This is a genomic window from Clostridium lentum (genome assembly GCF_014287815.1).
Taxonomy (GTDB): Bacteria; Bacillota; Clostridia; order Clostridiales; family Clostridiaceae; genus Clostridium; species Clostridium lentum.
The window spans coordinates 57,672-115,342 of record NZ_JACOOQ010000006.1 but is presented as its reverse complement, the minus strand read 5'-3'; the positions used below and the strand labels follow the sequence as shown (position 1 = coordinate 115,342).

Annotated in this window: 53 protein-coding genes and 1 tRNA gene (2 of these 54 cut by a window edge); 42 read left to right on the top strand and 12 right to left on the bottom strand. The window is 28.2% G+C overall.

Translation table 11 applies throughout. From position 1 onward, the window contains the following. Positions 1 to 227: the beginning of an NAD-dependent protein deacylase gene (locus H8R92_RS05295; protein WP_186834905.1), read on the bottom strand. Its footprint begins 511 nt before the window's first position; only the first 227 of its 738 coding nucleotides appear in the window; the start codon lies at positions 225 to 227; its stop codon lies beyond the left edge, outside the window. A 295-nt stretch (positions 228 to 522) separates the two neighbouring features. On the opposite strand from H8R92_RS05295, the gene H8R92_RS05290 reads away from it, so the two are divergent. Then, positions 523 to 870, top strand: a complete 348-nt coding sequence (locus tag H8R92_RS05290; protein ID WP_022212157.1) for a hypothetical protein — start codon at positions 523 to 525, stop codon at positions 868 to 870. Between the two features lie 461 nt (positions 871 to 1,331). Here H8R92_RS05290 and H8R92_RS05285 read toward each other — a convergent pair whose 3' ends face one another. Both H8R92_RS05285 and H8R92_RS05280 read right to left on the bottom strand, forming a co-directional pair. Continuing rightward, positions 1,332 to 1,556, bottom strand: coding sequence for a hypothetical protein (locus H8R92_RS05285; RefSeq protein WP_022212158.1), 225 nt, complete (start codon positions 1,554 to 1,556; stop codon positions 1,332 to 1,334). Between the two features lie 54 nt (positions 1,557 to 1,610). After that, on the bottom strand, positions 1,611 to 1,757 hold the full coding sequence (locus H8R92_RS05280; RefSeq protein WP_186834904.1) for a hypothetical protein: 147 nt from the start codon (positions 1,755 to 1,757) through the stop codon (positions 1,611 to 1,613). A 181-nt stretch (positions 1,758 to 1,938) separates the two neighbouring features. Here H8R92_RS05280 and H8R92_RS05275 point away from each other — a divergent pair, with 181 nt between their 5' ends. Both H8R92_RS05275 and H8R92_RS05270 read left to right on the top strand, forming a co-directional pair. Beyond that, a complete protein-coding gene (locus H8R92_RS05275; protein ID WP_186834903.1) occupies positions 1,939 to 3,936 on the top strand; it encodes a molybdopterin-dependent oxidoreductase in 1,998 nt (665 codons plus the stop codon). Between the two features lie 4 nt (positions 3,937 to 3,940). Next, complete coding sequence (locus tag H8R92_RS05270) at positions 3,941 to 4,351, top strand: hypothetical protein (RefSeq protein ID WP_022212160.1); 411 nt, start codon at positions 3,941 to 3,943, stop codon at positions 4,349 to 4,351. Positions 4,352 to 4,450: 99 nt separating this feature from the next. Here H8R92_RS05270 and H8R92_RS05265 read toward each other — a convergent pair whose 3' ends face one another. Then, a complete protein-coding gene (locus H8R92_RS05265; protein ID WP_186834902.1) occupies positions 4,451 to 5,299 on the bottom strand; it encodes an MBL fold metallo-hydrolase in 849 nt (282 codons plus the stop codon). Between the two features lie 357 nt (positions 5,300 to 5,656). Here H8R92_RS05265 and H8R92_RS05260 point away from each other — a divergent pair, with 357 nt between their 5' ends. Continuing rightward, complete coding sequence (locus tag H8R92_RS05260; protein ID WP_186834901.1) at positions 5,657 to 6,835, top strand: exonuclease SbcCD subunit D; 1,179 nt, start codon at positions 5,657 to 5,659, stop codon at positions 6,833 to 6,835. Between the two features lies 1 nt (position 6,836). Then, positions 6,837 to 9,998 (top strand): AAA family ATPase, encoded by a 3,162-nt coding sequence (locus H8R92_RS13465; RefSeq protein ID WP_186834900.1) that lies wholly within the window; start codon positions 6,837 to 6,839, stop codon positions 9,996 to 9,998. A gap of 335 nt (positions 9,999 to 10,333) precedes the next feature. Here H8R92_RS13465 and H8R92_RS05250 read toward each other — a convergent pair. After that, positions 10,334 to 10,416, bottom strand: a tRNA-Leu gene (locus tag H8R92_RS05250). A 160-nt stretch (positions 10,417 to 10,576) separates the two neighbouring features. Between H8R92_RS05250 and H8R92_RS05245 the strand changes: the two genes are divergently transcribed. Continuing rightward, positions 10,577 to 11,389: a ZIP family metal transporter gene (locus H8R92_RS05245; protein ID WP_186834899.1), complete on the top strand. Its 813-nt coding sequence runs from the start codon at positions 10,577 to 10,579 to the stop codon at positions 11,387 to 11,389. Positions 11,390 to 11,604: 215 nt separating this feature from the next. Here the strand turns inward: H8R92_RS05245 and eno are convergent, their stop codons facing one another. After that, positions 11,605 to 12,900 (bottom strand): phosphopyruvate hydratase, encoded by a 1,296-nt coding sequence (gene eno, locus H8R92_RS05240; protein WP_186834898.1) that lies wholly within the window; start codon positions 12,898 to 12,900, stop codon positions 11,605 to 11,607. 290 nt (positions 12,901 to 13,190) lie between these two features. Here eno and H8R92_RS05235 point away from each other — a divergent pair, with 290 nt between their 5' ends. Continuing rightward, positions 13,191 to 13,883 carry an iron-sulfur cluster assembly scaffold protein gene (locus H8R92_RS05235; protein ID WP_186834897.1) on the top strand — a complete coding sequence of 231 codons (693 nt, stop codon included), beginning with the start codon at positions 13,191 to 13,193 and terminating at the stop codon, positions 13,881 to 13,883. A 20-nt stretch (positions 13,884 to 13,903) separates the two neighbouring features. Continuing rightward, entirely contained in the window at positions 13,904 to 14,902 is a 999-nt protein-coding gene (locus tag H8R92_RS05230) for a GGGtGRT protein (RefSeq protein WP_186834896.1), read from the top strand. Positions 14,903 to 15,456: 554 nt separating this feature from the next. On the opposite strand, the gene H8R92_RS05225 is transcribed toward H8R92_RS05230, so the two are convergent. Then, complete coding sequence (locus tag H8R92_RS05225; protein ID WP_186834895.1) at positions 15,457 to 15,777, bottom strand: DUF3784 domain-containing protein; 321 nt, start codon at positions 15,775 to 15,777, stop codon at positions 15,457 to 15,459. A gap of 94 nt (positions 15,778 to 15,871) precedes the next feature. Then, positions 15,872 to 16,903 carry an IS1595 family transposase gene (locus H8R92_RS05220; protein WP_186834894.1) on the bottom strand — a complete coding sequence of 344 codons (1,032 nt, stop codon included), beginning with the start codon at positions 16,901 to 16,903 and terminating at the stop codon, positions 15,872 to 15,874. Between the two features lie 252 nt (positions 16,904 to 17,155). Between H8R92_RS05220 and H8R92_RS05215 the strand changes: the two genes are divergently transcribed. From H8R92_RS05215 to H8R92_RS05195, 5 genes are all read left to right on the top strand, one after another. Further along, the gene (locus H8R92_RS05215; RefSeq protein WP_186834893.1) at positions 17,156 to 17,680 is read left to right on the top strand and encodes a cysteine hydrolase family protein; all 525 of its coding nucleotides are present in this window, start codon (positions 17,156 to 17,158) and stop codon (positions 17,678 to 17,680) included. 265 nt (positions 17,681 to 17,945) lie between these two features. Then, entirely contained in the window at positions 17,946 to 18,137 is a 192-nt protein-coding gene (locus H8R92_RS05210) for a hypothetical protein (protein ID WP_186834892.1), read from the top strand. Positions 18,138 to 18,238: 101 nt separating this feature from the next. Next, a complete protein-coding gene (locus H8R92_RS05205; RefSeq protein WP_186834891.1) occupies positions 18,239 to 18,511 on the top strand; it encodes a hypothetical protein in 273 nt (90 codons plus the stop codon). Beyond that, positions 18,508 to 19,014: a hypothetical protein gene (locus H8R92_RS05200; RefSeq protein WP_186834890.1), complete on the top strand. Its 507-nt coding sequence runs from the start codon at positions 18,508 to 18,510 to the stop codon at positions 19,012 to 19,014. Before H8R92_RS05205 ends, H8R92_RS05200 begins: the two co-directional genes overlap by 4 nt. Before the next feature lie 243 nt (positions 19,015 to 19,257). Next, positions 19,258 to 19,428, top strand: a complete 171-nt coding sequence (locus tag H8R92_RS05195) for a hypothetical protein (RefSeq protein ID WP_186834889.1) — start codon at positions 19,258 to 19,260, stop codon at positions 19,426 to 19,428. Positions 19,429 to 19,481: 53 nt separating this feature from the next. Here H8R92_RS05195 and H8R92_RS05190 read toward each other — a convergent pair whose 3' ends face one another. After that, positions 19,482 to 20,795 carry an ISL3 family transposase gene (locus H8R92_RS05190; protein ID WP_186835695.1) on the bottom strand — a complete coding sequence of 438 codons (1,314 nt, stop codon included), beginning with the start codon at positions 20,793 to 20,795 and terminating at the stop codon, positions 19,482 to 19,484. A gap of 16 nt (positions 20,796 to 20,811) precedes the next feature. Next, positions 20,812 to 21,252, bottom strand: coding sequence for a transposase family protein (locus tag H8R92_RS05185; RefSeq protein ID WP_186834887.1), 441 nt, complete (start codon positions 21,250 to 21,252; stop codon positions 20,812 to 20,814). A 102-nt stretch (positions 21,253 to 21,354) separates the two neighbouring features. On the opposite strand from H8R92_RS05185, the gene H8R92_RS13330 reads away from it, so the two are divergent. From H8R92_RS13330 to H8R92_RS05130, 11 genes are all read left to right on the top strand, one after another. Next, a complete protein-coding gene (locus H8R92_RS13330; RefSeq protein ID WP_330606883.1) occupies positions 21,355 to 22,632 on the top strand; it encodes a TnsD family Tn7-like transposition protein in 1,278 nt (425 codons plus the stop codon). A gap of 409 nt (positions 22,633 to 23,041) precedes the next feature. After that, positions 23,042 to 24,118, top strand: coding sequence for an ABC-three component system protein (locus H8R92_RS05175; RefSeq protein WP_186834885.1), 1,077 nt, complete (start codon positions 23,042 to 23,044; stop codon positions 24,116 to 24,118). After that, entirely contained in the window at positions 24,105 to 24,584 is a 480-nt protein-coding gene (locus tag H8R92_RS05170) for an ABC-three component system middle component 2 (protein ID WP_186834884.1), read from the top strand. Before H8R92_RS05175 ends, H8R92_RS05170 begins: the two co-directional genes overlap by 14 nt. A 5-nt stretch (positions 24,585 to 24,589) precedes the next feature. After that, positions 24,590 to 26,422, top strand: a complete 1,833-nt coding sequence (locus H8R92_RS05165) for an AAA family ATPase (protein ID WP_186834883.1) — start codon at positions 24,590 to 24,592, stop codon at positions 26,420 to 26,422. A gap of 440 nt (positions 26,423 to 26,862) precedes the next feature. Further along, complete coding sequence (locus H8R92_RS05160) at positions 26,863 to 28,188, top strand: condensation domain-containing protein (protein ID WP_186834882.1); 1,326 nt, start codon at positions 26,863 to 26,865, stop codon at positions 28,186 to 28,188. Between the two features lie 27 nt (positions 28,189 to 28,215). Then, positions 28,216 to 29,547 carry a condensation domain-containing protein gene (locus H8R92_RS05155; protein ID WP_186834881.1) on the top strand — a complete coding sequence of 444 codons (1,332 nt, stop codon included), beginning with the start codon at positions 28,216 to 28,218 and terminating at the stop codon, positions 29,545 to 29,547. A gap of 61 nt (positions 29,548 to 29,608) precedes the next feature. Continuing rightward, on the top strand, positions 29,609 to 31,288 hold the full coding sequence (locus H8R92_RS05150) for an AMP-binding protein (RefSeq protein WP_186834880.1): 1,680 nt from the start codon (positions 29,609 to 29,611) through the stop codon (positions 31,286 to 31,288). Then, positions 31,281 to 31,505, top strand: a complete 225-nt coding sequence (locus H8R92_RS05145; RefSeq protein ID WP_022167151.1) for an acyl carrier protein — start codon at positions 31,281 to 31,283, stop codon at positions 31,503 to 31,505. The genes H8R92_RS05150 and H8R92_RS05145 overlap by 8 nt, the downstream gene beginning before the upstream one ends. Further along, entirely contained in the window at positions 31,502 to 32,065 is a 564-nt protein-coding gene (locus tag H8R92_RS05140; RefSeq protein WP_022212532.1) for a 4'-phosphopantetheinyl transferase family protein, read from the top strand. Before H8R92_RS05145 ends, H8R92_RS05140 begins: the two co-directional genes overlap by 4 nt. Continuing rightward, positions 32,055 to 32,762 carry an ABC transporter ATP-binding protein gene (locus H8R92_RS05135; protein WP_022167153.1) on the top strand — a complete coding sequence of 236 codons (708 nt, stop codon included), beginning with the start codon at positions 32,055 to 32,057 and terminating at the stop codon, positions 32,760 to 32,762. The genes H8R92_RS05140 and H8R92_RS05135 overlap by 11 nt, the downstream gene beginning before the upstream one ends. A 15-nt stretch (positions 32,763 to 32,777) precedes the next feature. Then, the gene (locus H8R92_RS05130) at positions 32,778 to 36,080 is read left to right on the top strand and encodes an FtsX-like permease family protein (RefSeq protein ID WP_186834879.1); all 3,303 of its coding nucleotides are present in this window, start codon (positions 32,778 to 32,780) and stop codon (positions 36,078 to 36,080) included. Positions 36,081 to 36,139: 59 nt separating this feature from the next. Here the strand turns inward: H8R92_RS05130 and H8R92_RS05125 are convergent, their stop codons facing one another. Continuing rightward, positions 36,140 to 37,495, bottom strand: coding sequence for an aspartate kinase (locus tag H8R92_RS05125; RefSeq protein WP_186834878.1), 1,356 nt, complete (start codon positions 37,493 to 37,495; stop codon positions 36,140 to 36,142). 361 nt (positions 37,496 to 37,856) lie between these two features. On the opposite strand from H8R92_RS05125, the gene glnA reads away from it, so the two are divergent. The 14 genes from glnA (at position 37,857) to holA (ending at position 53,533) form a co-directional block, all read left to right on the top strand. After that, positions 37,857 to 39,185: a type I glutamate--ammonia ligase gene (gene glnA / locus H8R92_RS05120; protein ID WP_186834877.1), complete on the top strand. Its 1,329-nt coding sequence runs from the start codon at positions 37,857 to 37,859 to the stop codon at positions 39,183 to 39,185. Positions 39,186 to 39,206: 21 nt separating this feature from the next. Further along, positions 39,207 to 39,770, top strand: coding sequence for an ANTAR domain-containing response regulator (locus H8R92_RS05115; protein ID WP_186834876.1), 564 nt, complete (start codon positions 39,207 to 39,209; stop codon positions 39,768 to 39,770). A 171-nt stretch (positions 39,771 to 39,941) separates the two neighbouring features. Continuing rightward, on the top strand, positions 39,942 to 40,895 hold the full coding sequence (locus H8R92_RS05110; RefSeq protein ID WP_186834875.1) for a DUF4003 family protein: 954 nt from the start codon (positions 39,942 to 39,944) through the stop codon (positions 40,893 to 40,895). Positions 40,896 to 40,905: 10 nt separating this feature from the next. Beyond that, complete coding sequence (locus H8R92_RS05105) at positions 40,906 to 41,952, top strand: DNA polymerase IV (RefSeq protein ID WP_022212526.1); 1,047 nt, start codon at positions 40,906 to 40,908, stop codon at positions 41,950 to 41,952. A 155-nt stretch (positions 41,953 to 42,107) separates the two neighbouring features. Next, positions 42,108 to 44,396 carry an AAA family ATPase gene (locus tag H8R92_RS05100; protein ID WP_022212525.1) on the top strand — a complete coding sequence of 763 codons (2,289 nt, stop codon included), beginning with the start codon at positions 42,108 to 42,110 and terminating at the stop codon, positions 44,394 to 44,396. 170 nt (positions 44,397 to 44,566) lie between these two features. Beyond that, positions 44,567 to 44,902 carry an anti-sigma F factor antagonist gene (spoIIAA, locus tag H8R92_RS05095; RefSeq protein ID WP_022212524.1) on the top strand — a complete coding sequence of 112 codons (336 nt, stop codon included), beginning with the start codon at positions 44,567 to 44,569 and terminating at the stop codon, positions 44,900 to 44,902. Between the two features lie 14 nt (positions 44,903 to 44,916). Beyond that, positions 44,917 to 45,339, top strand: coding sequence for an anti-sigma F factor (spoIIAB, locus tag H8R92_RS05090; protein WP_022212523.1), 423 nt, complete (start codon positions 44,917 to 44,919; stop codon positions 45,337 to 45,339). Between the two features lie 19 nt (positions 45,340 to 45,358). After that, positions 45,359 to 46,114: an RNA polymerase sporulation sigma factor SigF gene (gene sigF, locus H8R92_RS05085; protein WP_022212522.1), complete on the top strand. Its 756-nt coding sequence runs from the start codon at positions 45,359 to 45,361 to the stop codon at positions 46,112 to 46,114. A gap of 184 nt (positions 46,115 to 46,298) precedes the next feature. Beyond that, positions 46,299 to 46,772, top strand: a complete 474-nt coding sequence (gene spoVAC / locus H8R92_RS05080) for a stage V sporulation protein AC (RefSeq protein ID WP_022212521.1) — start codon at positions 46,299 to 46,301, stop codon at positions 46,770 to 46,772. Positions 46,773 to 46,790: 18 nt separating this feature from the next. Beyond that, positions 46,791 to 47,810, top strand: coding sequence for a stage V sporulation protein AD (spoVAD, locus tag H8R92_RS05075; protein ID WP_022212520.1), 1,020 nt, complete (start codon positions 46,791 to 46,793; stop codon positions 47,808 to 47,810). A gap of 24 nt (positions 47,811 to 47,834) precedes the next feature. Continuing rightward, complete coding sequence (gene spoVAE, locus H8R92_RS05070; protein WP_022212519.1) at positions 47,835 to 48,191, top strand: stage V sporulation protein AE; 357 nt, start codon at positions 47,835 to 47,837, stop codon at positions 48,189 to 48,191. Between the two features lie 92 nt (positions 48,192 to 48,283). Beyond that, entirely contained in the window at positions 48,284 to 50,767 is a 2,484-nt protein-coding gene (locus H8R92_RS05065; protein WP_022212518.1) for a P-type ATPase actuator domain-containing protein, read from the top strand. A gap of 18 nt (positions 50,768 to 50,785) precedes the next feature. Continuing rightward, a complete protein-coding gene (locus tag H8R92_RS05060) occupies positions 50,786 to 52,486 on the top strand; it encodes a ComEC/Rec2 family competence protein (RefSeq protein WP_186834874.1) in 1,701 nt (566 codons plus the stop codon). Between the two features lie 15 nt (positions 52,487 to 52,501). Then, positions 52,502 to 53,533 carry a DNA polymerase III subunit delta gene (holA, locus tag H8R92_RS05055; protein WP_186834873.1) on the top strand — a complete coding sequence of 344 codons (1,032 nt, stop codon included), beginning with the start codon at positions 52,502 to 52,504 and terminating at the stop codon, positions 53,531 to 53,533. A 118-nt stretch (positions 53,534 to 53,651) separates the two neighbouring features. Here holA and rpsT read toward each other — a convergent pair whose 3' ends face one another. Next, positions 53,652 to 53,915 (bottom strand): 30S ribosomal protein S20, encoded by a 264-nt coding sequence (gene rpsT, locus H8R92_RS05050; RefSeq protein WP_022167175.1) that lies wholly within the window; start codon positions 53,913 to 53,915, stop codon positions 53,652 to 53,654. A 183-nt stretch (positions 53,916 to 54,098) separates the two neighbouring features. Between rpsT and gpr the strand changes: the two genes are divergently transcribed. From gpr to lepA, 4 genes are all read left to right on the top strand, one after another. Next, on the top strand, positions 54,099 to 55,073 hold the full coding sequence (gpr, locus tag H8R92_RS05045) for a GPR endopeptidase (RefSeq protein ID WP_186834872.1): 975 nt from the start codon (positions 54,099 to 54,101) through the stop codon (positions 55,071 to 55,073). Positions 55,074 to 55,154: 81 nt separating this feature from the next. Then, complete coding sequence (spoIIP, locus tag H8R92_RS05040) at positions 55,155 to 56,258, top strand: stage II sporulation protein P (RefSeq protein ID WP_022212514.1); 1,104 nt, start codon at positions 55,155 to 55,157, stop codon at positions 56,256 to 56,258. A gap of 81 nt (positions 56,259 to 56,339) precedes the next feature. Further along, a complete protein-coding gene (locus H8R92_RS05035; RefSeq protein WP_186834871.1) occupies positions 56,340 to 56,771 on the top strand; it encodes a hypothetical protein in 432 nt (143 codons plus the stop codon). 123 nt (positions 56,772 to 56,894) lie between these two features. Then, positions 56,895 to 57,671, top strand: partial view of a translation elongation factor 4 gene (lepA, locus tag H8R92_RS05030; RefSeq protein WP_022212512.1) — the 5' portion only. Its footprint extends 1,029 nt past the window's final position; 777 of the gene's 1,806 nt are visible here — the first part of the coding sequence; it begins with the start codon at positions 56,895 to 56,897; its stop codon lies beyond the right edge, outside the window.

The following is a 57,671-nucleotide window of genomic DNA, read 5'->3' as shown; positions in this document are numbered from 1 at the left end:
AGTTTAGCCTTATAAAAGTTAAAGAATTCTTCAGGATATCTTATATAAAAACTATGAGATACTAACTGTTCAGGAGTAAAGTTTACATGTAACTTTTCACTATATAATCCATTTGAACTTCTAAAATCAGGTATTCCACTTTCGGTACTTACCCCTGCACCTCCAAAAAATGCAATATTATTACTATCTCTAAGTATTTGAGTTAATTTTTCTATTTCAGTACTCACAAAATCATCTCCGAATTATATATTTATAGTTATATTATGGCATACATGTTTGAAAAATAGAATGAATTAATCTCTATTTTAATTTTATTTATATATTATACATAACCATAATAAAAGTATTATTAGTAATTAATAGCTTTGAAAAGTATCTATAAGAAAGTTATTATATTTATCTTATTGTTGCTGATTTTAATATATGTTACAATGTAGTTGTATAACGAAAATTATTTAAAGATGAAAGGGTAAAGTAATTTTACTATGTATTTATAAGACAGAAATTATGGAGGGACAAGAGATGAAAAGTGTATACGATTTAGTAGTAGAAATGGAAGAAATAGAAGAAGAAAGAAGCAGAATAATGAAGTTTCTTGAAAAGAATAAAGCTACAGTAGAAAATTTAACAAAATTAGAAGATTTAGAAATCAGATACCATGGAATAGATAAGATAATATTGGAAAAAGGTATTAAATTTAATGTATATAAATATAAAGAAGCAAAAGAAGATTTAAAAAGGTGGGAAACTATGAGTGGTTTATCAGCACTTTTATCAACACCAAGAGATTATAGCACTTTAAGAAATGAAAAGAAAACTAGACTAATGGTAATAACTAATGATTTAAAATCAATTTTAATAAAAGAATAAAAGGTTACTTAATGAAGATAGCTCATATCAATTTTGATATAGGCTATTTTTTTATCATTATCTATTATTAAAAAAATATAAAAAAATAGTTGACATGTTTTAATAAAAGGTATATCATAATAAGTGAAGATGATAATTATTATCAGTTGAATAAGTTATATATATTATGATTATGTGCTAACAACATTATTCTGTATTGATATCACACATTTAATACAGAAATCTTGAATACATTAAATCCTAAAATCTTTTTATATTATTTATTAGCTCTACAAACATAGTCATAATTTAAATATATAAGCCAAAAGGCATCTATTGTACCACAGCAATAGATGCTTTTTTGGTATATTGACAATTGCTTTAAAAAGAGGATAAATAAAAAATGTAGCAAGTTATATGACTTACTACATTTTTTAAATATATTATATATATTAAATTAGGTGTGTAATTTGGCAAAAGAACTAGCTTGCACGTTTATGAGCAGCTCTAGCCTTTTCTTCAGCTATTTTTCTAGTGTACCAATCTTCACAAATCTTATTAAATGTTTCTTCACTCATATTTCTTTCGCTAAGCATAGAAGTATAAGGAGCATATTTCTTAGTTTGAGTATAATACTTCAAAACTAGTATATGATCATTCTTATATTCAAATCTGTAATCGTCATGATTATTATTTTTATATTTCATAAAATTCACTCTTCTTTCAAATAATTAGATAAATTTAATATATTGATAAAAATACTATCCATGACCTGCATTAAATACAAATCTCATATAATCATCTTCTTTCTTTCTTTCTTCTAGTATTATTATAACTCTATTTGAAATTAAATTCCATATAATGTAATAAAAATATTGATTTTTTTTAAATATTATTATGTAATGCATTTAAGCAATATGATATTATAGAATATATAGTTAGGAGAATATTATAGAGGAGACCGATAATGAGAAAAATAAAGATGGATAATATAATGAAAGAAAAAGATTATGTGCAGGAGAAAAAGCATCTGCTAAAGGATTATGTATAGCAGCAGTGGAATACTAGAAAAAATATTGAGGTGGGGAAATGGATAAGCTAAGTCATGGATGTACATTAGATTGCTTTGACTGTTGTAAGTTTAATGTATATGTTGAAGAAGGAAAAATCATTAAAATTGAAGGTGATAAGGAACATCCCTACACTAATGGATTTATCTGTAAAAAAGGCCTAGCTCATTTAGAGAGGCTAAATCACCACAAGAGGATTTATAAGCCTTTATTAAAAGTTAATGATAAGTGGAAGGAAATTACATTTGATGAAGCCATAGAAATAATGGTTGATAAGTTAAGGTTTTATAAAGATAAATATTCTCCCAAGTCAGTATTATATTATGAACAGTATGGTAATGGCTCCATATTAAAGAGTATAGGAGAAATATTTTTTAATTTTTATGGTGGTGCATCTAAGGCAAAAGGTGGACCTTGTTGGAGTGCAGGTATACATGCACAAAAACAGGTTTTTGGGGATGTTGTAAGCCATTCGTTGGATGATCTTATACATAGCAAAAATATATTTGTTTGGGGTAAGAATCCAGCTAATACTACTATACATACTATGCAAAGTATAAAGAAAGCTAAGGTTAATGGTAGTAGAATCATTGTTATAGATCCTATCTTTACTCAAACAGCAAAAATAGCACATAAATATGTAAGAGTAAAGCCTGGTGGAGATGAAGCTTTAGCACTAGCTATGGGAAAGATTATTATTGAAAGAAATTATTTAGATAAAGATTATATTGAGCAATATGTAAATGGTTTTGAAGAATATAGAGATTACTTGCTATCATTAGATATGAATAATTTATCTTTTATATGTGGTGTAGAAATAAATGAAATTGAAGAATTAGCAAAGCTTTATAGTGAAAAGCATTCTAGTATTTTATTGGGATATGGTATGCAAAAGTATTATAATGGTGGTAATACCATTAAGTTAATAAGCTTTTTAGGTGCTATAACAGGGCAAATTGGTATAAGCGGAGGCGGTGTTAATTATGCTAACAGAGTTTATCCAGATATTTTAAATACTGACCCTTATAATAGTGCTGTTTATGGAGAAGGTAGAGAGTTTTATGTTAGTCATATTAGTGAGTTTATAAATGATGCTGTAAAGGGAAAAGCACATGCTAAAAACAATATATATTGCTTAGAGCAGGAAGGGGTAAAGGAAGATAATGTTCCTTTAAAGATGTCTGTAATAACTAAAAGTAATTTATTAAATCAGCTACCCAATTTAAACAAGCTAAAGAATGCTTTTAGAAAAATTGAATTTAAGGTATGCATTGATATGTTTATGACTGATACAGCAGAAGAATGTGATTTATTTATTCCTGCCAGTAGCACATTGGAAAGTGAAGATTTACTTTTTAGCTCTATGACTAATCCATATTTAATTTTTAATGAAAAACTCATAGAACCAGCAGAAGAGCTAATGGATGAATATTACTTTTTTAGAGAGATAGCTAGAAGGCTTGAACTTAAAGGATATCCAATGGTAGAAAAAAAGGAATATCTTAATAAAGTTATCAAGCCATTAAAAAGAATCCATAAGGAAATTGATTTACAATATATAAAGAATAATTATTTTACTCCTCACAAGAATGTAGCTTGGGAAGATAAAAAGTTTTTAACTAAAAGTGGAAAAATAGAATTTAGTTTTAATAAAATGAGCCATAATAAAGAAGAGTCTAAGTTTAGATTACTAACTACCCATAGTAAGGATACATTATTTAGTCAACATTTTATGGATGAAGAAGATATTGCTATGGCGTATATAAATAGTAATGAAGCAAGAAAATTAAATATTAATGATAAAGAAAATGTTAGCTTAATATCTGATAATGGAAAAATTACTGTAAAAATTGTAGTAGATGATTGCATTAGTGATAATATAGTTATGATGTATGCTGGATGGTGGAAGAGGCATGGCAATCCTAATTATTTAACTATATCAGGTATATCAGATATAGGGGGACAAGTAACTTATCATGAAACATTAGTAGAGATAGTTAAGGAAAAAGGAGAATAGAAAGATGGAAAAAGAATTAACATTATATCAATTAGGTAATTTATTAAAGATTATAACAGAAAATTATGAGGTAAACTTAATGTCAAAAATAAAATTAAGTGGAGGATGGATGACCATAACTGGTAATATAGATGTTGATTATATACCAGCTAATGAAGTATTAGGAAAAGGAAGTAATATAATAGGATTAAAGATTAATAATGGCGGAAGCTGTTCTAATGATATAAAAATAACTGGTATGAAGGATTTAAACTTCAAGGTAAATTTAGCTGCTACTAAATTTAAAGAAATACATAAGGGTGGATTAAATCTAGATAAGATAAAAGAAAAAGAAGATAAATGTACATTAAAAATAGATGAGAATATGATATTTACCATTAATGCTTCTTTTGAAGACGTTAAAAAATTATTATAAAGTTTAAGGCTGATCAATGACATCAGCCTTAATTTTTTAGAAAGAATTTATAAACATTACATCTATTAAACAAATTATTTCTATTATATAGATATGTTTTTATAATTCAATAGTCATTCCATCATAAGCAAATTTAATGGCTATACATTCTTTTTCATAATTAAGATAATCATCATATGACTTACCCCAATCTTCTTCTAAATGAGTTATTATGACATTTTGAATATTATATTTTACTTTTAGTTCTAAGACCTCTTCAAATGAAAATAACTCTAAATTAAGTGGATTATTTTTAGTCAAATAGAAATTATTTTTAAGTATGTTTCCAATTATAGTATTACCTATGATAAGATAATCAGCATCATAGAATAGTCTTGAATTAGGAAATGGCTTCACATCACATGGTGCATAGATTAATTTTTTACCATTTTGTTCAAAAATGAATATTGTTACTGTAGCTTCTTCATTAGCAGGAACAAATGTTATCTTGATGTCATTAATTACTATTCTTTTGTTGACTGATTTTCTTTTTATTAAATTTAAGGATTCATAATAGTCAAAAATAGAACCATATTTTGTACTTAAGGCATTAACATCATTTAATACATTAGGTAGAGCTAATACTTTTATTGGATTATCACATTTTTTATTGATAGATAAGTCAAGCCAGTTAAGTCTTAATTGTTCGATAACTCGCATTCCAAAAGTATGATCTGGATCAAGATGGCTATAAGATAAATAATTTATTTCTTTTATATTACAGTGATTTAATGCATGTCCAATATCTTCTGGTGTATCTATCAATAATTTTATATCATCTAAAAATAAACTGCATCCGCATCTAGCATATGGATAACTTTTTTCTCTAGCTTCATTACAAATATTGCAAGTACATAAAGGCCTTGGAATGCTTACACATCCTCCTGAACCTGTAATAATAAATTTCATAAAATACCTCCATATAAATTTTTACCTTAATATATGTATAAAATACTTAAGATTTGCAAAGTAAATTATAATATAACACTTACCTTATTATACCATATATAACATAATATTTAAAAATATTATGTTATATATTTATAGATCAAATTAGTTAATTTGATGAAAAAATAGACTTAATAGGGATTTTTTATTGGTATAATACAGCTTTAAAAATAGTTATGAAGTTTATAATAAATATAATTAAATTGAAAAAGAAGTTAAAGAGAAGTAATATAAGATAAGTAGTATAAAGTGTAAAGGGGTTTTAATTATTACACTTTATTTTTAATCTTTAAGAAAGTGATGGGATGTGATTTTTAAATGAAAATAGTCCATACAGGTGATTGGCATATTGGAAAAATTGTCAATGAGTATTCGATGATAGAGGAGCAAAAATATTATTTAGATAAATTAGTGGAATTATTGAGAGAAAAGGAAGCAGAGGCACTTATTATTTCTGGCGATATATATGATAGATCAGTTCCACCAGCTGAGGCGGTAGAACTTTTAGATACTATACTTAGCAAAATAATTTTAGAACTTAAGATTCCTGTTTTAGCTATTGGGGGAAATCATGATAGTGCTGAAAGGTTATCATTTGGAAATAAGCTCCTTAGAGATAAAGGGTTATATATAGAAGGAAATTTTAATGGAGAAGTTAAGAAAGTAACACTAAAAGATAATTATGGAAGTGTGAATTTTTATTTACTACCATACATTGATCCGGCTCAAGCTAGGATTTTGTATGAGAATCCAGAAATTAAAACTCATGATGATATGATGAGAGAAATAGTATCAAGGATATATGAAAATTTAGATATTGATGAAAGAAATATCTTGATAGCTCATGGGTATGTTAGTTATTCATATGAAGATAAGGAACATAGAGGTGGATTAGAAGTTTGTGATTCTGAAAGACCTTTATCCATAGGGGGAACGGATATAGTGGATGGCAGTATATTTGAAAAGTTTGATTATGTGGCATTAGGGCATATTCATGGACCACAAAAGGTAGGTAGTAATAAAATTAGATACTCAGGTTCTCTTTTAAAATATTCCATATCGGAATGGAAGCAGAAAAAGTCCATACCAGTAATAGATATTAATAAAGACAAAAATCTAAAGGTAGAATTAATAGAGATAAAGCCATTAAGGGATTTAAGAGTAATAAGAGGACCTATTGATGAGCTATTAAATAGAGAAAATCATCAGGGCACTAATTTAAATGATTATGTATTTGCTGAAATAACAGATGAAGGAGAAATATTAGATGCCATATCTAAACTAAGAGCTGTATTTCCTAATATTATGGGACTTAGAATGGTTAACACTTCTTTAGGAATTGAAAATAGCAAGACAGCAGCAGGAGATAACTTTAGAGAAAAGTCATTGGATGAATTATTTGGAGAGTTTTATATTGATTTAAAGGGCAAGGAAATGGATGAAGCAAGAAATAGTGAGGTTATTAAAATATTAGAGGAATTGGAAAGGGGAAAATAAAGTGAAACCGCTTAAGTTAACAATAAATGCTTTTGGACCTTATGCAGGAAAAGAGGAAATTGATTTTAGCCTTTTAAAAAATAATAATTTATTTTTGATATGTGGGCCAACAGGAGCAGGGAAAACTACAATATTTGATGCCATATCTTTTGCTTTATTTGGTGAAGCAAGTGGAGGAAGTAGGACTATTGATTCTTTAAAAAGCGATCATGCTGATAAAAGTGAAACTTCTTATGTTACCTTAGAATTTATGGTAAAGGGCAAAATGTATTCAATTACCAGATATCCTACACAGAAAATTGAAAAGACAAAGAAAAATGGTAATATCCAAGTGGTAGAAAAGAAACATAGTGTGGAATTTTTACTGCCTGATGATAGAGTTATCAGCAAGACTACAGAAGCTACTAAGGAAGTTGAAAAGATATTAGGATTAAACTCAAATCAATTTAAACAAATAGTAATGTTACCGCAAGGAGAGTTTAAAAAATTACTAGAAGCTGAAAGTAAGGATAAAGAAATCATCTTTAGAAATATTTTTGGTACTGAGAAGTTTTTGAAATTCCAAGATAAATTAAAGGAAAAGCAGCTTATATTAAAAAGAAAAATTGAAGGAGATAAGCAAAAGAGAGAAGCTTATATAACTAAAATTGATGGAAATGATAATGAAGAATTAAATTTATTAATTAAAGAAGATAATAAGGATATTTGGGAGCTTATAAGGTTAGTTAAGGAACTAATTGGTGCAGACAATGAAAAGGAATATCTTATTAAAAAGGATATTGAAAAAGTAAATGAAGAAATATTCAAAATTAAAGAGCATGAAATTAAAGCCAAAGAAATAAATAATAAGCTTCAATTAAAGGAAAAAGTCCAAGAGGAATTAAATTATTTAGAAGAAAAGAAGGAAGCCATGAATGAGCGTCAGGAAGTTTTAGAAAAAGGAAGAGTGGCATTATCTTTAATTCATTTGGAAAGAAGCATTAATGAGGCAAAAAAAGAAATAGAAGCAAATAAATTGGAAATTGTTAATAAAGAAAAAGAGTTGCAGAGTAATACTAAAGATTTAAAAGAGAGTAAAGAACATTATGAAGAGTGTAAGGAACTTGAAAAGGGGAAAGACAGGCTTATAGAAGAAAAAAGTAAACTAAATGCAATTATTAGTAGATTTAAGGATTATAAACAAAAAGAAATTTTGATAAATAGCCTTAAGCAGCAGTTAACATCTCAAGAAAAAGTAAAAGATTCAATTAAGTTAAAGCTAGAAAATGTAGTAAATAATATTGAATTTTTAAGAAATAGGATTACGGAAAACGCCAAGAAGGAACTAGAAAGAGTTCAATATGGTAATCTTTTAAGTGAAAAACAACGTCAAAAAGCAGAATTAATGGAAGTATATAGGTCTATAAAAAAATATATAGACTTAAGAGATGAATATAATTTGCTATTGGAAAAGTTTAATATTCAGGAAAATATATACAATCAAGCTAAGAAAAACTATGATGATGGTGATATTTTATTTAGAAAAGGTATGGCAGGTATACTTGCCATGAACCTTGAGAGTGGAGTGAAATGTCCAGTATGTGGTTCAGAGAATCATCCAGAGAAAGCCTTAGTTCCAGAAAATGTACCTACAGAAGAGCAATTAGAAAAGTTTAAAGAAGATTATGAAGCACAAAAGGTCTTATATGATAAGTTTATGCAAGCATTAACTATTAAGAATAGTGAAATAGAAAATCAGTTGAATGATACTATTACTGAAAAAGTAGAGAGAGTGAAAGAAATAATTACTATAAAGATAGAAGTAAATGAGCTGAAAAATTTTGAAGCTATTAATAGTAATGTAGTTGAAAGAGGTAAAGCAATTGCTAAAGAAATTGAGGAATTAGTAGAAAAAATAAAAAACATAGATGTAGCTATTGCTAGTAAAAAAGAAGATGAAGATAGTCTAGTGATGTTTCTTAAGAATCAAGAAAGTTTACAAAATATTTCAGAAGAAGAAAATAATAAATATCAAAATTTATTAACAGAGTCTGCAAAGGAAATGGCTTTATTACAGGAGATAAAAGAAAATCTACCTAAAGATATGGAAAGTGAAGATGAAATATTAATAAAGATTAAGGAATCTGAAAATAAAATTACTATGCTTGAAGTAAATTCAAAAAAGGCTCTTGATGTATATACAAGAATGCAAAATATAGTGGCGGAAAATAAGGAAGCTTTACTACAAAAAAATAACTTATTAGTCAAGTGGAACAGCATATTAAGTGAAAAAGATTTTGAATTTAAATTAGCTATTGAAAAAAGCTGTTTTATAGATAGTAATGATTATAATAAAAGCAAAATTAGTGAAGAAGAATTAAAAATCATAGAGAAGGAAATACAAGAGTTTTATCAAAGATTAAAATCTAAAAAAGATCAATATCTAATGCTACAAGAAGAGTTGAAGGATAAGGAACATATTGATATAGATTTAATTATTAAGAGCTTAAATGAAAAAGAAAATGAATTAAGAGAGTTAAATTCTAAGGAAAAGAAAATATTCTCTAGGTTAACTAGCAATAAGGATACATTGAAGTTGATTATAAAGATTAGTGATAAGATAAAAGAAGATGAAAGCGAGTACAATGTAATAGGTGAGCTTTCAGAACTAGCTAATGGAAATAATTTAGAGAGAATAACCTTTGAACGATACGTATTAGCAGCATATTTTGATGATATTATTAAGGCAGCAAACAGAAGGTTAAGTAAGATGACTAATGAGAGATATGCTTTAAAAAGAAAGGCTGAAAAGGGTAAAGGTACTAAACAGTCAGGATTAGAACTAGAAATTATTGATGCATATACTGGAAAGGAAAGGCATGTAAATACTTTATCAGGTGGAGAAGGTTTTAAAGCTTCTCTAGCACTGGCATTAGGGTTAGCAGATGTAATTCAAAGTTATGCAGGGGGAGTGCATATTGAAACAATGTTTGTGGATGAAGGTTTTGGTAGTTTAGATCCAGAATCTTTAGATGGAGCAATTAATGCCTTAATGGATTTAAAAAATTTAGGAAGACTTGTAGGAATAATATCACATGTTGATGAATTAAGGGAAAGAATTGAAGCAAGGCTTGAAGTATCATTAGGTAAAAGTGGAAGCCATGCCAAATTTATTATGAAATAGAGTTATTCATCCGAATTTAAATTCCTACTAAAAATGTTAAGATAAAAGATTTTATTATGGTAAATAATGAAGTTGATTCATGGATAAATAATATAAAAAATAATGACATTATGAATTTAATCTGTATATTGTATGAAGTTTGCTAGAGGAATTGTGAAAGACAATCAATTTATTCTTCAGATTCAGAAACTAAGGATCAAGAAATACAATTAATTGTCTATAAGATATCAGAAATTTTAAGAAAAATGATTATGGGATGAATAATAAACAATTATAAATAAAAATTGCTAAAAAGAAAATACAAAAAATACCTCTTACAATTGCAAGAGGTATTTTGGTGCCGCCAGTGGGAATCGAACCCACACGGTTGCCCGCATGATTTTGAGTCATGTGCGTCTGCCAGTTCCGCCATGGCGGCTTGTAAAAATATCACTTAATTATACTATCATGAAGTTTCTATAATGTCAACTAATTACATAGTAGAGAAAATAATTATATAATAATTTAAAGGGAACAGATGTCAAAATATTGCAATATAATGTAGAGAAAACTAATTTTAGGAGAATACTTAAAGAAGAATGGAATGGTTTATTAGTTTAAGTCCAGTGCTACAAGGGTTAACAGCAACTATATTTACTTGGTCTGTAACTGCCTTAGGAGCAGCACTTGTATTTTTCTTTAAAAATGTAGATAGAAAGATATTAAATTCAATGCTTGGCTTTGGGGCAGGTGTAATGACAGCAGCAAGTTTTTGGTCATTGCTAAATCCTGCAATTGAATTATGTGGTGAACTTGGATATAGCCAGTTTTTATTGCCTGCAATAGGGTTCTTTGCAGGTGGAGTATTTATTATTTTTGCAGATATGCTTATGGATAAATATTCATATGGTATTATACCAGTAAATAATAAGAGCCTAGAAAAAAATAAAAGTTATAAAAAAAGCATTTTACTTGTTTTAGCGGTAACATTGCATAATATACCGGAAGGATTAGCAGTAGGGGTAGCCTTTGGTGGAGTAGCAGTAGGAATACCTAGTGCATCCGTTGCAGCTGCTATGACCTTAGCCTTAGGTATTGGGCTTCAAAATTTTCCAGAAGGTGCTGCTGTATCTTTGCCATTAAGAAGAGAGGGATTATCAAGAGAAAAAAGCTTCTTTTATGGACAAGCTTCTGGTATTGTAGAACCTATTGCAGGTGTAGTAGGGGTAATTGCAGCTATAACTATTAGGAGTATGCTACCTTTCTTTTTAGCTTTTTCTGCAGGAGCAATGATTGCTGTGGTTGGAGCAGAGCTATTACCAGAAGCATCAATAGAAAATAAAAAACTTACTACTTTTGGATTGATTTTAGGATTTATTCTTATGATGGTTTTAGATGTGGCACTTGGATAATTGTTAATGGAAAATGGAAAGTTGGTAGGAAACTTCTGTAGGAATTTTGAAAATTGATAATTAAAAGATTGAGGATTATACTGAAATATTTTAAAAAAATAAAAAGTTTAAAAATTTTAGAAGTAAAAGAAAAAAGTGACTGTCGCACTAAAAATTTTATATACAATAATATTGTATTATTTATTCTTAATGCGACAGTTCCTTTTTTATATTAATTATTTTTTGATATTGAAGAAAGCTTTTGTTCCTCTAAATTCTGCTACAGAACCTAGTTCTTCTGATATTCTTATAAGTTGATTGTATTTAGCAACTCTTTCAGATCTAGCTGGAGCACCAGTTTTTATTTGACCGGCATTTACAGCAACAACTAAATCAGCGATAGTTGTATCTTCTGTTTCACCAGATCTATGAGAAATAACAGCAGTATATCCAGCTCTATTTGCCATTTCAATGGCATTTAAAGTTTCAGTTAAAGTTCCAATTTGATTTAACTTTATAAGGATAGAGTTAGCAACACCTTTATTAATTCCTTCTTCTAATCTCTTAGTGTTAGTAACAAATAAGTCATCACCAACTAATTGTACTTTTTTACCGATTCTTTCAGTAAGTAGTTTCCAACCTTCCCAGTCTTCTTCAGCCATACCATCTTCAATAGAGATAATTGGATATTTATTAACCCAGCTTTCTAAGAAATCAACCATTTCAGAAGCTGTTAAAGTCTTTCCTTCGTGTTCTAAAACATATTTTCCGTCTTTATAGTATTCTGATGAAGCAGCATCAATGGCAATAAACATATCTTTTCCAGGTTCATAACCTGCTTTTGTAATAGCTTCTAAGATTACTTCGATGGCTTCTTCGTTTGATTTTAAATTTGGAGCAAATCCACCTTCATCACCTACACCAGTTGAATATCCTTTTTCATTTAAAGTTTTCTTTAATGAATGATATACTTCAGCACAAGCTTGAATTGCTGCATCAAATGAATTAAAACCAGCAGGCATTACCATAAATTCTTGTAAATCAACTGAATTATCTGCATGAGAACCACCATTTATTATATTCATCATAGGTACAGGAAGAACCTTAGCATTCACTCCTCCAACATATTGATATAGAGGTAAGCCTAAGAAATTAGCAGCAGCATTGGCAACAGCTAAAGAAACACCTAAAATAGCATTTGCACCTAATTTACCTTTATTGTCAGTTCCATCAAGTTCTATAAGTTTTTTATCAATGGTTGTTTGGTCAAAGACATTATACCCAATTAATTCTTTAGCAATTATATCATTTACATTAGAAACAGCAGTTTTAACACCTTTACCCATAAAATATTCTTTATTACCGTCTCTTAATTCTACAGCTTCATAAATTCCAGTTGAAGCTCCTGATGGTACGGCAGCTCTTCCTATAGTACCATCTTCTAAGATAACTTCTACTTCTACTGTAGGGAAACATCTAGAATCAAGTATTTGTCTAGCAATGATATTAACTATTTCAACAATATTTTTCATAAAATCCTCCTAAAAACTAAAAAAATCTTAAATAAATGAAAAATCAAATCATATATTAATGAAAATCATTTTCAATTAGAATAATTATATAATACAAAATTGACGAAATCAATATTTTTTTTGAAAAAATTATAAAAAAGTCTTGTTGGTAACAAATTCATTTGTTATCATATTAAGAGTAGGATGAATTTAGCCCAAGTGGGCTTGAATTTGACCCGGTTAAGTACTTAGTCTACATATGTAAAAATGAGACAAGCTATAACTAGTATTAATTAGGGAGGAATCAATATATGATGTATTCAAGAGAAGTTGAAGAAATGTGCGTTGTAACTAAAGGCGCTAATCATGCATGTGCTCCAATTCCAGTTGAAGGAAAATGGGTACAAGCTACACAAATATCAGATATTTCAGGGTTAACTCATGGAATAGGTTGGTGTGCACCTCAACAAGGAGCTTGTAAATTAACTTTAAATGTTAAAGGTGGAGTAATAGAAGAAGCATTAGTTGAAACAGTTGGATGTTCAGGTATGACTCACTCAGCTGCTATGGCTTCAGAAATATTACCAGGAAGAACTATATTAGAAGCTTTAAACACAGACTTAGTTTGTGATGCTATAAATACAGCAATGAGAGAATTATTCTTACAAATCGTTTACGGAAGAACTCAAACTGCTTTCTCTGAAGGTGGATTACCAATAGGAGCTGGTTTAGAAGACTTAGGTAAGGGATTAAGATCTCAAGTTGGTACTATGTACGGAACAGTTGCTAAAGGACCAAGATATTTAGAAATGGCTGAAGGATACGTTACTAAAATCGCTTTAGATGAAGATAACGAAATAATCGGTTACAAATTCGTTCACCTTGGAAAGATGATGGAAATGATCGCTAAGGGAATGGATGCTAATGAAGCATTAGAAAAAGCTGCAGGACAATACGGAAGAGTTGCTGACGCTGTTAAATTAATCGATCCAAGACACGAATAATTGTAAGGAGGAATTTAATCATGGCATTATTTGAAAGTTATGAAAGAAGAATAGGACAAATCACTCCAGTATTAGAACAATACGGAATGAAAACAATAGAAGATGCTAAAGCTGTTTGCGATGAAAAGGGAATTAACGTTTATGATATCGTTAAATCAACTCAACCAATAGCATTCGAAAACGCTATGTGGGCTTACACTTTAGGTGCTGCTATAGCTATAAAGAAAGGTTGCACAAAGGCTGCTGATGCTGCTGCTGCAATCGGTGAAGGATTACAAGCGTTCTGTATTCCAGGTTCTGTTGCTGACGACAGAAAAGTTGGTTTAGGACACGGAAACTTAGGAGCTATGCTTTTAAGAGAAGAAACTAAATGTTTCGCATTCTTAGCAGGACACGAATCATTCGCTGCTGCTGAAGGTGCTATCAAAATAGCTGAAAAAGCTAATAAAGTTAGAAAAGAACCATTAAGAGTTATCTTAAACGGTCTTGGAAAAGATGCTGCAAAGATTATTTCAAGAATTAATGGATTCACTTATGTTCAAACTAATTTCGATTTCTTCACAGGTAAATTAGAAATCGTTAATGAAAAACCATACTCAAACGGACCAAGAGCTGCTGTTAAATGTTACGGAGCTAATGACGTTAGAGAAGGTGTTGCTATAATGCATCATGAAGGTGTTGATGTATCAATCACTGGTAACTCAACTAACCCAACAAGATTCCAACACCCAGTTGCTGGAACATACAAGAAAGAATGTATCGAAGAAGGTAAGAAGTACTTCTCAGTTGCATCAGGTGGTGGTACTGGTAGAACTCTTCACCCAGATAACATGGCTGCAGGTCCAGCTTCTTACGGTATGACTGATACTATGGGAAGAATGCACTCAGATGCTCAATTTGCTGGTTCTTCATCAGTTCCTGCTCACGTAGAAATGATGGGATTAATTGGTATGGGTAATAACCCAATGGTAGGAGCTACTGTTGCAGTTGCAGTTGCCATAGAAGAAGCTTCTAAATAAGATTATTTTTAATTGTTTACTTATAAAAAAGTTTCGAACTTTATAAAATAGTTCCGAAAAGAATTATAAAAAAGTTCAGAAAAATAGAGTGTCATACGAAATTGTAATGATTTTGTATGGGGCTCTTTTTGTGTTAGTGTAGGGAAAAAGGGAGATGAGGAGGCGTGAAGATAGTGGGGAAATTTTTCGAGACATTTTTATGATTGAGGAACCCTTTTCTCTGCAACCGAAGGTTGCCCCTGTGGATAACTCCTTAAAAATACAAAAATATTTTTTCGAGACTTTTTTATTACTGCTGATGAAAAAGTGGGAATAAAGCTTGATGAAATCTAGCCTAGAGTCAGGTCGAAGTTTTTTCGGGACTTTTTTTGAGTGAACATAGATAGCAAGTTTTTTTGTGAAAAAAACTGCTATAGAGAGAAGGAAAAAGAGATAATAACTTATAATATTTATTGATATTGAAATTTATATAAATATTAGGTTAATTATTATTTTTAAATAAGGCTCTGTTAGACTAAATTGTTGATATACAACATAAAAATAAGGTAGTATTACTACCTTATTTTTTTCTTTTCAAATCTATTCCCTGTATTTGCATATATTACTGCAAATATTACCGAACTAATTATTATAACGACACCAATATTAAGCAATATAGGCATCATCAATATATCACTTAAAATAAATAATGCTATAGAAAAAGCAACTACAAACATAATTTTCCCCGTAAATTTACATAAAGATATTACATCATACTTTTCTTTTTCTTCTTTACTCATTGTATTGAATCCTGCTATTAAAAACGACCATTTACCTAATGACAACATTATACCAATAAGTATAAACAAACAAACCATTAGTATTTCACCAACCATAAAATCACCTCACAATAAATTATATTTCAATATATAGTTTTATATAACTTATTATAAATTATTTTGTATCATATTTCAATTATTTTACAAAATATTATAAGTTTGGTTTTCTAATTTTATACCTCTCTATTTTAGTATCAACAAATGGAATTATGCTATGGATAAGCATATTCTTTGTCTTTATAACTTCTTTATCTGTGCTAAAACTTTGCAACCACTTATACCAACTCATATAATTAGATAGGAATTTAGTGGATACCCCTTTAAATCTATACATCCAAATTTTAAGGTTGCTATGCAATGAATTAACATGATTTATATGGTAGATATCATTTTTATAATGACCTCTTGATATTTTCTTATGGTCTAATTCAAGGTCTTTGGCAAATTGTATATACGATTTATGACTATCTGTGCAGATTATTGAATTAGGGTTTATCCGTCTTTCATAAAGCCTTTCAAGAGCATTATAAGTAACCCTTCCTTTACATAAGGGTTCTAATATTATATTTCCATTTCTATCAATTGCTGTTGTTATACAAACCTGCTCATTACTTATACCACGTTTCTTAATTTGTTTACCTCTTTTTCGAGCAGGTCTCGGCATTTTAAACCCACTCTTTTTATGATTCCCCTTGAAAGACTCAGCAACGAATGTTTCGTCCATTTCTACTATGCCATCTACAGCACCAACACCCATAAATGCTCTTATGCAATCAAGAACTTTATGTCTCATATAAAATGATGTTTTAACACCTACACCTACATTTTCAGCGTTCTTTCTTATAGAAAGTCCTATAACCATTCCTTTAACATACTCAATCCACGTTTGTAAAGGTAACTTAGTACAAGATAATGCAGATTTAGTTAAATCATTAAAGGATTTATTGCAAGAACGACACACATAACGTTGCTTACCCTTCAGTTTTCCATTCTTCACCACAGAAGTAGATTCACAATGAGGACAGCATTGACCCTTGCTAAATCTTGATTCTCTGAATTCTTCGTTAAGACTACCATTAGAAGAACCAAGAGTAAGTATTTCACCTATATAGTTAAATAATTCTCTTAGTTGATATTCATTTAATGAAGTTATATATGACTTTATATTTGAAATAGTTGCCACAAATCTTACCTCCCATAGTGTGATTATCTATATTATACCACTATTTAAAAATTATATGCACATATCAACATTATTGTCTAACACAGCCTTAAATAAAAATATATTATATCTATTTCTTATGGAATTATATTACAAATAGATATATAATAAAAATATAAGTTATTGCACACTTGTATTTTAATGTGAATTAATAATTTTTCTGATAATACATAGATAAATGGGGATTTGATGAAGTGATGGAGGAGTACATAAATGGTTTTATTAGTTGTTGATACACAAAAATTATTAGTAAATAGTAAATTATATAATTTTGAAAATTTTGTTACAAATATTAGGGAATTAATTAATACATCAAGAAAAAATAACATTGAAGTATTATATGTAATACATGATGATGGATTAGAAAGTGATTTAACAAAAGGAAAAGATGGATTTGAAGTTTATGAAGAATTTAAGCCTATGGAACAAGAAAAAGTGTTTGTAAAAAATGTAAATAGTTCATTTAGAGGAACTGGTTTGTTAGAATATTTAAGAGAAAAAGGTGAAAAGGATATAATTGTTGTTGGACTTCAAACTGATAAATGTATAGATGCTACCATAAAGTGTGGTTTTGAACATGGACTTAATATGATTGTACCAAGCTATGCTAACTCAACTGTTGATAATGACTTTTTTAGTGGAGAGCAAAGTTATAAATATTATAATGAATTTATGTGGAATGATAGATATGCTAAATGTATTTCTATTAATAAGGTATTTAATATGTTGGAACGTTAAATACAGTATATTTAATGAATAATTTTAAAATATTTCGAATTAAAAGTAGATAAATAAATTTACCTACTTTTATGCTTTTTGTTATCAACATCAGTTTTAAACAGAAATTTAACTAAAAAATATTATTTTAAAATATTGACTATATAACGTATAAATCATTAATATAATTGGAAAACTAGAATATAGGTTAAATATGTATAAAAATATTCCTTTTACAAAAGCTATATTAAATAGTAAGTTAGTTTTAGAAAAGGAGTATATTATAATGAGTGTAGAAGAAATAAATAATATAGATGATAGAATAAGAAAATTAAGTAAAAGAATTGAAAATTTAGAAGATGAACTTTTTAATATAAGAAATATAAATATTCAATTTGCTATTTTACTTGGGCTAGAAAATGAAGAAATTGAAAATCTAATTAAAGTTAATAAAAATCAAATAGAATGTTTTAGATAAAAAAGAGCTAACATTAGCTCTTTTTTTATTAGAATTTATTATTTTTAGTATATAATTTAATTAGTATTAAACTATATTATTTAGAAGAAGGTAAAGATTGTATGAATGAATTTTTAAATGAAGAAATTAATTATTTAAGAATGAAATGTTCAGAAGTTTCGTATAGTCCTAACCGATTTAAATTATTTATCGGAGAGGATAGATATTTATTTGGTGTCATTTCTTCAAAAGATAAAAGTTCACCATTTAGTAAATTAATGAAATATAAAACAATATATGATACATTAATAGATTTAGATTGGAAAATTAAATTTTGTTTTGATAAAGCAATTGAGTATGCATATTCTGATACATTAAAAAAAAGTTTAGTATGATTATAACTGAGTGTGAAGAAGAAAGATTAGCATACTATTATATAGAAAATTCACTATTTAGAATATCAAGTTTATGGGATATTTTAGCACAATTATTTTGCTTATATTATAATATAAAAATACCAACGAATGATATTTATTACAATAAGTTGTTTAATCAAGAGAGGAAAGACTATTATAGAAAGTATTCAATTTATAAAATAAAGAATTTTGAAGAATTTAAAGAACAAGCACATAATATTAATAGTTATTTAAATCAAAAAGATAACACCCAATTAGAAGGAGAATGGAAAGGAAATCATAGATATATTAATAAATGGAGAAATAAAATGACTCATAGGAATTCACCCAATATTACTACTATGAGTGATTATGATTTAAATTTTAAATCTCATCCAACATATATGTTAAAACGAATTATAGAGGACTATTCTGTTGTTTCTAAATATATAGATAAAATTTTAAATACAATAGAAGCAGAATATATAAAAGACATTAAGTAAATATAATATATAATTATCAAGAATGAAGTGAGATATGTAAGAATAAATAAAAGTATATAAAATATTACATATAAATAGATAGAAAGCTTATAAAAAAATTATCATTATAAATATGTTTTTAAAAGTAGGAGCAGTTAGTTCCTACTTTTTTATGTACATAAAATTTATTAATTTAATTATTGGTAAAGATTGATTAAAATTCATTGACTATATAAAATATAAATAGGGGAGTTGAGTATAGCAATGAATTTTAACAAGAAAAAATTAAGCGAAGAAGATATAAAAATGAAATACATTACTGCTAGTAAACATCTGCCTTCAAATTTCATAGATTTGAAAAATAATTTACCTTCAAATTATGAAGTAAGTATAGGATGTATAGGAGACACTATTAGTGGTTCTTTCCAATGTTAGTTGAATCTCTTCAATACTTATATAATTATTAAGTTATTGAGGAGAGTTTTATCTTATTTTAAATTTTCTAAATTAATAACCTTATTACGTAAAGTTTCAAAATTACATCTACCATACATAATTCTCTTAATAACCTTAATTTTATTTACGCTTCCTTCAGCTAGTCCATTATTATAGTCTAAAGAAATGGCATTTTTCACAGCATCAATATCTTGTTTTAATCCATTAATGAAACTTTTAATTTCACTAATACCTAAATTTAAAGAATCTTCAATCCATAAATTTAATTTATTTACATCTTTATTTTTTAATATTTCTCTAAATCTATTAACTATCTCTAAAATTTTACTTACATATGTATATTGCTTACATAATAATTCAAATAAATTTTTATCTAAATCTTCAATTTTATATATAGGCTGATAAAGTAATTTAAGTATTAATTTTCTTTCAATAAAAATATAGTTTTTATTATCGATTTTAGATTTTTCATATTGTAACTTAATATCAGATTTAATATTAGATACATATCGTCTAAGTAGACTAGTAGAACCTGTATACCCCTGATTTCTTATCATAACTTCAATATCACTAAACTTGAATTTTAAAGATATACATTCATTAATTCTATCAGTATATTCAGCTAATAATCCTCCACTCTTTTTAGTACCATAAGAACTATCAATAGCTGTTGTATTAGGATCTAAATATTTGCTAATAGTTTTTCTTGCCATATTTAATTCTCTAGCAATTCCTCTCATGGAATACCCAGATTCATGCATTTCACGAACTAAGTTAATTCTTTTTTCCTTTTCAGCAACTTTTTCTTCATGAGCAATTTCTTTTTTACTCTTAAAGTACTTTAGTCTTTCTTCATTATCAAAGGGCAACAACCTATTAAATAATCTAATATCTATATTAGCTTGCTTGCAAGAAGCACTTTTACTTATACCATTATTATACAAATCTATAGCATAAAAATATCTATCTTTAAGTGATTTTTTATTATTATTCATGCAAAATACCATTTTACCATTAGATGAAGTATTTGCTGGCAACTCTATACTTACTTTAGTTTTTAGATGCTTCACTAAATAGTTTTTGCAATACATTGTTAAATTTTTAAGTAGATGAAATCTATCTGTAACTTGAATAGCATCCGCGTGCGAAGCAGTTATAGCTTTTTTATATGTAAGTGAGCCATCCCTTGATACTATTTTCAAATTAGGAAATTCTTTTAACCAAGAAGGAACTTCTTCATAATCACGTGAGTTTATCATATCAATTATTTTGTGACTATTTATATCAATCATTACAGTTGCATATTTCACACCTTTTCTAATTGCAAAATCATCAATACAAACCATTTCCACCTCAGATTTATTAGGTGTTATTATATCTTTTTTTTAAAAGAGTACAAATTGTACTCTTACCTACATTAGCTAAATTCTTACTTAAATACTTACTAGCAGCTATAGAACTCATATTTAAGGAAACATTAATAATTTCTCTTTCTAATCTCTTTGTCTTTTTAGCTTTGTTATTTATAAAATTGAATTTTTCAGAAAAAGTCTTATGATTACAATCACCATTTTTACAAAACATCTTTCTATTAGTTATAATAATTATTACCTTTAGTCCTTGAATAGGTAAATCTTGAAATGATCTTTTATACTTTGAATGAATCTTATTTGAAGGAGTACAGCAATAAGGACAACAAATATATTCTTTAATAGATTTTACAGATATATAAATAGTATCTTCTATAATTTCATGTTCTATATATTCTAAATTTTTATCTAATAGTTTAATTAAATTATTCATCTTTTGATTATTTTCCTTTACTTTAACTAGTTAAAGTATAAAACAGAGTGTAAGCATTTTCAACTAACTTCGGAAAGAACCACAAGTTAAGTATAAAATACAATAGAAGAATTTATTAATAAAACTACATTATATAAATATTATTTAGCCTTTTCAGATTATGAAAGGGCTAATATTGTATTTGAATTAATGAAAAGTGGAGATGGGTCAAGAATTTTTTCTACATTAGGATTATCTAACAATAATATGAACAATAAGAATAATTTAAAATATTGTAAAGAATGCATTAGAGAAGATAAAGAAAAATATGGGGAGGCATATTGGCACAGAGAACAGCAAATATCAGGTATATTAATTTGTGATAAGCATAATACTTCACTTTTTGAAGTATTAAATGAAGATATTAAGAATAGACAAGAATTTATTAATATAAATCATTTTAATTATAAAGATAAAGAAATTGTAGTAGAGCTTGATGAAGAAATTATAAAAAAGCAAATATCTTTAATAAATAATTCAAGATATCTTTTAAATGATTTTTATGTACATAAAAATAAGGAGTTTTTCAGAGATTATTATATTAATAAATTGGTTATGTTAGGAATTGCAGATGGTAAGCATAAAGTGAATCAAGATATATTACACAAAAGGTTTATTCAATTTTATGGACATAAATATTTACAGTTATTAGGTTGTGATGTTTCAGTAGGAGATAATAACAGTTGGCTCACTAAGATAACAAGAAAGCATAGAACTTTTTTTCACACACTATATCACTTACTTATAATTGATTTCTTAGGAATAGACATAAAAGAGTTATTTAATAGTAGGGAGTTTGATGGTAGTTTTATTAGAAAGGCTAAGAAAGATATTAATGAAATTAATTTAAAGAGAGAAAAATGGCTGACTTTTATAAAAGAAAATCCAGATTCAACAACTACCGAAATAAGAAGTTTAAATAGAGGAGTATATGATTTTTTATATAGATATGATAAGGAGTGGTTAAGAGAAAATTCACCTAAAAGGAAAAGAAAACAAGGTAAAAAGGATATTGATTGGGAAAAAAGAGATGAAGAAGTTTTAAAAAAGGTTAAGGATATATTACCAGAACTATTAGATGAAAATATAAAACCAATTAGAATAACTAAAGGATTAATAGGTAGGAAAATAGGTGAAGTTACATTAATTCAAAAGAAATTAGATAACATTCCCAAAAGTAAAGAATTAATAAATAGTATTGTAGAAAGTATTGAGGATTACCAAAAAAGAAGAGTAGTTTGGGTTAAAAATAATTGTTTTAATAATGAAATAGCTACAGAATCAAAAGTAAAAAGGAAAGCAGGAATAAAGAATTTAAAACATAAAATGTATACAAGTTGATAGATAAAATGAAAAAAATATCACTTTAAATATGATGGAATTGCAAAAATAATATAAAATTATATAAAGTACCTACATAAATCTACTTGGAGTGCATTTTTATTAAAAGTGTCCCCTCCAAATCTACTTGAACTGCATTTTTATTAAATTAAATAATGAAAAAAATTATTAGAAGATTTTATAAAAATTAAGATATATATTTAATATTAAAGAGTATATGTGTTAGTTTAATAGAGAATATCTGAATATTATAACTTAGTATGGATACAGATTTTAAGCTTTAGATGTAGTATCAAGTTACATATAAAGCTTTTTTTATGAGAAATATATCTTGTAATAGATAATATTTACAAATAAGTGATGTGAAATTATAATTTAACTGTTAGAATTATGTAAAAGAGGTGTTTAGATGGTCTTAGAAGAACTACCAAAATGTAAGGCTCCAACTGAGTATAACCCATATATGGGACAACCTATTCCCCCATTAGATAGATTGAAGATTATGAGTGAAGATGATTTTGAAGATTTAGTAGTGGAATGGGCAAATGGATATGTACATAATAATTATTATAAAGTTAGCTCTATGGCAGGGGCAGGAGATAAGGGAAGAGATGTTGTTGCATATTATGATGATAAAACAGTAGATATTTATCAATGCAAACATTATAAGAATCCTTTAAGTCCAAGCCAGTACTGGGTAGAATTTGGTAAACTTTGCTATTATACATATAAAAATATATATAGTATTCCAAAGAAGTATTATATTGTTGCAAGTAATGGAGTTGGACCAGATTTACGTGATTTAATAGATAAACCTGAGTCAATAAATAACAAATTAATAGAGCAGTGGAGCGAGAAATGTGAATCGCGAATTACGAAGAAGGAAAGGGTTGTTTTAGAAGATAAATTTTTAGAATATGTTAAAAATTTCGATTTTAGTATAGTATGTGATATACCTCCAATAAAGCTTATAGAACAATATTCTCAGACTATATACTATAAATTTAGATTTGGTGGAGGGATAAAGAAGAGAGAAAAACCTGAAGTACCTAAAGAAGTTAGTAAAGAGGAAGAAAAATTTAATTATATGAAAGAATTATTCATTGTGTATTCAGATGAGCTGAATTTTAATGTTAAAAGTTACGATGAGTTAAAAAGTAATAAAAAATATTTTAACCACTGTAATAGACAGAGAGAAGATTTTTATATAGCACAATTGCTAGCAAGGGTTTCAAGGGATGAATATTTAGATTCACAGCCTTATGATGAATTAAAAAATGAAATATATAAGGGGGTAATTGATTGTTGTGAAGAAGAGCATTCAAGTTGTTTTAAAAAAGTTAATGAAACATTGAAAGTAGCAAGAAATATGAATATAGAAAGTATGGCTTTTGGACCAATATCACCGAGCGAAAAAGTTGGGATTTGTCACGATTTAGTTAATAATTATGAAATAAGTTGGGTGGGTAATTATGAAGGAGAATAATATATATAATACACCGGTAGAGATAGCATTAAGACTGTTAATGATAATTGTTAAGAATAAAAAAGAAATTGATATTGATAAGCTTATTATTGTAGATTATTTATCTTTACACGGCAGTTTGGTTAATGATGAATTAATTAGCATTCATCCAGATAATCCTTTTCACGGTTTAGAGGTATATTCCAAAATTAATGTTGTAAAACAGGGAATAGAGTTATTAATATCTAAGGGACTTATAGATGTTAAGTTTAATTGTAGAGGGATTGAATATACTTCAAATGCTATTAGTGAGTATTTTTTATCTTATTTTGATAGCGAGTATTACTTAGAATTAGAGAAGAATATAGAAGTAGTTACTAAAATATTTAAGAATTATAGTTCAGATGATATTAGAAGATATCTATATGATAATATAGAGTTATGGAATAGTAGCAGTGTAAGTGATTATCTAGATAGGGAGAAGTAGAAATTATGAATAAATTATATGGGTTTAAAATAAATAAAATAATAATGATTGGACCTAATAAAGAAGATGCTTTTTTAGATTTTAATGTTGGATTAAATGTAATATCAGGAGCTTCGGATACAGGAAAAACATTTATTTTCCAAGTAATAGATTATATGCTTGGAGGAGGTAAAACACCTAAACAAATTGAAGAGGCTAAAGGTTATGATTCAATATTTATTGAAATAGAAGATTATGAATGTAATATTTATACATTAAGACGTGATTTGGTTGATGGGAAAATGTACAAGTATAATTGCTCATACTGTTTAAAAGATACAATAACTCCAGAAAATATTAAAGAAGAACATAGAAAAAATAGTATTAATAATATATCTTCATTTTTACTTGATTTATGTAATTCAAGATATACAAGTATAGTTAAAAATAAGAAGGGAGAGACAAGAAGTTTTACCTATAGAGATTTTGCAAGATTAAGTTTGTTAGGCGAAGAGAAGATAATAGCTGAAAAATCAATAATACTCGGTAATGGTGGATATTCTAAATATCCAGAGTATAAAAATGCTTTTAAAACTATTATAACAGGACTAGAGGATAATTGTAAAACAATATCTAATGAAGAGAAAAAGATGAACAATATCAAAATTGAAGCTAAAATTGAAGTTTTAGATAATCTTATAACAAACTATATACAGGAGTTGCAAGAAAAAAATAATATTAGTGATGAGAAGAGTCAATATGATATAGAAGAATTAATTAAAGATATTAGAAATAATATTAATTGTAAAAAAGAAAATTTAAAAGATTGTGACGCTAAAAGGCAGACATTATTAAAAGAAGTAATAGATAAAGATACTTCTATTCAATACAATAATGAAGTGATTAAAAAGTTTAGACTTTTAAAAAATAATTATTTATCAGATTTAAAAAGATTAGAGTTTATTGATGACGCAAATTATTATATAAATCAATTAGATGATGTTAAGTGTCCAGTATGTTCATCTGAAATAGAATTAGAGTATATTAATACTTCTAAAATAGAAGATAGTATATTTGCAGAAAAAAATAAATTAAATAAGAAAATTATAGAGCTTGAAGAAGTAATGTTAGAAATTGAAAATAATAATATAGAAATTATAAGAATTAGAGATGAAATAAAGTTAAAGGTAGATAGATTAACGGAAGAAATTAACTTGAAGTTAAAACCTATAATAGATTTAAAAGTAAGTGAATTAGCAGAAATATTAGAAAAGAGAGAAGAAATAAATAGAGTTAAATTTATTGAAGATAAGTTAGAAGAAGCTAAGAAATTAAAAAATGATTTATCTAGTAAAAAGGTTAATATTAATAATGTGAAAGTAGAGTTAAATAAAATAAATGATGAAAATAGTAAAGCTTTGTGTCTAGAAATAAGTAATTTATTAGATAAATGGAATTTATTTAAGTCTCCACAGGTATCATTTGATTTAAAGACATATGATTTAGAGATTAATGGTAAAAAGAAAGCTAGTTTTGGAAAAGGATATAGAGCTATAATAAACTCAGCATTATCATTAGCAATTATGAAATATAATATTTTACGTGGACTTCCACATCCTAAAATAGTTGTAATAGATTCTCCACTTATAACATTTAAAGAAAAAGATAGTGGAGAAGAAAAGATAAGTGAAGTAGTAAAAAGTTCATTCTATAAATATTTAGCAGAAAATTTTAAAAAACAGCAAGTGATAGTTTTAGAAAATGCAGACCCTCAAAAGGAATTATTGGATAAAATTAATTATTATCATTTTACCAAAAATAAAAATAATGGAAGGTATGGATTCTTTCCTGTAGAGTAATAAAAGTTATCCTTATCTCTGTAGCTAATAAGAATTTATTAGCTACTATGTTTACTTATAAAAAAGTTCCGAACTTTATAAAATAGTTCCGAAAAGAACTATAAAAAAGTTTCGAAAAATAGAGTCTCATATGAAATTGTAATGATTTTGTATGGGGCTCTTTTTGTGTTAAGGTAGGAAAAATGGGAGATGAGAAGGGGTGAGTCAAAGAGAGAAATTTTCGAGACATTTTTATGATTGAGGAATCCTTTTCTATTTTTATAGAGAAAGTAAAAATTTATAAAGACCAATGAAATAAAGAAAACAATACTTTTTAAAAATTGAAAAAAATGGAAATATAACTTATAATATAATCAAGTTATTTTTATAACAATTAGTCTAATTTATAAAATACTTGCCACAGGAAAATAAAATAACATAAAAGTTAGGGGGATTAATTTATGGAAAGTATTAAATATTATGATTTAACATTATCTCAGGATGTCATGTATTTTGCTTTAAAATACTCACCAAAAAAGAATATAGTAAACATAGGAACAGCCTTATGGATTGAAGAAGAAGTTAACGTTGATTTATTAGAACAGGCAATATATAAAACAATTTGGAGGGTAGATGCATTAAGGCTTAGATTAAAAAAGATAGATGGAGTAATTAAGCAATATGTATCCACAGAAGAACCTAAAAAAGTAAATATAGTAGATTTTACTAATTTATCTAAAAAGCAAATTGATGATAAGCTTACTGGTTGGACAGGAACATCATTTAAATATAAAAATGCAGAGTTATATGATATTACTATAATTAAAGCTAAAAACAACTTAACTGGTATTTATGTAAAGGTTAATCATGTAGCAATGGATGCATGGGGATTAACTGTTTTTATAAAGGATGTTATGGATGTATATGCAGCTATGATAGATAATAAAGAATTGCCAGAAGCACCAGCACCATTTATTCCATTAATTGAAGCTGATTTGGCATACAAAAACTCAAAAAGATTTAATAGAGATGAAGAGTTTTGGAAGGAATATTTTAATAAAGTACCTAATTATGCAACAATAGATGAAAATTATCTTGGTAAAAAATATAGAGCTACATCTTTAAGGTTTAAATCTAAATTAAAAGTAATAACTTTAGAAAGAGAAAAGGTAGAAAAGATAACATCATTTTGTAAAGAAAATAGACTTTCACCACAAAGTGTATTTTTATTAGGAAGTCAATTATATTTCTATAAGCTAAATAATACTGATGAATCCTTAGTAAATAATGTTCTTGCAAGGAGAAGTGGGGCTGCAGCCAAGAAAGCTGGAGGTATGTTGATTAATATTCTAGAATTAGTTGTTAAATGTCCACATGATTTATCTTTCCTTGATGCATGTAATAAGATAATGATAGATCAAGCTAAATTATTTAGACATGGAGATTATCCTTATCAACAAGTTATGGATTATCTTCAAAAAAAAGTAGGAATAAGGTCTGGAAACTTTACTGATTTATCTTTTACTTACCAAGCAGCTAAAGTAGGAAGTGAAAATATGCTTAAAGCAAGAGTACAAAACTACAGTAATGGTAGTTCTGGAATTCCAGTATATCTAACTATTATAGATGTTTTAGGAACTGGAAATTTGGATTTTATGTTTGAATATAATTTAGCAATGGCCAGTGAAGAAATTGTAGATAAGCTTTATGATCAGATGATTAAGAGTATTGAGATAGGTATAGCCTCACCTAATAAGACCTTAAGAGAAATAATAAGTGAAATATAATTTTTAGTATTAGAGGAGGATTTAATATTGGTTGAAAGGAAGTATTATGATTTAACTCCATCACAAAAACTAATGTATTTTGCATTAAAATTCATACCTGAAAAAAACGTTGTTAATATTGGTACTGCAGTTTGGTTTCATGAGAATATTGATTGTGAATTATTAAAAGCTGCAGCTTATAAAGCTATATGGCGAATGGATGCCTTAAGGCTTAGACTTAAAAAGGTTAAAGGCCAAATAAAACAATATGTTTCAGAAGAAGAACCTAAAGAAATAAAAATTGAAGACTACTCAAATTATTCAAAGGATCATATAGATGAAATTTTAGAAAAATGGACAAGTACTGCATTTAAATATAATGATAAGGAATTATATGATGTAGTTATTATAAAGGGTCCAGAAGATTTAACTGGAATATATATGAAGGTAAATCATGTTATTATGGATGCATGGGGATTAACAGTATATGCAAAAGATGTTATTAATGTTTATTTAGCTATGAAAGATGGAAAGAAACTTCCAGAAGAGCCAGCGAAATTTATACCTCTAATTGAAAAAGATTTAGATTATATGAATTCTAAAAGGATGCAAAGAGATTATGAGTTTATTAAGAAAAAATGGAAAGACCCAGCGGTTTTTGCATCAGTGGAACCTAAATATGTAGGAAAAAAATATAGACCTAATAATATAAGATATAAAGGCAAACAGAAAGTAATGTCATTAGATAAGAGTATTGTAGCAAAAATAAATGAATATTGTAGAGAAAATAGAATATCTCAGCAAACATTATTTATTTTAGGAAGCCAGATATACTTTTATAAGCTAAATAATACTGATAAGTCAATGGTGAATTCTGTATTAGCAAGAAGATCCTCTATGGATAGAAAAAAAGCTGGAGGAATGATGGTGAATAACTTACAACTTAAGGTAGAATGCCCATATGGAGTATCTTTTAAAGAAGCATGTGAAAAGCTAACAAAAGAGCAGTTTGAATTATACAGGCATGGAGATTTTCCATATCAACTTGCACATGATTATGTATTAAAACAAGCAGGAATTAAATCAGGGCTTCTTACAGACTTTACGATAACTTACCAGCCAGCAAAGATATTTACAGACAATAGGATAAAAGCTAAAGTACAAAATTATTTTAATGGAAGTTCATCAATGAATTTATATCTAACAATAATGGACACTTTAGATTCAGGTGAATTAGATTTCATGTTCCAATATAAAGTTGCTGTAGTAAGTGATGAAATAGTTGATGAGCTATATAGAGTGATGATTAAAGCAGTAGAAATTGGAATTGAATCTTCTAATAAGACTATTGGTGAAATAATTGATGAGATTTATGCATAGGTTTTATTAATGTAGAATTTAATAAGATATTATGTGGTTGGTATAAAGGGGGATAAATAAAGTGATAGAGGTCTTTGGAGAATGCCTAGAAACCATTAGGGATATTATTAATAATTCTAGTAATAAGTATAAAGATAAAATTGCTATTAGAGAAAAGAAAAATAAGAAAATAGTAAGTTATACTTATGGACAGTTAAGAGATGATGTTTATGCTTTGGGGACAAAACTCATAGATATGGGGTTAAAAGATAAGCATATAGCTATAGTAGGGGGAAATAGTTATAGCTGGATTGTTTCATATCTTGCAATTATAACAGGAGTTGGAGTAGCAGTGCCTCTTGATAAGGAGTTAGACTCAGAACAAATAAGTAAACTAGTAGATAAAGGTGAGGCATCAGCGTTATTATTTTCAAAAGGATTTTTATCTAGTATAGATGAAATGGTGGAAAATAGTAAGTTAGAATTTGCAGCATGCTTAAGTGATATAGATAAGTATAAAGATGTACAAACTTTAATAAATGAAGGTAGAGAATTGATAAATGAAGGTAATACAGTATATGAAAACTCTACTGTAAATGTTAATGAGTTAAATGTTATTATGTTTACATCTGGAACAACTGGATTTAACAAAGGTGTAATGATAAGTCAAAATAATTTATTGGTGAATATTGAACAATCATGTAAGGCTTTTGGAATTTATCACAATACTGTGGCAGTATTACCATTTCATCATATATATGAGAATGTTTGTGGTATGATGGCTCCAATAGCTATGGGGATGAATATTTTTATTAATGATAGTTTGAAATATTTATCTAAAAATTTAAAATTAGTGAAACCAGAAATGGAAGTAATGGTACCATTATTTTTAGAAACTATGGAAAAAAGTATAAGAGTCGAATTAAAAAGAATGAATGTGGAAAAGGTTTTTGAAAATAGTATAAAAGTTAGTAATTTCTTATTGAAATCTGGTATAGATTTAAGAAGGCTATTATTTAGAAAAGTGCATGCTAACTTTGGTGGTAAATTAAAAGCAATTGTATGTGGAGGGGCAGCACTTAAGCCAGAACTTATAACTTTCTTTGGCGATATAGGAATAACTATTCACAATGGATATGGAATAACAGAATGCACTCCATTAATCAGTGTAAATTTAAATAAAAAAGGAGATCATTTTTCAGTAGGAAAAATATTTTCCAGTTGTGAAGTGAAAATTGATAATAAAAATGAAGAAGGAATTGGTGAAATATTAGTTAAAGGTCCAAATGTAATGATAGGATATTACAAAGATGATGAAAGTAATGAAAAATCATTTACTAATGGATGGTTTAGAACAGGTGATTATGGAAGCATAGACGCTGATAAAAATCTTGTTATTTGTGGAAGAAAGAAAAATTTAATTGTTTTAAGTAACGGTAAAAATGTACACCCTGAAGAGTTAGAAGGATATATATATGAAATGATGCCGTATGTTAAAGAATCACTTGTTTATATAGATAAGAATAAAAAAGGTAGTGAAGTTATCAGCACATATGTATATTTAGATCAAGATTTTTCTTCAGGTAAAAGTTTAGAAGAGTTAGAGTCAATCTTAAAAGAAGACTTGAAAAAGGTAAATAAAAAATTGCCAAGCTTTAAAAAAATACAGCATATATATATAAAAGAAGAAGAGTTTGAAAAAAATAGTTCTAAAAAAATAATAAGACAAAAGTTCTTAGAGGAGGTAAGTCAAATTGGATAAGAAAGTAATAGAAATAATGGCAAATTATTTAGGGTTAAAGGAAGAAGAAATAACATCAGATATGGATTTAATGGATGATTTAAACATAAACTCATATGACATAATGAGTATCGTAGGTAAATTTGAGGATGAGTTTGATATCGAAATTCCAGATGAAGATATAAGAAATTTTAGAACAGTTAAAGATGTATTAAGCTACATCAATGAACAAAATTGATTCAATGTTTTATAGCTAAATGTAATGATATAAAATTACAAAGATATTATAGCAAGGAATTATTAAGATATTCAATAAAAAGCGTCTTTAAAGTAGAAATAGAGGATGAAGCTGTAATGAGAAATCAATATGGCAAACCCTCTTTTAAAAACAATGAGCATATAAAATTTAATATAAGCCATTGTGATGGACTTATTGCTTGTGCTGTAGGTTTGGAAGAAATAGGAGTAGATGTTGAAAATATTAGAAGCTTTGATGACTATGTAGTAAGAAGAGTGTGTAATAAGAAGGAAATAAATTCAATATATAACTCTGATGATAGTGAAAAAACTTTTTTCACATATTGGACTATGAAAGAAAGTTTAGGCAAGGCTTTAGGAGTAGGATTACACTATCCCATAAAGGAAAATGAGTTTATACAAAATGGTGATGAATATTTATGTAATTACAAAGGATTGAAAATTAAAAATTACCAAATAGATAATAAGTTTATTTTATCTATTTGTACAGATAAAAATGAAGAAATTATACTAAGGGGGGTTAATTTAGATGGAAGATAATTTTATAGAATTTAAGGATGTTTATAAAAGGTATCAAATGGGTGAAGTTACTATAGCTGCAGCCAATGGAGTTAACTTTCATGTTAAACCAGGAGAATTTGTAGTTATAGTAGGGCCTAGTGGTGCTGGAAAAAGTACAATTCTTAATATGTTAGGTGGTATTGACCAAAATGATGATGGGCAAATAATCATTGGTGGAAAAGATTTAAGTGCCATGAATAACAAAGAGCTTACTTTGTATAGACGTTATGATATAGGATTTGTATTTCAATTTTATAATCTAATACAAAACCTTACAGCTAAAGAAAATGTTGAAATAGCATCTCAAATTTGTAAAGAACCAATGGATGCAGAAGAAGCATTAAGAAGTGTAGGCCTTGAAGATCGTATGGATAATTTCCCTTCTCAATTATCAGGAGGGGAGCAACAACGTGTTGCCATTGCTCGTGCTTTAGCAAAAAGACCAAAACTTCTTCTATGTGATGAACCTACAGGAGCATTGGATTATCAGACAGGAAAGAACATCTTAAAGCTTTTACAGGAAACATGTAGAAAAGAAAATATGACTGTAGTACTAGTAACACATAATCAAGCTATTACGCCAATGGCTGATAGAGTTATAAGAGTTAAAAATAGTAAGGTAGAATCTATGGTTATTAATAAAAAATTAACCTCCATTGATGATATTGAGTGGTAATGGGGGCGGAGTTTTATGACAAGTGGTTTAAAAAAGGTCTTCATAAGACAAATAAAAGATACTAAAAGCAGATTTATTTCAATATTACTTATTGTAGCTTTAGGGGTAGGTTTTTTTGTGGGAGTTAAAGCTGCAAGTCCAAGTATGAAATATTCAGCAAATAAATTTTTTGAAGCAAATAATTTGATGGATTATAAAATTATGTCAGACTATGGTTTTCAAGATGATGATATTAGATCATTAGAAGAACTTAAAGGTGTTATGCAAGTAATGCCTTCTTATTCAGCAGACTTATTAGTTAATACTGGTGGTGCAAATAATGTAGTTAGGGTACAAGCTGTGCCTGAAAGCTCTTATGGAAAGCAGCCTATTAATGAACTAAATGTGGTAGAAGGAAGATTGCCAGAAAAATCAGGTGAATGTGTAGTTGAAAGTAATTCTAATACATCAGTTAAATATGAAATAGGAGATACCATAGAACTTCTTTCTCCTAGCGATGATAAGGAAATAACTGACGTAGTAAAGACTTCGACCTTTAAGGTTGTAGGATTTATCGAAAGTCCTCAATATATTGCTTTTGATAAAGGGATAACACAAGTTGGTGATGGATCAATCTTAAATTATATGATGATTTCTGCTGATGATTTTGCATATAGCCGATATACAGAAGTATTTTTATGTGTAAATACACCTAAAAAATATGAATCAAGCTTTGAAGATGACTATAAATCATATATTGCAGACTATTCTTCAAAATTATCAAGTCTTGGTGTAGACAGAGTAGAAGTAAATAAAGAAGCAATACTTACGCAAGCTCAGAAGCAAATAGATGCAGCAAGAAAAGAAATTGATTTTCAAAAAGCAGATGCTCAAGCAGATTTAGATGATGGGAAGAAGCAAATTCAGGAAGCAGAAGCTACGATAGCTGAAAAAGAACAAGAAATTACTGATGGAGAAGCACAAATAAAGGCTTCAGAAGAGCAGTTAGCTGCCTCAGAAGCACAAGTTGCTGATGGATGGAATCAAATAGTTGCTGGAGAAGAACAACTTAATGAAGGAATAAATGAATATAATGCTGGAGTAGATCAATATAATGCAGCATATTTTGAATATATGGCACAAAGAGAGGCTGGAGAAGCACAATTAAATCAAGCACAAGCTCAATTAGATACTTATGGGCCATTAATTAGTGGCTTACAGTCAATAATAGATAATGGTGGAGTTTTATCATCAGTACTTCAATCTCAATTTGATTCGTATATAACTCAGTATAATGATGCTGTTGCACAAGTTGATGCTGGAAGACAGATGATAGCAGATGCTGACTATCAAATTGCTGCAGCCAAAGAACAATTAGATTCATCAGCAGCACAAATTCAGGCAGCTCAAAATGAAATTAATATTCAAAAAGATAACTTGACTGCTGCGGAACAGCAGATTGCAGATGGAAAAGTACAATTAGAACAGTCTAAGGTGCAAATTGTAGAAGGGAAAGTTCAAATTGAAGAAGCAAAGAAACAGCTAGCAGATTCAAAGGCTCAATTAGAAGAAGGACAAAAAGAGTTTGACACTCAATTTACTTTAGCTGAAGATGAATTAAATCAAAAATCAAATGATTTAAAAAATATTTCCAATGGTAAGTGGTATATATTTACTAGAGATGATAATCCAGGGTATACTTCTTTTGCAGAAGATGCTACTCGTATTAATGGTATAGCTAGTGTGTTCCCATTATTTTTCTTCATAGTAGCAGCACTTGTATGTCTTACAACAATGACGAGAATGGTTGAGGAAGAAAGAACACAGATAGGTACATTTAAGGCATTAGGATATGAAAATAAGACTATAGCAGCTAAGTACTTTTTTTATGCATTTTTAGCAGCAATAACAGGAAGTATTTTAGGAATAGTGGTTGGACTATTAATTTTACCTAAGACAATATTCCACTCTTATGATGCAATGTATAAATTACCTATATTTGCAGTTAAAATAAGTATACCAGTTATAATTATAGCAGTTGTATGTGCTTTGCTTTGCACTTGTACAGTTGCATATTTAGTAGCTTATAGAGAACTAAAACTAAATCCTGCAACTTTAATGAGACCTAAAGCTCCAAAGCAAGGAAAGCGTATATTATTAGAAAAGATACCATTTATATGGAATAAAATGAATTTTTCATCAAAGGTAACTACAAGAAATATCTTTAGATATAAAGCTAGATTTATCATGACTGTTTTAGGAGTGGCTGGTTGTACTGCACTAATACTTGCAGCATATGGTTTAAAGGATTCTATTTCTGTAGTTGTTCCTAAACAATATGGTGAGATATTTACGTATGATACTATGATGAACTTAAAATATGAAGGTACTTTAGATGAAAAGAAAAGTCTTAAAGATGCCATTGATATAGATAAGCGTGTTAAATCATCAATGATGATTAAACAAAGCTTGATGAATGGATCGAAGGCAAATGATGATAAAGAAGTACAGATAAGATTATTTGTACCAGAATCATTAGATAAATTTAAGGACTATGTACATTTATTAGATAAGGACTCTGAAAGTGATATTGAGCTTACCGATGATAATGTGGTAATAACAGAAAAGCTAGCCAAACTTTTAAATCTTTCTGTAGGAGATACTATAACTGTAGGAGATGATGCTGGAATAACTGTTGATTTAAAAATATCTAGTATAGTAGAAAATTATGTATATAATTACGTATATTTATCTAGAAAGATGTATGAAGAAAAGTTTGGGGAAGATTTAAAGCTTAATACAGCTTTATTAAAGCTTACTAAAGATGGTAAAGCTCATGAAGATGAAGTTGCTAAGGATTGGTTAAAGAAAAATGATATTTTAGTTGTTACTTCAACTTCTTATGTAATATCAAGTTTTGAAGATATAATATCAAGTTTGAATTCAGTAGTAGTGCTTATGATTATTTGTGCAGCAGCATTAGCATTTGTTGTTTTATATAATTTAACAAATATAAATGTAGCTGAAAGAATGAGAGAAATTGCTACAATAAAGGTGTTAGGATTTACTGAAAAAGAATCTGCCAATTATGTATATAGAGAAAATATCGTTTTATCGGTAATAGGTATTGCAGTAGGATTAGTAATGGGTATTTTCCTAAGCAATTATATAGTTTCTACCATTGAAATGGATATAGTTATGTTTGGTAGATCTATTCATGGTATAAGCTTTATATATGCAGCAGCATTTACTTTAGTATTTACTTTACTTGTTAATGTATCTATGTATGGAAAACTTAATAATATAAGCATGGTTGAATCTTTAAAATCAGTTGAATAATAAGAAAACGGGGCTGAATAGCTCCGTTTTATTTTGTGGTATTAGTTTGCAAAATTTTTCTAATTTGCTGATGTTGATTTAATAGGTACAACATTTAGATATTCATCACTAAATGAATTGTAGATAGCATTAATACCTTTTTCAAAATCTTCATTTTCAATACCAATTAAGATATTGATTTCACTAGAACCTTGATCAATCATTCTCACATTTATATCAGCTTGTGATAAAGCATCAAATATTTTTACAGCAACACCTTTTTTATTGGCCATGCCAGCACCAACAGTTGCAATAAGAGCCATATTAGGATGAACTACTATAGAATCTGGGTTACAAGAACGCTGAATTTCATCTACAAGAATTTCAAGCTTGTTCTTAAGTTCAGAATCTGATATGACCACGCATACTGAATCTATACCTGAAGGCATATTTTCAAAAGAAACATTATTTTGCTCAAGGATAGAAAGCACTTTTCTACAGAAACCAAGTTCTGTATTCATCATAGCTTTTTCGATAGAAATAACAGTAAAGTTTTTTTTACCAGCTATACCAGTAAGCGTTTTATTAGAGGAATTTTCCCTAGAACTTATAATAAATGTTCCACTGTCTTCAGGAGCATTGGTATTTTTTATGTTTATAGGTATTCCAGCATTTCTCACAGGAAAAACAGCTTCTTCATGTAATACAGATGCCCCCATATATGATAATTCGCGTAGCTCTCTATATGTTATTTCTTTAATTTGCATGGGATGATCAACGATTTTGGGATCTGCCATAAGAAATCCTGATACATCTGTCCAATTTTCATATAAATCAGCGTTAATATTAGCAGCCACTAATGCACCAGTGACATCGGATCCTCCTCTTGAAAAAGTAACAATATTACCTTCAGGGTCAGAACCATAAAAACCAGGAATAACAGCTTTTTCAGATTTAGACAAAGCATCTTTAAGTTTAAGTTCAGTGGCCTTATTATCTAAAGTACCATATCTATTAAATTTGATAACATCTTTAGCATCTATAAAGTCTATACCTAAATATTCAGCAAGTATTAATCCATTTAAGTATTCGCCACGACTTGCAGCATAATCTTTAGAAGCCCCATTTTCTAAATCTTCTTTTACAATATTTAAATAATTCTGGATGTTTAAATCTATATTTAATTCTTCAACTATGCTTTCATATCTTTCACTAATAAGTTTAAATACATCATCTAGAGGTATACCAGATTGTATATGACCATGGCAAAGATATAAGACATCTGTAATTTTAAAATCTTTTGAATGTCTTTTTCCAGGTGCAGATGGAACAATGAATTTTCTAGCTTCATCTGCAAAAAATATATTTTTTACTTTCTTAAACTGATTGGCATCAGATAAAGAACTTCCACCAAACTTTGTTACAATTGTTTTCATATTAATAGCCCCCAATAGAATTATTATTTGTAATAATAATATAATATTAGAAATATTTTACATAAATGTTGTATATTTTGCAAATAATTTTATATGATTTTTACTTTGTATAAGAAAGGAACATTAGTGAAAAATAAAAAAATAATAAAAGTATGAAAAAAATGATATTAGTATAAAAATAAATTCAATATTTTAGTAGTTATTTAAAAAAATAACTTATTAATATTATAGTGATAATTAGAAGATTGTAGTTTTTCTAATGAATGTATATAATATTAATAAGAAATTGGACAAGATTAACATTTTACTGACTATGAGGACATAATTTATTGTCTTTTTTGAAAACAAAGGGGGGCATTATATGCATTATTCAAAAGAAGATATTTTAGCAATGGTAGAAGAAAATGGCGTTAAGTTTATAAGACTTCAATTTACAGATATATTAGGGACTCTTAAAAATGTGGCCATCACTGACAGACAACTTGAAAAGGCATTAAATAATCATTGTATGTTTGATGGATCATCAATTAATGGTTTTGTAAGAGTTGAAGAATCAGATATGTATTTAAGACCTGATTTAGATACATTTGTAATTTTTCCTTGGAGACCGCAACAGGGGAAAGTGGCTAGATTAATTTGCGATGTATATATGCCTGATGGAACTCCTTTTGAAGGAGATCCTAGATATATACTAAAAAAAGTAATTAATAAAGCAAAAGATATGGGATATACAATGAATGTAGGGCCAGAGTGTGAGTTCTTTTTATTTGAAGTTGATAATGATGGTAATCCAACCTTAAAAACTAATGATAAAGGAAGTTATTTTGATTTAGGACCTATAGATTTAGGTGAAAATGCCAGAAGGGATATGACTCTTGCTTTAGAAGATATGGGATTTGAAATTGAAACTTCACATCATGAAGTGGCTGCAGGACAAAATGAAATAGATTTTAAGTATGCTGATGCATTAGTTACAGCAGATAATATTGCTACATTTAAATATGTAGTTAAGTCAATTGCTCAAAGACATGGGTTATATGCAACTTTCATGCCCAAACCATTACATGGAGTTAATGGATCAGGAATGCATATAAATATTTCACTGATTAAAGATGGGAAAAATGCTTTTCATAATGAAGAGGATGAATTAGGTTTAAGTTCAGTGGCATATAATTTCATAGCTGGTGTGCTTAAGCATATTAAAGAGATTTGTCCAATAACAAATCCTTTAGTAAATTCATATAAGAGATTGGTGCCGGACTATGAAGCTCCAGTATACATTGCATGGTCAGCTAAAAATAGAAGTCCACTTATAAGGGTTCCATCAGCCAGAGAAGAGGGAACTAGGATAGAACTTAGATCTCCAGATCCTAGCTCAAATCCATATCTTGTCTTAGCATGTCTTTTATTAGCAGGATTAGAAGGTATTAAATACAATTTAGAACCACCTAAATGCATTGATAAAAATATTTTTGATCTAAATAGAGAAGAAAGAAAGAGAGAAAATATAGAAAGTTTACCTGAAAGCTTACATGAAGCAGTTGCATATATGCAAAAAAGTGATCTTGTGAAAGAAGCTTTAGGAAAAAACACCTTTGAATATTACATTAGGGCCAAGGAGGTTGAGTGGGATAATTATAGAACACAGGTACACCAGTGGGAAATAACTAGTTATCTTTCAAAATACTAGGTCATAAAGGTGGGGTATGAAATGAATGATCAAAGGGGAGTAATTGTGGCACTTCAGAATCTAGATACAGCAGAAAAAATTGGCTCACTGATAATTGAAGCAGGATACAGAGTTTTAGCTACATGCAACTCAGGGCATGATCTAATCAGAAAATGTATAGCTTTGGACCCTGAAATTGTAATTATTGGCTATAAGCTAAATGATATGACAATTTTGGATGTATATAATACATTAGCTGATAATTGTAGTTTTTTGGCAATAGTAAATGAGACATATAGATCATTTGTACAGGAACAAACAGATATATTTTGTATAACCAATCCTATTTCTAAGGGAATTTTAATAAGTTCTTTAAATTTAATATGCCAAAGTAATAAGAAAGTGTCTAAATTGAGAGAAAAAGTAAATAAATTAGAAACCACCATGGAAGAACGAAAAATAATTGAAAGAGCTAAGGGAATTTTAATGGAGCGTGAAAATTTAACGGAAAGGGAAGCCTTTAGGATTATCCAAAAAAATAGTATGGATACAGGTAGTAAGATGATTGATGTTGCAAGCAATATTATCATTCAGTACTCTTTATAAATAAATTCAAATATTTTTTAATTAAGGGTTCCTACAGGAGCCCTTAATTCTTAAATTTTTTTAAGAATTAAATTTTAATGAACTGTTGCAATTTTGTCACAAAAGCATAGTATAATTATAGTGAAATTATTTATAACTAAGTTATATAAATTAACGGGGAGAGATAAAGGGATGGAAAAATTTCTTGTTGATAGGATAGATAGAACTGTAGATAATTACAGATTAGCTAAAGAGTATTTAAAAAATGATGGTGATATATTAAATCACTTTGCATCACTGGTTTTTTCTCATTATGAAAGAGAGATACCAATAAATAGAATAAAGGAAATTAGGAAAGAAATTAAAGCTGTTACACCAAGAATGTCACCCTTTAGAGGAGATATATTATATATAATATCATTGTTGATTGCGACAACAGATAAGGATATGCAACAAGAAATAATAGAAAATATGTTTAGTGCTATGGAAAAACTTGAGGAAAATGGTTTTAGACCATGTAGCCATTTAGTGCTGACAGCATATGTTATAGGAAGATATGGCAATTCAAGGAAACAAGATGATATAGTGTACAAGCTAAAGGAATCATATATTTTATTAAAAGAAAAGTATAATAATATTACTAATGAAGATGATTATTTATTATGTGCACTATGGAGTATTAATAATATAGAAGTGGAAGTAGTAAATGATTTTATAGAAAATGTTTATGATCATGTGGCTGATTATAATATAAGAACTAAAAATGGTGTTCAAGGGCTATCAAATGCCATGATTTTAAATGGATCATCAGGTCACATGTATAGAAATATGGAATTTTTGTTACAATTACAAAAGAGAGATATAAAGATAGCCAATCAATTTTTACCTTTAGTAGGAGTGTTGTCTAACACAAATCCTAGAAGAACTGTAGATTTAGTTGAAGGTGTCATAGAAGACTTATGTGATAAGGAAGCTGAATATGAATTTTATTTAGATAAGGGCTTTAGAACAATAATTGCAGTAGTAATAGTATCTTTTTGTACTATAAGTGATAAGAGAAGATATATAGATGAACTTTTAGCCCATGGAGTAATATCTTTTATTAATAGTAAGAATAAGGGTATATTTGAAGAAGCTTTAAGTTAAGGTGGTAATAATGCATAGAATAATTTTACATGTAGATATGGATGCTTTTTTTGCTTCTGTGGAGCAGTTAGATAATCCACAGCTTAGAGGTAAGCCGGTAATAGTAGGAGGAGTAAGTGAACGGGGAGTTGTTTCAACATGTTCATATGAAGCAAGAAAGTTTGGTGTAAAATCTGCAATGCCAGTCTTTATGGCCCAGAGGTTATGTCCAAAGGGACATTTTGTTAGGGTAAGATATCATAGATATAAAGAAATATCCAATAAGATATTTGCTATTTTTAGAGAGGTGACACAGCTTGTGGAGCCTCTTTCTATTGATGAGGCATATTTAGATGTGACTAATAGCAGATTTTTAAGTGGTATGGAAGCTGCAATATATATTAAGAGTAGAGTTTTAAAGGAAATTGGTTTAACATTATCCATAGGAATATCTTATAATAAATTTTTAGCAAAATTAGCATCAGACTGGAATAAGCCTAATGGTATAAAAGTCATAGATAAGGATATGATACCAAAAATATTATTACCACTATCTATTTCTAAAATACATGGACTAGGAAAAAAATCGGTACAAAGATTAAACAATATGGGTATATATATTATTAAGGATTTATATCCATTAAATAAGGAGTTCTTTTTAGAATATTTAGGAAAGAGTGGTTTAGATATTTATGAGAGAATAAGAGGAATTGATAAGAGGATTGTGGAAGTTAATAGAGATAGAAAATCCTATGGAAGAGAAACCACATTGAAGTTTGATACTGATGAAATAGAGGAGTTAGAACCTTATATTCAGGGATTTTGTAAGGAGCTTGCGGCAATATTGGTAAGGCAGAATATCTATATAAAGACAATAACAGTAAAATATAAGACCATTGTTTTTGAGAATCATACAAGAAGCAGGACTTTAAATACATACACTAATAATTATCAGATTATTTATAAAACAGCCATGGATATTTTACATGAAGAGAAATTGGAAAACCGCATCCGCTTAATAGGAGTTACATTATCAAGTATTAGGGAAGAAGATGTACAGCAATTAACACTATTTTAATAATAAGTTTATTTACTAAAAGAAAAATAAAAAAATAAACCTCCGCTTATAAAATAATTTACTAAAAAAAAAATTTGAGAATATTAATATAGTATAGAGCTATGTAAGGAGGGACTGCTTTAGAAAAGCTTAAGGCTTTTCAAGTGGAATAGTATATGAAAAGAGAGTTAACTCCAAATGAAATTAAATTTGATATATCAATAGATAAAAATATAGAAAAGTCAAATAATGTATCAGAATATGAAGAGGCTTTTGCTAAGATAAAGAGAGCATTAAAGATTACAAAGGAAGGATACAATTTATATTTAGTAGATTCATTTTCAAAAAAGAAGCTTAAAGAGTTAATTAATTTCATTGAAGATGAATATAAGGAGTTAGAGCCACCTAAAGACATATGTTATGTAACCTTGGAAGACGAAAATAAGCCTGAAGCTATTTTTGTTGCTAATGGCAAAGGAAAAAAACTAAAGGAGACAGTTAGTAATATAAAAAAGTCGTATTTAGATGTAATAGATGACTTTTATAGCGATTCCACTAATGATGAAAAAGATTTTTTGGTGGAAGAAGTGGAAAATAAGAGGAATGATTATCTTAATGAGCTGATTAAGATGGCTAAAGATGAGGGATTTGAAGTGAAAGCCACCAGTAAAGGGTTTGCTTTTTTACCTTTAAATAATGAAGAAGAAACCATGACAGAAAAGGAATATGATAATTTAGAAGATAATCACAAGGATATAATTGTAAGCAAAGCTGGAAATCTAAAAAAGAGAGCAGAAACTATTTTAGAAGAACTACGAGATATTGAGTTAAAATCTATTAGGCGTTTAAAAAAACTTTATACAAAGTTCTTATCAAATAAGATGGAAGAGCTTAAAGATGATGCTTTGCTTGAATTTATTACTGATGATGATTCTTATGAGTATCTTGAAAGGTTATTTACATGCATTGAAGAAGATATAGTTGAGTGCTATACCATGAGTATTGAAGATGACGAAAATGAAATATATAGAATTTTAAATAAATATGATGTGAAAGTAATTGTGGATAATAGTAACAATTTTGTACCACCTGTGATTTATGAGGAAGATCCTAATTTAAATAATCTTATAGGAACTGTAGAATATGAAAATCATAATGGAATGTATGTAACCAATATATCATTAATAAGTGCAGGAGCAGTTCTAAAAGCTAATGAAGGTTGTCTTATTCTAAGACTAAATTCTTTAATAATGAATTCTCTTAGTTATTATTATCTCAAAAAGATACTGTTATCAAATAAAGTAACTATAGATTCAAATAAGAATCTTGTGGAATTCATAAATATAAATGGTTTAAAGCCAAAGCCTATTCCAATAAAAGTTAAAGTTATATTGATAGGCGATTATGATTCATATGATATATTGTATAATTCAGATGAAGATTTTAGAAAATTATTTCCTCTAAGAACGGAAATTCCAGATATAGTTGAAATAACTGAAGGATCAATTAATACATTAAAAGATAGAATAAATCAGAAGGTGAAACAAGAAGAAATCTTGAAAATTAATGAAGATGCAGTTAGTGAGATAATAAAGTATTTATGTAGAAAGGCTAGTAGCAGAGAGAATATTTTAATAGAAGATTATACTCTAGATAAGCTTTTGCAACTTACAGATATATATGTAAAAGAAAAAGGTGATTATGTTATTACCAAGGAAGATGTAATGAAGATTGCTTACGAAGAAGAATTTATTGAAAAAGAATTTATTAAGATGTATAAGAAGGGGAAAATACTTATAACCTTAACTGGTGAAAAAGTTGGTTCAGTTAATGGACTTGCTGTATTGGATACCGGTTACTATTCTTTTGGTAGACCAATTCGGATAACTTGTGTGGCATATAGGGGTACTGGTCGTATTGTAGATATACAAAAGGAAAGTAATTTAAGTGGCAAAATTCATGAAAAATCCATCAGCATACTTCGTGGATTATTAAGCAGTTTATTAAATGCTTATGAGAGCATTCCAGTTGATTTTCACGTAAGCTTTGAACAGACTTATGGCATAGTGGATGGAGATAGTGCATCAATAGCAGAAATAATTACTTTATTATCAGCATTATCTAAATATAAGGTAAAGCAAAATATAGCTGTAACAGGATCTGTAAATCAATTTGGAGAAGTACAGGCTATTGGAGGCGTTAGCGAAAAGATAGAGGGATTCTATAAGGTGTGTAAAATAATGGATACTATAGAAAATAAGGGAGTTTTAATTCCTGCTTCCAATAGAGATGAACTTATTATCTTGCCAGAAGTTGAAGAAGCTATAATTAATAATAAATTCCACATATACACAATGGAAAATTTAAATGATGCAATAGAAGTTTTAATGCTTGATGAAGGACAAACTTTAGAAATGTTTTATGAAGATATAAAGAAGGAACTTAAAAAGTATAGTGCTAAATAAAATAAGGATAGAACCTATATGGAAACTAATTATGATAGTTTTATTATAAGGTTCTATTTTTATTTTTTATTTACATTGACTACAAAACAGAAAATATGTTAAATTAAACTTATGGTAAAAAAAGTAAATAAAAGAAGGGGAGGATACTCTATTCGTTAGAGCAGTACAATATGGATATAAAATTTTCAAATGTAGACGGATTTTTAATTATTGAGCTAATTGGAGAACTGGATCATCATAGTGCAGAAGAGGTAAGGGTTAAGATAGATGATAGAATTGATAGAGATAATATTAAGAAAGTTATATTAAATTTCAGAAATGTAACCTTTATGGATAGTTCTGGAATTGGTGTAGTTATAGGAAGATATAGAAAGCTCAAAAATAAAGCTGGACATATATCAGTGGTAGAAATAAATAAAAGAGTCGATAAAGTTTTTGCTTTATCTGGATTATATAAGATCATTAAAGCGTATAAAAATGTCCAGGAAGCTATGGAAAGTATGTAATGGAGGGAAATATAATGTTAGATAATAAGATAAGTATAGAATTTCAAAGTTTATCACAAAATGAAGGTTTTGCCAGAGTTGCTATATCTGCATTTATAGCACAACTTGATCCAACTATAGATGAAATGGCAGATGTGAAGACAGCAGTATCAGAAGCTGTTACAAATTCTATAATTCATGGTTATGAAAATAAAAAAGATGGAATAATACGAATAGAAGCTTGTATTTCTGGAAATAATGTAATTATAAAGGTAATAGACTATGGCAAAGGTATAATCGATGTTGAAAAGGTAATGGAACCATTATATACATCAAGGCCAGATTTAGAAAGGTCAGGTATGGGATTTACAGTGATGGATACTTTTATGGATACTTTACAAGTTACTAGTGAAGAAGGAAAAGGAACAACAGTTATTATGTCAAAAAAATTTAATTAAAATGGTTAGGGAAGGTATTATGAATAGTAAAGGTTTAAAAAATGAATATAGTTATTCAAGTAATTCGGAACTATTACCACTTGCGAAAGCAGGTGATATAGAAGCTATGAATAAATTAATAGAAATAAATCTTCCGTTGGTATCATCAATAAGCAAAAAGTTTATTAATAGAGGATACGATTATGAAGATATATTTCAAATAGGATCCATAGGATTGGTAAAAGCAATAAAGAATTTTGATGTAAAATTTAATGTTAAGTTTTCCACATATGCAGTCCCTATGATTATGGGGGAAATAAAAAGATTTTTAAGAGATGATGGAATAATTAAAGTTAGCAGAAATGTCAAAAACATTGCAAGAAAAATACATTTTGATAGGGAAGCGTTGTCTAAAGAGTTAAATCGTGAGCCTACGATTGAAGAATTATCACAGTATTCAGGGTTTAATAAAGAAGATATAGTACTTGCTATGGAATCTTCAGCAAATCTTCAGTATCTATATGATACTATTCATCAAGATGATGGATCACCAGTGTTGTTAATAGACAAGATAAGTGAAGTTAATATTGAAGACAATAGTGTGGTAGATAGAATTGCTTTAAAAGATGTACTTCAAAACTTAGATAGCAAATCAAGACAAATTATTATGCTTCGCTATTTTAAAGATAAGACGCAGGTGCAAGTGGCTAAGATGCTTGGAATAAGTCAGGTTCAAGTATCGAGAATCGAAAAGAAAGTGCTCTTAGAAATGAGGAAACAATTAGAAGAATTATAGTAAACGAAAGAAGGATAAAAATGAATACGATTTATTAATGAGCAGTTATAACAATTTTAATGTTGTAGCTGTTTTTTTATTAGGATAACATTTAAAAAATAATAATTAGTAAGAGAAATTTATAAGTGATATATATAATTTAATAATTGGGAATACTAAATTCAAATTAGTAAGGAGGGTAAATATGAGCAGAGTTTCTAAAAAAGAGGAAGCTATTAAAGCTAAATATGATAAGCTAAGTCAAGAGGCCAAGCCAAAACCAAAATACATAAAGAATGTTATAATGGCTTTTCTTGTTGGTGGAGCTATATGTACCATTGGGCAAGGAATATTTGAATTGTTAAAGGCTTTTGGTATTTCTGAATATGATGCAAAGATATGGCTTCCAATAATAATGGTTTTTTTAGGGGCATTATTAACTGGGATTGGTGTATATGATAAAATTGCTAATTTTGCAGGGGCAGGAACGGTAGTACCTATAACAGGATTTGCTAATGCTGTGGTATCACCAGCTATTGAATTTAAAAAAGAAGGGTTTGTTTTTGGTGTAGCAGCAAAGATGTTTACCATAGCAGGACCAGTACTTGTATATGGTATTGGCTCATCTGTAATCATAGGTATAATTTATTATTTGCTACTTTATTATTCAATACTATAAGAGAAGGGAGTCTATGGAATGGAGAATGATTTGAAAAAAATAGGTAATCAGACCATTAAATTAAATAGTAATCCTAAAATTATTTCAACTTATTCAATAGTAGGGCCTAAAGAAGGGCAGGGACCATTAGGTGAATATTTTCATGAAGTCATAAGTGATGATACTTTAGGTAAAGATAGTTTTGAAAAAGCAGAGTCAGAAATGATGTATACAGCTATAAAGGGGGCAATTAATAATGCAAATATAAAAGAAGAGGATATTGATTATTTATTTGCAGGAGACTTATTAAATCAAATAACTTCATCAGGATATGCTGCTAGAGATTTAAATATACCTTTTTTTGGACTTTATGGAGCATGTTCAACTATGTCAGAATCTTTGAGTATGGCAGCTTTATTCATAGATGGAAGTTTTGCTAAGTATGTAGTAGCTAGCACTTCATCTCATTTTAGTTCAGCTGAGAGACAGTTTAGATTTCCATTAGAATATGGCTCTCAAAGGGCACCAACAGCTCAATGGACTGTAACAGGCTCAGGCGCTATGGTGCTTTCTAAAGAAGGAGATTTTCCTATGGTTACATACATAACAACAGGTATAGTAAAGGATTATGGTGAAAAAGATGCTAATAATATGGGGGCGGCTATGGCTCCAGCAGCTGTGGATACATTATATAATCACTTTAAAGATACAGGTAGAACTCCAGATTATTACGATATAATAGCTACTGGTGATTTAGGGAAGATAGGGAAAAAGATGACTTTAGAGATGTTAAAGGAATATGGCTATGATTTATCAAAAAATTATGTTGATTGTGGAGATATAATTTTTGATAATGAAACTCAAAATACTTGCTCAGGTGGAAGTGGATGTGGATGTTCAGCTGTAGTAATGTGTGGATATTTTTATAAGCGGCTTATGAAAAAAGAAATAAAGAAGCTACTTTTAATTTCAACTGGAGCGCTTATGAGTCCTACTAGTACTTTACAAGGTGAAAGCATTCCAGGGATAGCTCATGCAGTAGCCATTGAATATGAATAATATTTTTGAAGGGAAATGTAAAAAATGGAATATGTTAGTGCGTTTATAGTAGGTGGATTAATTTGTGTTGCTGGACAAATATTGATGGATACAACTAAGCTAACTCCAGCTAGAATCCTAGTTATATTTGTTACAGTAGGTGCTGTACTTGGAGCCTTTGGCATATATGATAAATTAGTAGATATAGGAGGGGCAGGAGCAACAATACCTCTTCCAAGCTTTGGTAACAGTCTAGCTAAAGCTGCAATACAAGCAGTACAGGAAGATGGATTGTTAGGTGCTTTTACTGGTGGTATTAAAGGTGCTGCTGGTGGAATAACGGCAGCGATATTTTTTGGTTATCTAATGGCATGTTTATTTAATCCTAAGACAAAAGAATAGTTTGATAAAAAAATTAATATACTTTAAAAAAATATTAAAACCGTTTATAATTACTTTTATAAACGGTTATTATTTTAAAAGGAGTGTAACATTTGAAAGAATATTATCAGAAAAGCTGGACAAGAGTTGTAGAGCTTTTAGGCAGTAATGTATATAAGGGGTTAATGGAGTATGATTGTATCGTAAGAAGAGAACAATATGGAGACAATAAAGTAATTATTCCTAATAGAAAAAGTATAGGACGTTCATTATTAGAGAAATTATTTAGTTTAAGTAGTTTTATATATTTATTTGTAATTATATTGTTTATAGTGAGTAAACAATACATATTTTTATTAATAGAATTAATAGCATTTTCATTAAGTATAATACATACTTGGTGGTATAGTTTAAAGAATAAAAAAAATATTGAAATGCTAGGTAATCTTAATACTAGTGATGTAACAGTTTTAAGAGAAGGTGTTGAAAGAATAGTTTCAGCAGAAGACCTAGTTATAGGAGATATAGTTTTATTTAAGGAAAACTCTTTTATTTCAGCAGATTTACGAATAATATCAGCAGAAAATTTAAAAGTTAATGAAAGAAATATAACAGGTGATAAGGTATTAAAAGATAAATATGAAGCTATGCTTGATAATAATGTTGCTTCATTAAGTGATATAAGTAACATACTATTTAGAGGAAGTATTATAAAATCTGGAAGTGGAACTGGTATAGTTATAGCTACAGGAATGAATACACATTTAGGAAAATTATTATCAGCTTTAGATAGATATGATTTAAAGAAAAATTTAGGTTTTAAAGAAATAGACGGAATTATAAGTAAAATAAATATTATAGGAATATTAATTTCTGTTATATTGTTTTTTGTGGTTCCAGGGAAGGTATATATTAAAAAAGAGATTTTATTAGATTGTTTATTTATATCAACAGCATTTATATATCCACTTATCTATTATATATATGATAAAATTATATCTAAAGAATTAGAAAAAGATAATATTTATGTAAATAATATTTTTACGTTAAAAGATAGTGATATAGTTAAGGTGATTTTTGTTGAAAAGTTTGGTTCTATAACAGAAGATACAGCTGAAGTTGAAAAAATATTTTACAATGAAACTTCTTTTTTAGCAAAAGATTTAGATAAAGGAAATAGTGATTTGTTAAGAATGATTGGTATTTGTTGTACAACAAGCAATATTTATCATGAAACAAAAGATGAAGAGGATATTTTTGGAGAGGCATATATAAGATTTTGTGAAAAATATGATTTTGATAAAGATAAAATTGCTAGGGAAAATAGATTTAAATTTAGAACAGAAGTTAATTCAACAAATAGTATAAAAACTACTGTAACTAAAAATTCTAGAGGATTTAGAGCTACATCTAGAGGTAGTCTTGATAAAATACTTTCTAAATGTACAAATATATTAATTAATGGTGTAGAATACCCATTAACAGAAGAAGAAATAAATAAGATAAAGCTTGCTGATTTATGTTTTTCAAGGGAAGGACTAATTACTGAAGCAATGGCTTATAGAAGATTTAACTATGAACCATCAAAAGAAGAAAATATAGAAAGTAATATGGTTCTTGTAGGATTATTTGGACTTAAAAATTCTATAGTTGAAGATGTTAAAGAAGATATAGAAAGTCTTTTTGATGATGGAATATTACCATTATTATTTTGTGAAGACAATAAGATAAGTGCAGAAATATTAGGAAGAAATATAGGTCTTATATCATCATCTAAGGAAGTTACTTCTGGTGTGGAGTTAAGCCATATGTCTGAAGAAGAATTTTATAAAACAGTATCAAAAGCAAGAATATTTTGTAGACTTAAGCCTGACCAGAAGTTGAAGATTGTAAATGCTTTTTATAACGATGGGTTTAAGGTTGCTGTGGAAGGTGAAACCTTAGGAGATTTATCATTGATATCTATGTCAAATATAGGCATAGGAAAAGCAAAAGCATCCAAAATATTAAAGCATATATGTGATATATATACTGAAAAAAGTTCTATTAAAGCATTATTACACCTTAAGAGAAAGGATAAGGAAGTAAGAAAGTCAATTGAATATGCTAATAGTATATATATGCAATTTATTTTATCTCAAATATTTATGATGTATGCTTATTATTTTATTGACGATAAGATATTATTTAAAAATAGTAGCATTATTTCTTTAAATTTATTACTAATACCAATGGTTCTATTAGCTTTAAATAATTTATCAATAAATAATATAGAAAATAAACATAGTTTGTTAAATGCAGTTATATATAATGTAGTGACAATAGTAGCTATATTAGCAATGAAAGAAAATATTGAAATTGTGGTATTTTTAATAATGTGTATAAATTTTCTTACTTATTTGTATAGAAATCAATTTAAAAATATATATGAATATAAAAATATTATATATACAGCTTTATATATAATTATTGTAATAATAGGAACAATATTTCTTTATAAGAAGGAAGTATTAATAAATATATTTACAATAAGTATTATATTAATATCCTTTTTAGTATACGTAACAATGATTTGGTTTTCGAAAAAATGGCAATAATTTAATTGAGGTGTTGTCATGAGTAAAGAAAGTGGTGTTTATTATAATAATCCGTTATTATACATATTTATAGTGTTTATATTGGCATCATTTACATATGAAATTTATTATTATAATAAGCTGGCAGCAATTCTCATTGCAGCTAGCTTGTTTTTTTTAATAACTTTTAATACTGAAAGATATCTTAAAATATTTTTACTGATAATTCTTATAATTGCACTTATGAATAATGTTTTTTATTATAATTATACCCCAAAAGCTAACGAAGAAATTAGAGTAGTTTCACTAAAATATAATAGGGGAATTGGAGAGATAAAGGGGAGAAAAGTAAATATATCTATAGAAGCTTCAGAAGAAATTGTAGGTAGTAAAATTTACGCAAAAGGAAACTTTAATAGAAATCTTAATATTTCTAAAGGTATAATAGGGGATTTTACAATAATTAAATATGAGAAGAGAAAAAAGGATCTAACTTTATATTTGTACGACTTAAGAAAGGATTTATATGATAAAATTCAAAGTAAATTAGGGGCAAGGAAAGCAGGAATAATTTCCTCAGTGGCTTATGGATATGATGATAATATTGAGAGCTATGATAGAGAAAAGATGAAGTATTATGGAATATCCCATGCCATATGTGTTTCGGGATTGCATATTACAATGGTATATTCTATTGTACTGTTATTTGGATCTAATTTATTAGGAATGATTGTTTCTTTTTTTTATATGTTATTTTCAGGTACTAAGGAAGCAGCTATAAGGGCATATATAATGATTGTTATATCTAACTTAGCTTTAAAGCTTAAACGTCAGTATAATATGATGGCTGCCTTATCATTAGCTGGAATAGTGATATTAATAGTTAAACCTTATTGTTTGTTTAGTATTGGATTTATATTGTCTTTTGTAAACATTATTGGAATTAATTTTTTTAATAAGAAGATTAATAGGGTGTTTTATAAGATTCCTTCTAAAATACGGCAAGTAGTTGCTATAACTCTATCAACACAAATTTTTATTTTACCAATAACAATGATGTATTTTAATGAATTTTGTGCTAATTCAATCATAGGAAATCTACTAATTATACCTTTTATTAACATCATAATAGTATTAGGTAATTTACTAATATTATTTTTAAAGATTCCAATGGTTTTTAATTATATTTTATTTGTTAGTAAATATATTATAATTTTAATGGATAATATTATGAATTTTTTTGATAAAATCACAATTGATATATTTTATATATATTATGGAGCTGCTTATTTTTATATTGCCATGCTCATAACATATTATTTTTATAAAAAGGGATATAAGCGATTTATATATTACCCAATTATAGTATTTATCTATGTGTCTATTATAGTTTATAGTCCTATAGTTAATATTAAGTATTATAATGAAGGAGCAATAGTAATAAGTTTTAAGGGGAAAAGGACATTTATTCAATATAATGAAGATGCGAATAATGATAAGTTAGAAAAGATAACCCTATCTAAAGAAAGGTTAGATAATAATTTTAAAAAGTTTTTAATAAAAGATGGGGTTTATATAAAGCCAAGTGGAGAAAATTATATAATAAAGACAGAGAAAGAACAGTGTCTACTTAAAGTTAATTATGATAAAATAAATTATAATTATGAAATAATTGATTTTACAAAAGGTGACATTAAAGATGTATGGATAGTAAAGGATATTATAATATCAAGAAGATAGGAGTGTAATAATTTATTGATTAATATAGATGGTTTTGAAAGCGAGTTAAAAAAGGGTGACATAGGATCGGGATATGTTTTTTGTGGTTTAGATGAAGAACTTATAAAAGAAAATATTAATATTCTTGTAAAGAAGTTAGTACCTGATGAATTTATGACTTTAAATTATGAAAGACTAGATGGATTAACTACTACTTTTAATGATATAGAAAATGCATGTGAAACTATGCCTTTTTTTGGTGAGAAAAAAGCAATTGTTGTATATAGAGCTAACTTTTTAAAGGATAAAACTGATAAAGAGGGAGCAAAATTATATTCAGAAATTTCTGAGTATGTAAAAAATCTTCCACCTTATGCAGTGCTAATAATGTATTATTTATTTAATGATAAAAGAGATACTCCTAAAAAAAATAAAAAGTTAGGAACTCTTGATAAATATATTAAGGTAGTTCATTGTGATAAACTAAAGAAGGATAAATATTATAAAAAAATAGAAGATATATTTAAGGAAAATGGAAAAAATATAGGCAAAATACAAGTAAGATATTTTGGGGAAAAGGTACAAAATAATTTTGATATAATAAAAAGCGAAATAGATAAATTATGTGCCTATACATATGGTAGGGAAATTGAAAAAGAAGATATAGATAAGCTTATTGCCAATAAAAGTGAAGATGATATTTTTGATCTAGTAGAGTATATTTCTAATAAGAAGGTTGATAGGGCTTTAGATTTGCTAGATGATTTATTATTTAAGGCAGATCAACATATTCTTATAATAACTACCATTGAAAATCATTTTAAAAGGTTATATGAAATTAAAATTTATATGAGCAAAGGAAAGAGAGTAGATTATTTTATGAGCAAGTATAGGTTACCACAATTTGTTTGTGAAAAGCTTATGAATCAAGCTAATAAATTTTCACTGAAGCAATTAGGTCAATTTATTAGAATATGTGTTGATACAGAAAATAAGTTAAAGTCATCCACAGGAGATAAATCTACAGAAATGGAGCTTATGCTATTTAAGACTTTCTTGGCTAAGTAAGATATAGAGAAAAAGTGTTTTATAATGAATACTATATAAAAAATCACCTTTTTTATATAAAGGTGATTTTTTATGTAAATAAATAGTCGGTGATTAAAAACCACCGACTCCTTATTGATTACGCCATAGCGTTTAATTTCGCAGCTAATCTTGACTTCTTTCTAGCAGCCATGTTCTTGTGAACAACACCTTTTTGAGCAGCCATGTCTAAAGACTTAGATGCTTTAACGAATGAAGTTTTAGCTTCTTCAGCGTTGTTAGCAGTTACTGCAGCTTCAAAGTTCTTTATAGCAGTTTTTAAAGCTGATTTTATCATTCTGTTTTGAGCAGTTTTAGTTTCAGTAACTTTAATTCTCTTCTTTGCTGATTTTATGTTTGCCATTCAATTCACCCCCTTAAATTTTTATAGGGCCTCTTGCAGTTTTTGGGGAAATCTGCGTACGAGTTCATTTTCAACAAATCATATTATATCATTGAAAGTTTAGAAGTTCAAGTATGAAATTAAAAGTAATTTGGGAAAATAATTTTGTAGTTGTGAAAAAAGGTAAAAATAGGAGGGAAAATAATGATAAGTATACGTACAGATTTAGCCATAGAAGCAAAGCAAGCATATACTGAGGAAAATAAGAGAGAACTTGACGGAGTTAGGGTAGATGAGGAGAATGATGGAGATATAAAGGTTACTACAGTAACTATAGAAAGTGATGAAGCCGGAAAGGAATTAGGAAAACCAAAAGGGCATTATATTACCATAGATTTTCCGGAATTTACAAGTTATGATGGTGAATGTATGAATGAGTTATCTATGGTGGTAGGAAAAGTCCTTAAGAGATTGGCAGATGTTACTGAAGAAAAATTAGTGCTTGTAGTGGGACTTGGAAATTGGAATGTAACTCCTGATGCTTTAGGACCTAAGGTAGTTGAAAAGATAATGGTAACAAGACATATAAAGCAGATTATGCCTGATGCTTTAGAAAGTCATGTAAGGTCAGTTTGTGCATTGGCACCAGGAGTACTAGGCATAACAGGAATTGAAACTGGAGAGATTGTTAAAGCGGTAGTTGAAAAAGTTAAGCCAGATTTAGTTATATGTATTGATGCTTTAGGCTCAAGAAAGTTAGACCGTGTCAATAGAACTATTCAAATAGGAGATACAGGGATTTCTCCAGGAGCAGGTGTTGGAAATAACAGAATGCAAATTAATGAAAAGAGTTTAGGAGTAAAAGTATTAGCTGTAGGAGTACCTACTGTTGTAGATGCTGCTACTATAGCTAATGATACTATTGATATGGTGCTTGATGACCTTGTAGGAAAAGTTGAAAGGGGAAAGGAATTTTATTCTATGTTACAAAAAGTTGATAAAAATGAAAAGCAAATGCTTATAAGAGAAATATTAACTCCTTTTGTAGGAGAATTGATTGTAACACCTAAAGATATAGATACTATTATTGAATCACTTGCCAAGATAATAGCTGATGGAATAAATATAGCAGTGCAACCAGAAATGGAAATGGAGGAAATAAATAAATTTTTAAATTAAAATAAGAAAAATATTTAACAGTATAATTTGTAATAAGTATGTCACTTAAACATATAAATGTATAAGTGAGGTGAATTATGAATGAGTTATGTTTTTCATGGAGGTGAAAATAAAAGAGGACGGAATAGGATAAGCATTGATATAGTGGTTATATTGATTATAGTAGTATTTTTTTGTATAAGATGCATAGTGGTATTAAATAATTATCGGGAAAGGGGAGCATATGCGTATGTTCAGTTATTGAATTACTGCATGCCAGTGGTGGAGGAGTTAAATTATGATGCCAGTGATTATGCGGAAAATAATTTAAGTATAAAAAATGTTATCTTACAATCATTAGGACTATATAATCTAAGATTTGAGGATATTGTAAGTAATGAATTGACAGTGTTTGCACAAATAAATAGAACTATTACAGGAGCAGTGGCTAATAATAACAGTGGTATACAGCCATATGAAATTAACTCCAATAGTGTTGCCATGATTACAGAAGAAGAAAATGAAGCTATAGCTAAAGAAAGTCCTGCATATGATGAAAGTTTAAAGAAAACATTAGACGAAGCTAATCCAGAGGTGCTTATATATCATACTCACACCCATGAAAGTTATTATGATGGTGGAAATGTAGACGAAGGATATAATTATAATACAGATAATAATGATTATAATGTAGTTGGTGTTGGAGATGTTCTTGCTAAGGAATTACAAGATGGCTATGGCATAGCGGTAATTCATGATAAGACAATACACGATACTTCATATAATGATTGCTATGGAAGGTCTAATGAAACAGTAAGCTCTTATTTAAATCAGTATGGAGATTTTAAGCTTATTATAGATCTACATAGGGATTCAAACAGTAATAGGCAGGCTGTTACAGCAGAGATTAATGGTGAAACAGTTGCTAAGGTAATGTTTGTAGTAGCTGGGAACAGTAGCAATTATTCAAGTAATACCCAGCTTGATAATAAGCTTATAGAAATTATTAATAGATTATTTCCAAGCCTTCTTAGAAGTACTAATATTTTTGTTTATGATTCTGGTATAAACGCTTTTAATTTGAATTTAAGCAATAATATATTGCTTTTAGAGGATGGATCAATAGCAAATACTGCTATAGAAGCAAAGTTATCAGCTAAATATATAGCTAGGGTAATAGCAGAGTATATAAAAAATTATACTTAATTGAATAAAGAATTTAAAATATGTGCATCCTTTACAATGTTAAAACGCTATAATTGCGTAAAAAATAAGGGGTGCATTTTTATGCTTAAGAAGGGAATTGTTCATATAATTCTTTTTAGTATGGTTATAGTAGGATGTATTATAGTCAATATCAAAAATACAGAAGCATTATCTCCATTTGGCAATACACTTAATAATTATCAAATAATCAATGAGGAATTTGGTGAAGATTTTTCAGAGTTTATAAAAGATAATGCCAATATAAAGATATATTTAGATAAAGGAGAGGATACTGTACAGGTTCAAATTGGAAATAAGAAAATAAAGTTAACTAAAAATAATATATTTATAGCAAAAATTAAATCAATAGGAAGTTTTTTTATTAAGCAAATTTCTAAAATAGAGAATACTTTAGGGAAAATAACAAAAAATACAAAAGAGAATGAAAAAACTAAAAGTAAAATTGACATAATTGTTGATGATTTCATAGAATGGTTAGAACAACAAAATTAAAAATATAGATTAATTTGTTAATTAACCAAGAATCTTGACACTGACAGGATAATTTATGATATAATTTACTCTGATTTAATATAATGGGGGTGAAGAAACTACTAATTTTAGTAGTTATTATATATGGCAAGCAATAGACAATCAAAAATTAGAAATTTTTCAATTGTAGCACATATTGACCATGGTAAGTCAACATTAGCAGATAGATTATTAGAAAAGACAGGAACTCTTACTCAAAGGGAAATGGAAGAACAAGTTCTTGACAATATGGAGCTTGAAAGGGAAAGAGGAATTACTATAAAATCTCAAGCTGCAAGACTTATCTATAAAAGAGAAGATGGAGAAGAATATATCTTAAATCTAATAGATACTCCAGGGCACGTAGACTTCACATATGAAGTTTCAAGAAGCTTAGCAGCTTGTGAAGGAGCTATCTTAGTTGTTGATGCAGCTCAAGGTATAGAAGCTCAAACATTAGCTAACTGCTATTTAGCATTAGATAATGATTTAGAAATAGCACCGGTAATAAATAAGATTGATTTACCATCAGCTAGACCTGATGAAGTTAAGCAAGAAATTGAAGATGTTATTGGAATTGAAGCAGAGGATGCTCCGATGATTTCTGCTAAGACAGGATTAAATGTAGAAGATGTTTTGGAAACAATTGTAGAAAAAATTCCAGCACCAAATGGTGATGAAGATGCTCCATTAAAGGCACTTATTTTTGATTCATACTATGATAGTTATAAAGGTGTTGTATGTTATGTAAGAATAATAGATGGTAAAGTTAAACCAGGAACAAAAGTAAAGCTTATGGCAACAAATAAGGTATATGATATAACTGAAGTAGGAGTATTTACACCTAAGTTAATGCCTATAAGTGAATTAAGTGCAGGAGAT

Bases quoted from the DNA above. Each gene is read 5' to 3' on its own strand.
- H8R92_RS05290 (WP_022212157.1), top strand. From the start codon at position 523: ATGAAAAGTGTATACGATTTAGTAGTAGAAATGGAAGAAATAGAAGAA.
- H8R92_RS05285 (WP_022212158.1), bottom strand. From the start codon at position 1,556: ATGAAATATAAAAATAATAATCATGACGATTACAGATTTGAATATAAG.
- H8R92_RS05280 (WP_186834904.1), bottom strand. From the start codon at position 1,757: ATGCATTACATAATAATATTTAAAAAAAATCAATATTTTTATTACATT.
- H8R92_RS05275 (WP_186834903.1), top strand. From the start codon at position 1,939: ATGGATAAGCTAAGTCATGGATGTACATTAGATTGCTTTGACTGTTGT.
- H8R92_RS05270 (WP_022212160.1), top strand. From the start codon at position 3,941: ATGGAAAAAGAATTAACATTATATCAATTAGGTAATTTATTAAAGATT.
- H8R92_RS05265 (WP_186834902.1), bottom strand. From the start codon at position 5,299: ATGAAATTTATTATTACAGGTTCAGGAGGATGTGTAAGCATTCCAAGG.
- H8R92_RS05260 (WP_186834901.1), top strand. From the start codon at position 5,657: ATGAAAATAGTCCATACAGGTGATTGGCATATTGGAAAAATTGTCAAT.
- H8R92_RS05245 (WP_186834899.1), top strand. From the start codon at position 10,577: ATGGAATGGTTTATTAGTTTAAGTCCAGTGCTACAAGGGTTAACAGCA.
- eno (WP_186834898.1), bottom strand. From the start codon at position 12,900: ATGAAAAATATTGTTGAAATAGTTAATATCATTGCTAGACAAATACTT.
- H8R92_RS05235 (WP_186834897.1), top strand. From the start codon at position 13,191: ATGATGTATTCAAGAGAAGTTGAAGAAATGTGCGTTGTAACTAAAGGC.
- H8R92_RS05230 (WP_186834896.1), top strand. From the start codon at position 13,904: ATGGCATTATTTGAAAGTTATGAAAGAAGAATAGGACAAATCACTCCA.
- H8R92_RS05225 (WP_186834895.1), bottom strand. From the start codon at position 15,777: ATGGTTGGTGAAATACTAATGGTTTGTTTGTTTATACTTATTGGTATA.
- H8R92_RS05215 (WP_186834893.1), top strand. From the start codon at position 17,156: ATGGTTTTATTAGTTGTTGATACACAAAAATTATTAGTAAATAGTAAA.
- H8R92_RS05210 (WP_186834892.1), top strand. From the start codon at position 17,946: ATGAGTGTAGAAGAAATAAATAATATAGATGATAGAATAAGAAAATTA.
- H8R92_RS05205 (WP_186834891.1), top strand. From the start codon at position 18,239: ATGAATGAATTTTTAAATGAAGAAATTAATTATTTAAGAATGAAATGT.
- H8R92_RS05200 (WP_186834890.1), top strand. From the start codon at position 18,508: ATGATTATAACTGAGTGTGAAGAAGAAAGATTAGCATACTATTATATA.
- H8R92_RS05195 (WP_186834889.1), top strand. From the start codon at position 19,258: ATGAATTTTAACAAGAAAAAATTAAGCGAAGAAGATATAAAAATGAAA.
- H8R92_RS05190 (WP_186835695.1), bottom strand. From the start codon at position 20,795: ATGGTTTGTATTGATGATTTTGCAATTAGAAAAGGTGTGAAATATGCA.
- H8R92_RS05185 (WP_186834887.1), bottom strand. From the start codon at position 21,252: ATGAATAATTTAATTAAACTATTAGATAAAAATTTAGAATATATAGAA.
- H8R92_RS05175 (WP_186834885.1), top strand. From the start codon at position 23,042: ATGGTCTTAGAAGAACTACCAAAATGTAAGGCTCCAACTGAGTATAAC.
- H8R92_RS05170 (WP_186834884.1), top strand. From the start codon at position 24,105: ATGAAGGAGAATAATATATATAATACACCGGTAGAGATAGCATTAAGA.
- H8R92_RS05165 (WP_186834883.1), top strand. From the start codon at position 24,590: ATGAATAAATTATATGGGTTTAAAATAAATAAAATAATAATGATTGGA.
- H8R92_RS05160 (WP_186834882.1), top strand. From the start codon at position 26,863: ATGGAAAGTATTAAATATTATGATTTAACATTATCTCAGGATGTCATG.
- H8R92_RS05135 (WP_022167153.1), top strand. From the start codon at position 32,055: ATGGAAGATAATTTTATAGAATTTAAGGATGTTTATAAAAGGTATCAA.
- H8R92_RS05130 (WP_186834879.1), top strand. From the start codon at position 32,778: ATGACAAGTGGTTTAAAAAAGGTCTTCATAAGACAAATAAAAGATACT.
- H8R92_RS05125 (WP_186834878.1), bottom strand. From the start codon at position 37,495: ATGAAAACAATTGTAACAAAGTTTGGTGGAAGTTCTTTATCTGATGCC.
- glnA (WP_186834877.1), top strand. From the start codon at position 37,857: ATGCATTATTCAAAAGAAGATATTTTAGCAATGGTAGAAGAAAATGGC.
- H8R92_RS05115 (WP_186834876.1), top strand. From the start codon at position 39,207: ATGAATGATCAAAGGGGAGTAATTGTGGCACTTCAGAATCTAGATACA.
- H8R92_RS05110 (WP_186834875.1), top strand. From the start codon at position 39,942: ATGGAAAAATTTCTTGTTGATAGGATAGATAGAACTGTAGATAATTAC.
- H8R92_RS05105 (WP_022212526.1), top strand. From the start codon at position 40,906: ATGCATAGAATAATTTTACATGTAGATATGGATGCTTTTTTTGCTTCT.
- H8R92_RS05100 (WP_022212525.1), top strand. From the start codon at position 42,108: ATGAAAAGAGAGTTAACTCCAAATGAAATTAAATTTGATATATCAATA.
- spoIIAA (WP_022212524.1), top strand. From the start codon at position 44,567: ATGGATATAAAATTTTCAAATGTAGACGGATTTTTAATTATTGAGCTA.
- spoIIAB (WP_022212523.1), top strand. From the start codon at position 44,917: ATGTTAGATAATAAGATAAGTATAGAATTTCAAAGTTTATCACAAAAT.
- sigF (WP_022212522.1), top strand. From the start codon at position 45,359: ATGAATAGTAAAGGTTTAAAAAATGAATATAGTTATTCAAGTAATTCG.
- spoVAC (WP_022212521.1), top strand. From the start codon at position 46,299: ATGAGCAGAGTTTCTAAAAAAGAGGAAGCTATTAAAGCTAAATATGAT.
- spoVAD (WP_022212520.1), top strand. From the start codon at position 46,791: ATGGAGAATGATTTGAAAAAAATAGGTAATCAGACCATTAAATTAAAT.
- spoVAE (WP_022212519.1), top strand. From the start codon at position 47,835: ATGGAATATGTTAGTGCGTTTATAGTAGGTGGATTAATTTGTGTTGCT.
- H8R92_RS05060 (WP_186834874.1), top strand. From the start codon at position 50,786: ATGAGTAAAGAAAGTGGTGTTTATTATAATAATCCGTTATTATACATA.
- rpsT (WP_022167175.1), bottom strand. From the start codon at position 53,915: ATGGCAAACATAAAATCAGCAAAGAAGAGAATTAAAGTTACTGAAACT.
- gpr (WP_186834872.1), top strand. From the start codon at position 54,099: ATGATAAGTATACGTACAGATTTAGCCATAGAAGCAAAGCAAGCATAT.
- spoIIP (WP_022212514.1), top strand. From the start codon at position 55,155: ATGAGTTATGTTTTTCATGGAGGTGAAAATAAAAGAGGACGGAATAGG.
- H8R92_RS05035 (WP_186834871.1), top strand. From the start codon at position 56,340: ATGCTTAAGAAGGGAATTGTTCATATAATTCTTTTTAGTATGGTTATA.